Here is a 56,933-nt window from a genome sequence, read left to right as displayed (position 1 = left end):
GCCTCAGCGTTTTGCTCGACTGCGTGCACAGTTTTTCGAGCTGGGCGCGGTACAGAAAGAAGAACACGACGAAGAAGGTGTCAGCTTGCTGGCCGTTCGATTGCCGCGCTCGGAGCTCAATCGGCTGGTCAGCCGTGAAGGCGTTGTACCGACAGAGTTCATCGAACAACACACTTTGCAATAAAAGCCTCCGAAAGCGGTTGTGCCGCAGTAGCAGGCATTCTGTAGCATTGGTCGGCGCGCCGTGGGTGCGTCTTTGCTTTATCAGATGGAGAGCGCTATGGCTTGGAATGAGCCGGGTGGCAACTCGAATAATCAGGATCCTTGGGGTGGTAAACGCCGCAATAATGGCGACCGCAAGGGGCCACCAGATCTCGACGAGGCCTTCCGAAAGCTGCAGGAAAGCCTGAATGGGTTGTTCGGTGGTGGAAAAAAACGGGGTGGTGACGACGGCGGTCGCACAAGCAAGGGCGGTGGCTATGGCCTGCTGGGCCTGGGTCTTGTCGTACTGGCGGCCGTCTGGCTGTACAGCGCTGTCTACGTCGTGGACGAGCAGGAGCAGGCTGTGGTGCTGCGCTTCGGCAAGTACTACGAGACGGTCGGGCCAGGCCTGAACATCTACTTCCCGCCGATCGACAAGAAGTACATGGAGAACGTCACGCGTGAGCGTGCCTACACCAAGCAGGGCCAGATGCTGACTGAAGACGAAAACATCGTCGAAGTGCCGCTGACCGTGCAGTACAAGATCAGCAACCTGCAGGACTTCGTGCTGAACGTTGATCAGCCGGAAATCAGCCTGCAACACGCCACCGAAAGCGCCCTGCGCCATGTGGTGGGTTCCACCGCCATGGACCAGGTGCTGACCGAAGGTCGTGAATTGATGGCCAGCGAAATCAAGGAGCGCCTGCAACGGTTCCTCGACACCTACCGCACCGGTATCACTGTGACCCAGGTGAACGTACAGAGCGCAGCGGCACCGCGTGAAGTGCAGGAAGCCTTCGATGACGTGATCCGCGCGCGTGAAGACGAGCAGCGTTCGCGTAACCAGGCCGAAACCTACGCCAATGGCGTGGTGCCGGAGGCCCGTGGCCAGGCCCAGCGCATCATCGAAGATGCCAACGGTTACCGCGACGAAGTGGTCTCGCGCGCCAAGGGTGAGGCGGATCGCTTTACCAAGTTGGTCGTCGAGTACCGCAAGGCACCTGAAGTCACTCGCCAGCGTCTGTACCTGGACACCATGCAGGAAGTCTTCAGCAACACCAGCAAGGTTCTCGTGACCGGCAGCAAGGGTGGGCAGAACAACCTGCTGTACCTGCCGCTGGACAAGATGATCGAAGGTGGTCGTAGTGGCACCAGCGCGCCGTCCACCGGTTCGAATGCCGCTGCCAACGAAGCGAGCGCCCGTGCGGCCGCTGACTTGCTGCAACAGCAAACACGTACCAGGGAGAGTCGTTGATGAGCAATAAATCGCTGACCGCCCTGATTGTGGGCGTCGTCGTGGTCATCGCTGCCTGGAACTGCTTCTACATCGTGGCTCAGACCGAGCGTGCGGTGCTGCTGCAATTCGGTCGCGTGGTCCAGGCGGATGTCCAGCCGGGCCTGCATGTGAAAGTCCCCTACGTCAACCAGGTGCGCAAGTTCGACGCCCGCCTGATGACCCTGGATGCACCGACACAACGCTTCCTGACCCTGGAAAAGAAAGCCGTGATGGTTGACGCCTACGCCAAGTGGCGCGTCAAGGATGCCGAACGCTTCTACACCGCGACCTCCGGCCTCAAGCAGATCGCCGACGAGCGTTTGTCGCGCCGTCTGGAGTCGGGCCTGCGTGACCAGTTTGGTAAGCGCACCCTGCACGAGGTGGTATCCGGTGAGCGTGACGCGCTGATGGCTGACATCACGCGTTCGTTGAACACGATGGCGGAAAAAGAGCTGGGCATCGAAGTGGTCGATGTTCGGGTCAAGGCTATCGACCTGCCGAAGGAAGTGAACCGCAGTGTGTTCGAGCGCATGAGCACCGAGCGTGAGCGTGAAGCCCGTGAGCACCGCGCCAAGGGTAACGAACTGGCTGAAGGTATCCGTGCGGATGCCGACCGTCAGCGTCGTGTCCTTCTGGCAGAGGCCTATCGCGAGTCTGAAGAGGCCCGTGGTGATGGCGACGCTCAAGCCGCGGCAATCTATGCCAAGGCCTACGGTCAGGACCAGGAGTTCTACGCGTTCTACCGTAGCCTGCGTGCCTACCGTGAAAGCTTCGCGAACAAAACCGACGTCATGGTGCTGGACCCAAGTAGCGACTTCTTCCGCTACCTGGAAAAATCCAAGTAATCAGCTCGTCACTGTGTAGGACACACTCCGTCGGGCGGCTAAAACGCCTGGCGGGGTGATCCTTTCAGAAAACGGGTGTATGATGCGGCAGCCGGGAAATTCCCGGCTTTTTTGCGTCTGCATGTTTGATTCGGCAGGCGTGACAGGTTTTTCGAGGAAAGTGCCCGACGAGGCCGCTGGCAGGCCGTTCGTCACGTCGCTCTTGCGCGTGGTTTATGCGAGGGCCGGGTATTTTCTGCTTCACTCAAGGCTCGGCCGAGGGCTGGCCGCCCGGATCTAAGGGGAATGGCGTAATGGCAACGGTAGACCGCTGGCTGCTGCCAGATGGCATCGAAGAAGTACTGCCACCGGAGGCGGCGCGCATTGAAGTAGCGCGTCGCCAGGTGTTGGATCTGTTCCAGAGCTGGGGTTACGAGTTTGTCGTGACCCCGCATATCGAGTACCTGGAATCCCTGCTGACCGGCGCGGGCCAGGACCTGGATCTGCGCACCTTCAAGGTCATCGACCCGCAGTCGGGCCGGCAAATGGGTTTCCGTGCCGACATCACGCCGCAAGTGGCGCGTATCGATGCGCACACCCTGCGTCGTGAAGGCCCGAGCCGCCTGTGCTACGCCGGCAGCGTGCTGCATGCTCAGCCGCGTGCCTTGTCGTCGTCCCGTAGCCCGATCCAGTTGGGCGCCGAGTTGTACGGCGACGCCAGCCCGAGCAGCGATGTCGAAGTGATCAGCTTGATGCTGGCCATGCTGCAACTGGCTGAAGTACCGGATGTCCACATGGACCTGGGCCACGTCGGCATTTACCGTGGCCTGGCCCGTGCGGCCGGTTTGTCGGGTGAGGTTGAGCAACAGTTGTTCGATGCCCTGCAGCGCAAGGCTATCGATGAAGTCATCGCCCTGACCGAAGGCGTGCCGGCCGACCTGGCCGCTATGCTGCGGGCGCTGGTCAACCTGTGCGGCGGCCGCGAAGTGTTGGTGGCTGCACGCGAGCGCCTGGCGAATGCGCCGGCGCCGGTGCTGGCGGCACTCGACGACCTGCTGGCGATTGCCGAGCGGTTGTCGGCACGTTTCCCGCAGTTGCCGTTGTACTTTGATTTGGGCGAGCTGCGCGGTTACCACTACCACACGGGTGTGGTGTTCGCGGTGTTCGTTCCGGGTGTTGGCCAAGCCATTGCCCAAGGTGGTCGTTATGACGATATCGGCGCTGACTTCGGTCGCGCGCGTCCGGCCACTGGTTTCTCCACCGATTTGAAAACCCTGGTGACCCTGGGGCGTGCTGAGGTCGAGCTGCCGTCTGGTGGCATTTGGATGCCCGACAGTACGGACGCGGCACTCTGGCAGCAGGTCTGCCAGTTGCGCAGTGAGGGTCAGCGTGTTGTGCAGGCCTTGCCTGGGCAACCATTGGCCGCCGCCCGTGAAGCGGACTGCGACCGGCAATTGATTCTGCAGAACGGGCTTTGGCAAGTATCGCCACTGGCTTCTTGAGTTTTCCTGCCGGCCATCGCCGGCACCAAGTTTGCGCGAATGAGGACAAGTGTTATGGGTAAGAATGTCGTAGTCCTGGGCACCCAATGGGGTGATGAGGGCAAAGGCAAGATCGTTGATCTGCTGACCGAACATGCTGCCGCCGTAGTGCGCTACCAAGGTGGCCACAACGCTGGCCACACGCTGGTTATCGATGGCGAAAAAACCGTCTTGCACCTGATCCCTTCGGGTGTCCTGCGCGAAGGCGTGCAGTGCCTGATCGGCAACGGCGTGGTGGTTGCACCGGATGCCCTGCTGCGCGAGATCACCAAGCTGGAAGAGAAAGGCGTACCGGTGCGTGAGCGCCTGCGTATCAGCCCGTCCTGCCCGCTGATCCTGTCCTTCCACGTTGCGCTGGACCAGGCCCGTGAAAAGGCGCGTGGCGAGCTGAAGATCGGCACCACCGGTCGTGGCATCGGCCCAGCCTACGAAGACAAGGTTGCGCGTCGTGGCCTGCGTGTAGGCGACTTGCTCAACATGCCGCGCTTTGAAGACAAGCTGCGTGAACTGGTGGACTACCACAACTTCATGCTGGTCGGTTACTACAAAGAGCCGGCCATCGAGTTCGACAAGACCCTGGCCGAGTGCAAGGAATACGCCGAGCTGCTCAAGCCGCTGATGCTGGACGTGACCGCCGAGCTGCACGACCTGCGTCGCGCCGGCAAGGACATCATGTTCGAGGGCGCCCAAGGTTCGTTGCTGGACATCGACCACGGCACCTACCCGTACGTGACCAGCTCCAACACCACCGCTGGCGGCGTGGCCACCGGTTCGGGCGTTGGCCCGATGTTCCTGGACTACATCCTGGGCATCACCAAGGCTTACACCACTCGCGTAGGTTCGGGTCCGTTCCCGACTGAGCTGTTCGACGAAGTCGGTGCGCACCTGGCCAAGCAAGGTCACGAGTTCGGCGCTACGACCGGTCGTGCCCGTCGTTGCGGCTGGTTCGATGCGGTTATCCTGCGTCGCGCTATCGATGTAAACAGCATCTCGGGCATCTGCCTGACCAAGCTGGACGTACTTGACGGTCTCGAAACCATCAATATCTGCGTCGGCTACAAAGACGCGCAAGGCAACAGTGTTGCGCCGACCGACGCTGACAGCTACGTGGGCCTGCAGCCTGTGTACGAAGAAGTGCCGGGCTGGAGCGAGTCGACCGTGGGTGCCAAGACCCTGGAAGAGCTGCCGGCCAACGCTCGTGCCTACATCAAACGCGTTGAAGAGCTGATCGGCGCGCCGATTGACATTATTTCGACGGGCCCGGACCGCAACGAAACCATCGTTCTGCGTCATCCGTTCGCTTAATAAGCTGTTGATGTAAAAAGGAAAGGGCTCCCTCGGGAGCCCTTTTTCGTTTCTGTTCGCCAAGCGGCACGACCCTTGCTGTAATTCCTTCTTTCGCGGTGCTATCAAATTACTGGCACCCGTGGTGGAGGGATTACCGATGTCTGCCGTTCTCTCATTGTTACAAAGCCGTCTGTTGCGGCCGGTGTTCGTTACCCTAGGTATCGCCCTTTTGGTGCAGGTGCTGGTGGCGGTGGCGCTGACTCGGAGCACTGTCACTGCGCTGGAGGCCGATTTAGGCGCTCGGCTGGGTGTCGATAGTCAGAAGCTGTCTGGCGAGTTGGCGCAGGCCGGCAAAGAAGTTACATCCAGCCTGGACAGCCTGTCCGCCAGCACGCGCCAGCGTCTGACCGCCGGGCTTTCCTCGCGCCTGCAGGAGGAGCAGAAGCAACTGCGCGCGACCTTGGAAAAAGACCTGCGAGACTCTGCCAATGACATGGCGCAACTGCTGGCCTCGGTGGCGCCTCGCGCCATGTGGGACAGCGATGTGCCGACACTGTCTGAGTTTGCCCGGCGTGCCCAGCGCAATCCTAACGTGCTGTTTGTGGTCTACGACGATGCGGCGGGCGAGCATTTGACCCGCTACCTGAACCGCGAAAACCCGATCAACAAGGCGTTGCTGGAAAAAGGCCAGGGCGACCGCGCCTTGGACAAGGTGCTCAATGCCGCGAAAAATGACCCTTCGGTGTTCTACGTCGAGGCGTCCATCAGCCCCAACGGCGTTGAGATCGGTAAGGTGCTTATGGGCGTGTCGACCGCGTCGGTGGAGGCTGACCTGCAGGCGCTGGACAAGCGTTTTGCCGCCCTGATCGCCAGCGGCGATCAACTGGTCGGCGACAGCCTCAAGGGGGCTGCCGCAGACAGTGCCGCCGCCATGGGCGCCCGCCTGCAGTCGGCGCAAGCCACCGCCACCCAGATGACCGCCAACACCACCGGTGCCGTGCAGGAGGCCGCCGGTACTTTGCGCTGGCGCATCGGCATGGGGCTGGCGGTGGTCGGTTTCGGCGTGTTGCTGCTGATCGCCGTCGTACTCGGCCGTCGCGTAGTCAATCGCCTGAAGCTGCTGATTGCGGCCATGGACGACCTGGCGGCGGGCGAGGGCGACCTCACCAAGCGCGTGCAGATCAGCAGTAAGGATGAAATCGGCGATATGGCCTCGGCGGTCAATCGCTTTGTGGATAAGTTGCAGCCGATCGTGCGCGAGGCGGGCGATGTGGCCCAGCGTACCGGCGTGGAGATTGGCGCCATGACGCTGCGCAATGCGGGTGCCGATGCCGCGGCCGGCCTGCAGCGCGATGAAGTGGCCGAGAGCTTGCGTGCCCTTGAGCAGATGGCCGAGGAAGCCCAGGCCGAAAGCCATGCCATGCAGGCGGCCTTGCAGCAGGTCGTGGATATTCGCCAGGCCACGGATGAAAACTCACGCACCTCGGCCGAGGTCGGCAGTTTGATCGAAGCCTTGGCCGGGCAGGTCCAGGCCGGTTCTCAGGTGATCGAGCGTCTGGCCCAGCAAAGCGAACAGATCGAGGTGGTGCTGACGGTCATTCATGGCATTGCCGAGCAAACCAACTTGCTCGCGCTCAACGCAGCCATCGAGGCCGCGCGCGCCGGGGAAACCGGGCGCGGCTTTGCGGTGGTGGCGGACGAAGTGCGTGCGCTGGCGAGCAAGACCCAAAGCTCCACGGGCGATATCCAAGCGCATATCGTCGCGTTGCAACAGGGGGCGCGTGAAGCGGTGGAGACCATCGGCAAGGCCGGGCGCCAGGCCAGTGAAGGGTTATTGGTGCTGCGCGACAGCGTGCGGTTGCAGCAGACGGTGCAGGCCTCGGTGGAGCAGGTGCATGCGGCAATTGGTCTGGCGACGCGCGCGGCGGAGCATCAGGCTCAGGGCGCGCATGCGGTGCGTGGGCGGGTCGAGGTGATTCATGCCCAGGCTGAGCGCGCTGCCCAGGCGGTGGTGGAAACGACCGCCAGTGGCAAGGTGCTGGATGGCTTGGCGGCGCAGTTGAAGGCGAGTTTGGGGCAGTTCAGGGCTTAGCGGTGTCTGTGTCGGCCGCATCGGGAGCCAGTCGAATCGTCGCACCGCCCCTCCCACACCTGACCGGGTTTCATCTTTGGAATGAAGTCAAATGTGGGAGGGGGCTTGCTCCCGATAGCAATCTCAGCGGCTCAAATACATCCGCGTCGTGAGCAGGTAAACCGGCAACCCCGACACCAGAATCAACAACGCCGCATAAGGCGCCGCCGCCGCGAATTCTACATTCGAGGTATGCGCCCACACGGCCGTGGCCAAGGTGTTGAGCCCTGTCGGGCTGAGCAGCAAGGTTGCGGTCAGCTCCTTCATCGCATCCAGGAACACCAGCGCAAACGCCGCACCCAGCGCCGGGAAGATAATCGGCAAGGTCACGCGGCAAAACGCACTGAACGATGAGGCGCCGAGCGTGCGCGCCGCCTCTTCCAACTGCGGTGCCGCCTTGTTCAGCGCCGTGCGAATCGGCGCCTGGGCCAGCGGTAAAAACAACAGCGCGTAGGCGATCAGCAGGAGCGCCGACGTCTGGTACAGCGCGGGCACGTAATGCAGGGCGAAATACACCAGGGTCAGCGCAATAACCAGGCCGGGCAGGGCATGCAGCAGATACGGCAGGCGTTCGGCCCAGATCGCCAGTTGGCCCTTGTAGCGCACCACCAGCAACCCCACCGGCACCGCCAGCACCAGGCATAGCGCCGCGCCACCCAGCGATAGCGCCAGGGAGGACAGCAGTGCCTCGCTGATTTGCGCCACTGGAAACGCCGCCGACGACCCTACGGCCAACCAATAGCCGAGCATCCCCAGAGGAATGCCGCTGCCAATGATCGCCAGCGCGAGGCAATACGCCTGGCCCAACGGCGCCCACTTGCCCAGCTTGACCTGCCCGGCATGCCGTGCGGCACCCTGGCCGATGCGCACATGACGGCCTTTGCCCCGCACGCGCAGCTCCAGCCACAACAGGCTCAGGCACATCATCAGCAACACCGCCGAGAGCATCGCGGCGTTGGCATTGCTGAATTCCAGTTCGAATTGCTGATAGATCGCTGTGGTGAAGGTTTGCAGGCCAATAATCGACAAGGCGCCGAACTCGACCAGCATGTGCAGGGCAATCAGCAGCGCCCCGGCCACTAAGGACGGCCACAGCAACGGCAGCGTGATGCGCCGGAACACGCCCCAGCGATTCAGGCCCAGGGTGCGGGCGGATTCTTCCAGGGAGGGGTCAAGATTGCGCAGCGTCGCCGCTACCGGCAAAAACACCAACGGGTATTTGGACAGGCTCATCACCAGGATCGCCCCGCCCAGCCCTTCGAAGTTGGCGCTCAGCGACACCCAGGTAAAGCTGCTGATAAACGCCGGCACGGCAAACGGCAGGCATAGGATTACGCCCCAGATACGTCGCCCCGGCAGGTTGCTGCGCTCCAGCAACCAGGCCAGGGACAGCCCGATCACGCAGCAAGTCACCGTCACGCCGGCCATCAGCGCCAGGGTGTTGCGCAGCAGCCCGAATACATAAGGTCGCCACAACAAATGCACCGCCTCTGCCCAGCCTGCCTGCCAGGCTTTGAGCCCGACGTAGGCCAGCGGCAGCAGGCTCAAGCCAACCAGAAACAGCACGGGGAGCAGCAGCCAGATCGAGGGGCGTTTGCGTCGGGGGCTAAAACCCCCGCGCAGGGCGGGGGCGGGCAGCGATGGGTTCATCAGTTCAAGCCAACGTCACGTTCCAGCTCCAGCGCTTCTTCGGCGTTGCCCAGGTCTGCTGGCGTAACGTTGGGCGGTTGTAGTTCGCTGAACGGCTTGAGGCCACGGTTCGATTGCATGCCTTTGCGCAGCGGGTATTCCGCCGAGGTATTGGTAATCACGCGTTGGCCTTCTTCGCTGGCCATGAACGCCAGCAGTTGCTGGGCTTGCTGGGGGTGCTTGCTGGATTTCAGCGCGGCAGCGGACGACACGGTGATCAGGCCGCCGGCGTCGCCGTTGGTGAAGTAGTGCAGCTGCGAATCCAGATTGGTTTTTTCTTTCTTCAGGGCAAACCAGTAATAGTTGTTCACCAGGACGGTGGCCACTTCGCCATTCTCCACGGCTTTGAGAGCGACCATGTTGTTGCTGTACACCTTGCCGAAGGCGCGTAGACCGGTCAGCCATTCTTCAGCGGCTTCACGGCCGTGCAGCTTGATGATCGCCACGGCCTGTTCCTGGAACGCACCGCTGGTAGGCACGAAGCCAACTTTGCCTTGCCATTCGGGGCCGGCGAAATCCAGCACCGATTTGGGCAGGTCTTTCTCGGCAATCAATTTCGGGTTGAACGCCACCACGCGAGTGCGGGCGGTCACGCCCATCCAGTCGCCGTTGCGGCCGACGTAATCCTTGGACAGTACATCGAGGGTGCCGGCGTCGATCTTGGCAAGCAGGCCTTGTTCGCCGAGTTTGTTCAGGGGTGGCGATTCTTCGGTATAGATCACGTCGGCGGGAGAGCGCTCGCCTTCTTCAACAACCTGGCTGGCGAGCTGGTTGCTGCTGCCTTTGCGCACATTGACGTGGATGCCGGTCTTGGCCTCGAAGGCCTTGGCGAGTTCGTCGCCGACTTCTTTGTGCTGGCCGTTGTACAGGGTCAGGGACACCTTGTCGGCAGAATGGGCGGCGGGCGAGAGCAGGGTCAGGCCGAGTAGAGTGATGGTCAGGCCACGCAGAAGGGATGTCTTGAGACGGGTATCGCGGATCATCATCCGGGGTTTTCCTCACTTGAGATGCAACAAATCATTGCAAGGATAAACGATAAAGTTTCTCAAGTGCGGCATGACTGCCCATGCGGGTAAGTTTTTTAAACCCCGGAAACGAAAAAACCCGCTTTCGCGGGTTTGATCTGAATTTGGTGCCCAGGAGAAGACTCGAACTTCCACGACCTTGCGATCACCAGCACCTGAAGCTGGCGTGTCTACCAATTTCACCACCTGGGCATTATCAAGCAACGTTGCCGCTGTTGATGGGGCGAACTATACGGCGGGCTTTTTGATCTGTAAACCCCTGATTCAAAAAAATAAATCGAGATTCTCGTTAAAAATCAAAGGCTTTAAACGAAAAAACCCGCTTTCGCGGGTTTGATCTGAATGTGGTGCCCAGAAGAAGACTCGAACTTCCACGGCCTTGCGGCCACCAGCACCTGAAGCTGGCGTGTCTACCAATTTCACCATCTGGGCAGTATCTTCAACGTTGCCGTCGTCGATGGCGCGCACTATACGGAGTGGATTTTTGGCTGTAAACCCCTTGCATTAAAAAAGCCTGGAAAATTTCGCCAATGGTCGTGCAACGTGTGCGCCGAGGGCGATAAAGCGCTTTTAAACGCTTGTTGATACCTGAAATTTCCCGTTTCAATACGCGTATGCCAAACTAACCCGCATATAGACAAGGTGAAAACTCTCTAATGGCCGATTGGCAGTCCCTCGATCCCGAGGCCGCTCGTGAAGCGGAAAAATATGAAAACCCTATTCCTAGCCGCGAACTGATCCTGGCGCATCTCGCCGATCGGGGTTCGCCTGCTAGCCGTGAGCAGTTGGTTGAAGAATTCGGTCTGACCACCGAAGACCAACTCGAAGCCCTGCGCCGCCGTTTGCGTGCCATGGAGCGCGACGCTCAACTGATCTACACCCGTCGTGGCACCTATGCGCCGGTAGACAAGCTCGATCTGATCCTCGGCCGCATCGCCGGCCACCGTGACGGCTTTGGCTTCCTGATCCCGGACGACGGCAGCGACGACCTGTTCATGAGCCCGGCGCAAATGCGTCTGGTGTTCGATGGCGACCGTGCGTTGGCACGTGTTTCCGGCCTGGACCGTCGTGGTCGCCGTGAAGGCGTGATCGTCGAAGTGGTGTCCCGTGCCCACGAGTCTATTGTCGGCCGTTACTTCGAAGAAGGCGGTATCGGCTTTGTGGTGCCGGATAACCCGAAGGTGCAGCAGGAAGTGCTGATCACCCCGGGCCGCAATGGCGCCGCCAAGGTCGGCCAGTTCGTCGAGGTGAAAATCACCCACTGGCCAACCGCGCGCTTCCAGCCCCAGGGCGATATCGTTGAAGTGGTCGGCAACTACATGGCGCCGGGCATGGAAATCGACGTTGCCCTGCGCACCTACGATATTCCTCACGTCTGGCCTGAGGCCGTGCTCAAAGAAGCCGCCAAGCTCAAGCCTGAAGTCGAAGAGAAAGACAAAGAAAAACGCATCGACCTGCGCCATCTGCCGTTCGTCACCATCGACGGTGAAGATGCCCGCGACTTTGACGATGCGGTCTACTGCGAAGCCAGGCCCGGCAAGCTGCGCCTGTTCTCCGGCGGCTGGAAGCTATTCGTCGCGATTGCCGACGTGTCCAGCTACGTGAAGATCGGTTCGGCCCTGGATAACGAGGCCCAGGTGCGCGGCAACTCCGTGTACTTCCCTGAGCGCGTGATCCCGATGCTGCCTGAGCAGCTGTCCAACGGCCTGTGCTCGCTGAACCCGAAAGTCGACCGTTTGGCCATGGTGTGCGAGATGACCATCTCCAAAACCGGCGAAATGACCGACTACCAGTTCTACGAGGCGGTGATTCACTCCCAGGCGCGCCTGACCTACAACAAGGTCAGCACCATCCTGGAAACGCCGAAGACCAGCGAAGCCAAGGCCCTGCGTACCGAGTACGCCGGTGTCGTGCCGCACCTCAAGCAGCTTTATTCGCTGTACAAGGTGTTGCTGGGTGCCCGTCACGTGCGTGGCGCGATCGATTTTGAAACCCAGGAAACCCGGATTGTCTTCGGCTCCGAGCGCAAGATCGCCGCGATCACCCCGACCACCCGTAACGATGCGCACAAGCTGATCGAAGAGTGCATGCTGGCGGCCAACGTGGCCACTGCTGAATTCCTCAAGAAGCACGAGATTCCTGCGTTGTACCGCGTGCACGACGGCCCGCCGCCGGAGCGCCTGGAAAAACTGCGCGCCTTCCTCGGCGAGCTCGGCCTGTCCCTGCACAAAGGCAAGGAAGGCCCGACGCCGAAGGATTACCAGGCACTGCTGGCCAGCATCAAGGATCGTCCGGATTACCACGTGATCCAGACGGTGATGCTGCGCTCACTGAGCCAGGCGGTGTACAGCGCCGATAACCAAGGCCACTTCGGCCTGAATTACGAGGCGTACACCCACTTCACCTCGCCGATCCGTCGTTACCCGGACCTGCTCACGCACCGCGCGATCCGCAGCGTGATCCACTCCAAGCAGAACACCCCGCACGTCAAGCGCGCCGGTGCCATGACCATTCCGAAAGCGCGGATCTATCCGTACGACGAGGCGGCCCTGGAACAGTTGGGCGAGCAGTGCTCCATGAGCGAGCGCCGCGCCGACGAAGCCACCCGCGACGTGGTGAACTGGCTCAAGTGCGAGTTCATGAAAGACCGCGTGGGCGAATCGTTCCCTGGTGTGATCACCGCCGTGACCGGCTTTGGTTTGTTCGTCGAGCTGACCGATATCTACGTCGAGGGCCTGGTGCACGTCACCGCCTTGCCGGGTGATTACTACCACTTCGATCCCGTGCACCACCGCCTGGCGGGCGAGCGCACCGGTCGCAGCTTCCGCCTGGGCGACACGGTGGAAGTGCAGGTCATGCGCGTCGACCTCGACGAGCGCAAGATCGACTTCGGCATGCCTGACAAACCCGCCGAATCGCCGACGGGCCGTAAAAAGCGCGGCAGCGAAACCGCGGCGCCGGCGACCAAAGGTAAAGGTGCTCCTGCTAAAACCGCTGAGCCTGAACCGGCCAAGGCCGGTCGGCGTTCGTCGGCCAAGGACAAGGCCCCCGAAGCCTACCGCCCCAGCGACGCAGCGGCTAAAAATGCTGAATTGCGCAAAAGCCGCGAGTTGAAGCAGCAGTTGCTCAACGAAGCCAAAAGCGGTGGTAAAGCGGCGTCTGGGGGAAAGTCCCACGCGGCGGAAAAACCGTCGAGCAAACCCAGTAAGCATCGTAAAGGCCCGCCAAAAGCGGGTTCGGCCCCCGCGAAAAGCGGCGGGTCGCGCAAACCTAAGGCCAAGTCATGAGTCTGGAAAAAATCTACGGCGTGCATGCCGTAGAAGCACTGCTGCGTCACCACCCTAAACGCGTCAAGCAGGTGTGGTTGGCGGAAGGTCGCAGCGAGCCGCGCGTGCAAGCGCTGGTCGAACTGGCCAACCAGAACAAGGTTGCCATCGGCCAGGCCGAGCGCCGGGAAATGGACGTGTGGGTCGAAGGCGTTCACCAGGGCGTGGTCGCGGACGTCAGCCCGAGCCAGGTGTGGGGCGAAGCCATGCTCGACGAACTGCTCGACCGTACCGAAGGCGCGCCGCTGTTGTTGGTGCTGGACGGTGTGACCGACCCGCACAACCTCGGCGCCTGCCTGCGCTCGGCGGATGCGGCGGGTGCGCTGGCGGTGATCGTGCCTAAAGACAAGTCGGCAACCCTGACGCCGGTGGTGCGTAAAGTGGCCTGCGGTGCGGCGGAAGTGATTCCACTGGTCGCCGTGACCAACCTGGCGCGCACGTTGGAGAAACTCCAGCAGCGCGGCCTGTGGGTCGTGGGTACGGCGGGGGAGGCCGAGGTCAGCATTTATGACCAGGATCTCACCGGGCCGACCATCCTGATCATGGGCGCCGAAGGCAAAGGCATGCGTCGCCTGACGCGTGAGCATTGCGACTACTTGGTGCACCTGCCGATGGCCGGTAGCGTCAGCAGCCTGAACGTGTCGGTTGCGACCGGCGTGTGCTTGTTTGAAGCCCAGCGTCAGCGTGGCGCCAAGGCCAAGGCCAAGAAGTAATCAGGCTTGGCATGGATCCAACCTGTGGGAGGGGGCAAGCCCCTCCCACAGTTGTTTCTGGGGTGTCTGAGAGATTGTTCAAATAATCACCAATCACCTTGCGCCCTTTCTCCCCCTTCTCTACAATTGCGCCCCTTGCCCACTCGGCAGGCACGCATGTGCCTCCCTTGCGGCAAGATCCATAAGTGTCATTCACTCCTTGTCTGACCGTTTTTGAGCGGCAGGCTACAACCCGTAAGGAGCATTCATGCGTCATTACGAAATCATCTTTTTGGTCCACCCGGATCAAAGCGAGCAAGTCGGCGGCATGGTTGAGCGTTACACCAAGCTGATCGAAGAAGACGGCGGCAAAATCCACCGTCTGGAAGATTGGGGCCGTCGTCAACTGGCCTACGCAATCAACAATGTTCACAAGGCTCACTACGTGATGCTGAACGTTGAGTGCACCGGCAAGGCCCTGGCCGAGCTGGAAGACAACTTCCGCTACAACGATGCAGTGATCCGTAACCTGGTCATCCGTCGCGAAGAAGCCGTTACCGGCCAATCCGAGATGCTCAAGGCTGAAGAAAACCGCAGTGAGCGCCGTGAGCGTCGCGACCGTCCTGAGCACGAAGGCGCTGATAGCGCTGACAGTGATGACAGCGACAGCAGCGATAACGCTGACGAGTAATCCACGGACCTTATTAAGGAGCCTATCAAATGGCACGTTTCTTCCGTCGTCGTAAGTTTTGCCGCTTCACCGCTGAAGAAGTGAAGGAGATCGATTACAAAGATCTCAACACTCTGAAAGCCTACGTATCCGAGACCGGCAAAATTGTTCCAAGCCGTATCACCGGTACCAAAGCACGTTATCAGCGTCAGCTGGCCACCGCTATCAAGCGCGCCCGCTTCCTGGCCCTGCTGGCCTACACCGACAGCCACGGCCGCTGAGACCGGGCAGTCGACAAGTAGTAAGGGATTGAATGCATGCGCGCCTTAGCTGAGTTCATCATGCGCGGCCGTATGCAGGCCACTCTGGTAGTGGCTGGCTGTGCGGCATTGCCGTTGCTTTATTGGTTGGGTGCCGCCGCGGGTTGCCTTGTGCTGCTGCGGCGCGGTTTGAAGGACGCCCTTGGCGTTCTTGCCCTGGGTTTGTTGCCGGCCTTGATCTGGTGGCTGCAAATGGGTGATCCACGGGTACTTCTGGTACTGCTGGGGTCATCGAGCCTTGCGTTGGTTTTGCGCGCAAGTGAGTCCTGGGTCCGTACGCTGCTGGTCAGCGTGGCATTGGGGTTGGTGTACTCAGTGATGCTTGGCGCGGCTTTCCGCCCGCAAATCGAGGCGCTGGCGCAGGAGATCGTCAAGATCCTGCCGCTGGCCCTCGGGGATCTCTACCAGCAATTATCGGTAGATGAGCGAGCGCGGTTTGCGTCACTGATTGCCCCGGTCCTGACCGGCCTGATTGCGGCTTTGTTGCAGGTCGTCAGCGTGCTGAGCCTGATTCTTGGGCGTTATTGGCAGGCGTTGTTGTACAACCCGGGTGGTTTTGGTCGCGAGTTTCGCGGTATCAGAATCCCCGCGGGGCCGGCGATGTTGCTGCTGGCGTGCATGGTTGTCGGGCCGAACTTCGGCCCACAGATGGCCTTGCTGGCGCCGATTTGCAGCGTACCGCTGGTGTTTGCCGGGTTGGCCCTGATCCATGGGCTCGTTGCGCGCAAGCGCCTGGCCAGGTTCTGGCTGGTGGGGTTGTACGTCACGCTGTTGCTGTTCATGCAACTGATCTATCCGTTACTCGTGGTTCTGGCCATTGTCGACGGCCTGATTGATTTTCGCGGTCGTCTGGCGCCGAAAGACGCCGATAACGCGAACGGTGAAGGTTAAAAGTTAGAGGATTTTCACATGCAACTGATCCTTCTGGAAAAAGTCGCCAACCTGGGCAACCTGGGCGACAAAGTGAACGTTAAGGCCGGTTACGGTCGTAACTACCTGCTGCCATACGGCAAAGCCACCGCTGCAACCGCTGCCAACCTGGCTGCGTTTGAAGAGCGTCGTGCCGAGCTGGAAAAAGCAGCAGCAGACAAAAAAGCTTCGGCCGAAACTCGCGCTGCCCAACTGGCTGAGCTGGAAGTGACTATCACTGCCACCGCTGGTGACGAAGGCAAGCTGTTCGGTTCGATCGGCACCCACGACATCGCTGATGCACTGACCGCCTCCGGCGTTGAAGTGCAGAAGAGCGAAGTTCGTCTGCCGAACGGCACCATCCGCAACGTAGGCGAATTCGACGTAGCCGTGCACCTGCACGCCGAAGTTGAAGCCACCGTACGTGTTGTCGTGGTAGCAGCTTAAGCAGCACCTAACTGGCTGGCACCTCGCGTGTCAGCCGGTTAACATCGGGCACGATCCTGTTTACAGGTCGTGCCTTTTGTTTTTCTACAATCCCCAAATTCCAAGTGGCCATGAACGATATTTCAGCTCCTGAGCAATACGATCTGCAAACCGCTGCCCTGAAGGTGCCGCCGCATTCCATCGAGGCCGAACAGGCCGTGCTCGGTGGCTTGATGCTGGACAACAACGCCTGGGAACGCGTGTTGGATCAAGTCTCGGACGGTGACTTCTATCGCCATGACCACCGCCTGATTTTCCGTGCCATCGCCAAGCTGGCCGACCAGAACTCACCGATCGACGTGGTGACCCTGGCCGAGCAGTTGGACAAAGAAGGTCAGACCTCCCAGGTCGGCGGCCTCGGCTACCTCGGTGAGCTGGCAAAAAACACGCCGTCCGTCGCCAACATCAAGGCCTATGCCCAGATCGTGCGCGAGCGGGCCACTCTGCGCCAATTGATCGGCATCAGCACCGAAATCGCCGACAGTGCCTTCAACCCCGAGGGCCGCACCGCCGCCGAGATTCTCGACGAGGCCGAGCGCCAGATCTTCCAGATCGCCGAAGCACGCCCGAAAACCGGCGGCCCGGTCAGCGTCAACGACCTGTTGACCAAGGCCATCGACCGCATCGACACCCTGTTCAACACCGACAACGCGATCACCGGTATTTCCACCGGCTACACGGACCTCGATGAGAAGACCAGCGGCCTGCAGCCGTCCGACTTGATCATCGTCGCCGGCCGTCCATCCATGGGTAAGACCACCTTTGCGATGAACCTGGTGGAAAACGCGGTATTGCGCAGCGACAAGACAGTCCTGGTGTACTCCCTGGAGATGCCAGGTGAATCGCTGATCATGCGTATGCTTTCGTCCCTCGGCCGTATCGACCAGACCAAGGTGCGTGCCGGTCGCCTCGAAGACGATGACTGGCCACGCCTGACCTCGGCGGTCAACCTGCTCAATGACCGCAAGCTGTTTATCGATGATACGGCGGGCATCAGCCCCTCCGAGATGCGCGCGCGTACCCGTCGCCTGGTGCGTGAGCACGGCGACATCGCCCTGATCATGATCGACTACCTGCAATTGATGCAGATCCCAGGTTCCAGCGGTGACAACCGTACCAACGAAATTTCCGAGATCTCCCGGTCGCTGAAAGCCCTGGCCAAGGAGTTCAACTGCCCGGTGGTGGCGCTGTCCCAGCTCAACCGTTCCCTGGAGCAACGTCCCAACAAGCGTCCGGTGAACTCCGACTTGCGTGAATCCGGAGCCATCGAGCAGGACGCCGACGTGATCATGTTCGTGTACCGCGACGAGGTGTATCACCCCGAAACGGAACACAAAGGCATTGCCGAGATCATCATCGGCAAGCAGCGTAACGGCCCGATTGGCTTTATCCGCCTGGCATTCATCGGTAAGTACACGCGTTTCGAGAACCTGGCGCCGGGCAGTTACAACTTCGACGACGACGAATAATCCGTCTATTCAATTCCGACCATTACCGTCGGAATTGGTCAAAATTTGTGCTATATTCCGCGCCCGCGATTTTTCATCTCAACACCGGTCACCGTCATGCAAACAGCCAAGCCGTTATTTGACTATCCCAAGTACTGGGCCGAATGTTTCGGTCCTGCGCCATTCCTGCCCATGAGCAGGGAGGAGATGGATCAGCTTGGCTGGGATTCGTGCGACATCATCATCGTCACCGGTGATGCCTACGTTGACCACCCCTCGTTCGGCATGGCGATCATCGGCCGGCTGCTGGAGTCCCAGGGCTTTCGCGTCGGGATCATTGCCCAGCCGAACTGGCAGTCCAAAGACGATTTCATGAAGCTTGGCGAGCCCAACCTGTTCTTTGGCGTCGCGGCCGGCAACATGGACTCGATGATCAACCGCTACACCGCCGACAAGAAAATCCGTTCCGACGACGCCTACACCCCCGGCGGCATGGCCGGCAAGCGCCCGGACCGTGCGAGCCTGGTGTACAGCCAGCGCTGCAAGGAAGCCTACAAGAATGTGCCGATCGTACTCGGCGGCATCGAAGCGTCCCTGCGTCGCATTGCCCACTACGACTACTGGCAGGACCGCGTGCGCAACTCGATCCTGATCGACGCCACCGCCGATATCCTGCTGTACGGCAACGCCGAGCGGGCCATTGTCGAAGTTGCCCAGCGCCTGTCGTGGGGCCACAAGATCGAAGACATCACCGACGTGCGCGGTACCGCGTTCATTCGCCGGGACACGCCGGCGGGCTGGTATGAGGTGGACTCCACGCGTATCGACCGTCCGGGCAAGATCGACAAGATCATCAACCCGTACGTCAACACCCAGGACACCCAGGCTTGCGCTATCGAGCAAGAGAAGAGGCCTGTTGATGACCCGGAAGAAGCCAAGGTCGTACAGATCCTGGCCAGCCCGCGCATGACCCGTGACAAGACCGTGATCCGCCTGCCGTCGGTGGAAAAGGTCCGTGGCGACGCGGTGCTCTACGCCCACGCCAACCGCGTGCTGCACCTGGAAACCAACCCGGGCAACGCCCGTGCCCTGGTGCAAAAGCACGGTGAAGTGGATGTGTGGTTCAACCCGCCGCCCATCCCGATGACCACCGAAGAAATGGACTACGTGTTCGGCATGCCTTACGCACGTGTTCCGCACCCGGCGTACGGCAAGGAAAAGATCCCGGCCTACGACATGATCCGCTTCTCGGTGAACATCATGCGGGGCTGCTTCGGCGGCTGCACCTTCTGCTCGATCACCGAGCACGAAGGCCGCATTATCCAGAACCGTTCCGAAGAATCGATCATTCGCGAAATCGAAGAGATCCGCGACAAAGTACCCGGCTTCACCGGGGTGATCTCCGACCTCGGCGGCCCGACCGCGAACATGTACCGCATCGCCTGCAAGAGCCCGGAAATCGAATCCGCGTGCCGCAAGCCGTCCTGCGTGTTCCCCGGCATCTGCCCGAACCTGAACACCGACCATTCGTCGCTGATCCAGCTGTACCGCAGCGCCCGTGCGTTGCCGGGTGTGAAGAAGATCCTGATCGCTTCCGGCCTGCGCTACGACCTGGCCGTCGAGTCGCCGGAATACGTGAAAGAGCTGGTGACCCACCACGTCGGTGGTTACCTCAAGATCGCCCCGGAACACACCGAGGAAGGTCCGCTCAACCAGATGATGAAACCGGGCATCGGCAGCTATGACAAGTTCAAGCGCATGTTCGAGAAGTACACCAAGGAAGCGGGCAAAGAGCAGTACCTGATCCCCTACTTCATCGCCGCCCACCCTGGCACCACCGATGAAGACATGATGAACCTGGCCCTGTGGCTCAAGGGCAACGGTTTCCGTGCCGACCAGGTGCAGGCGTTCTACCCGTCGCCGATGGCCACCGCCACCGCGATGTATCACTCGGGCAAGAACCCGCTGCGCAAGGTCACCTACAAGAGTGACGCGGTCACCATCGTCAAGAGCGAGGAGCAGCGCCGCCTGCACAAGGCGTTCCTGCGTTACCACGACCCCAAAGGCTGGCCAATGCTGCGTGAAGCGCTGACCCGCATGGGCCGTGCCGACCTGATCGGCCCGGGCAAGGACCAGTTGATCCCGCTGCACCAGCCGAGCACCGACAGCTACCAGAGCGCCCGTCGCAAGAACTCGACGCCGGCCGGCAGCCACAAGGTCGCCAAGGAAACCACCACTAAAATCCTCACCCAGCACACCGGTTTGCCGCCTCGTGGCAGCGACGGCAGCAACCCGTGGGACAAGCGTGAACAAGCCAAGGCCGCCGCCCAGGCACGTAACAAACAGGCGGCCAAAGAGCGCAGCGATGCGGCCAAGGGTAAAGGCGGCAAGCCGGCGCGCAAGCCGGTTGTACCGCGTTGATCGCCGCTTGAATATGCAGAACGCCAGCCTTGAGCTGGCGTTTTGCTGTGTGGCGAGTGGGTAGCCTGTTTGCTAAGGTGGCGCCCATTAGATCGCCATCGGGAGCAAGCCCCTCCCACACGTGTTGCGTGAATACATTCAAAATGTGGGAGGGGGCTTGCCCCCGATAGCATCAGCCCAGTCACCACCCCCTTCAAGGAAGAGCACCCCAATGAGCAACCCCCTGCTCAACATCGGCATGGACTCCAACCGCTCCCAGTTCATGGCGCGCCAGCGCATCGAAAGCCAGATCAACCTGCCACGCCTGTTTGCGGCCATTGATGCTGACCCGGCCATCGTGGGGGCGGGCGTCGTGTATATCGACGCCGATTTCAACGTGGTCACCCTGCGTGAATTCCAGCCGATCTGCAGCATTGCCCCCAAGCGCATTATTTTGCGTGAAGCGCAGAAGTACATTGCCCCGGCGCAGTTTGCGCAACAGGTCCAGGACAACCCTCGCGAATCGCGCCTCGTGGGAGAGGCGATCAATACGTCTCTGTCCTGCGCAGGCGCGATCATCGGTTGGATCGTCGTGCTCAGCGGTACCGTCGCCGTGCCGTTCACGGCGGGCGCCAGCAGCGTGATCACGGCCATCGGCTATACCGCCGCCACGGCCAGCACGCTGCAGTGTTTTGCCAGTGGTTATCGCGTCAGCAATGAGATCAGTGACCCCTCCAAAAACGACAAGCTCGACAGCTCGGAGTGGTATCAGTACACGATGATCGCGCTGGATGCGGCGTCCTTGATCGGGGTCGGGGCATCGACGTTGACCACGATAAAGCTGGTGCGGCTGAACCAGGCCACCACCGGCAAAAGCGTGCGGGAGGTATTGCGAGGATTGAACCGGCAAGAGCGCGCCAAGCTCACCAAGGAACTGCTCAGCATCCAGGACCCGCGCATGACCGCCAAAATGCTCAAGTTGAAGCAACTGTCCGGCGAGGCGACCAAGCGTTTCACCCCCGCCCAGGTCAAGCATGCAACGGTGACCCAGATACAGGATGCCCTGGGCGCGGCCATCGGCTTCACCGGCAGTGCAATCTCGGGGAACGTACGCACCATTGCCGTGGGACTGTATGAGGAAATGAGCAATGAATGAGCTACCCGGTATTCGCAGTTTTCTGGCGCAGTACTTCCCGGTCTTCATGGGGGCGATTTTCGCGGCGGTGTTCAGCCTGGTATTCGCGGTGCCACTGATTTTCGACAGTTATTTCCCGCGCTTGCCGATGGACGACAACCTCAAGTATTCCTTCCTGGGTGGCCTCGCGCTGACGTGGGGCATCGTGCAGTGCAATTTCATGATCGCGCGCGGGCGGCCGCAATGGGTATGGCCGCTGGTGATGTTGCTTGCGCTCTGTGTTCTGGGGGTGCTGCCCACCATCGCGTTTGGTCCGCATCCGCTTTCCTATGGCTTGAGCCTGCTGTTCCCGCTGTTGGGGTTGCTGCTGCTCAACAGTAAGCGTCACCGCGAAATGCGCCAGAAACTGGTTGAAGTGAGGCGGCTGCGCCAAGCCATCATCGCCACACACAAAGCACGCTAGATGGGTAGATTCGCCACCCTGCGCCACAAATATGTGCAGCTCTTGCACCATGGCACGTACATTGGCGCCGTTTTGGTGCTGTACTGCAGCGGGTCTTACGATAACGCGCAATGATCGCCGCTCTGGCATAAGTCTTGCGCACGTTGTGTCCATGCCCTGGCTCGCAGGAGGCCGCCGTGTCGATTCATGTCGCGTTGCACCACGTTACGCATTACCGCTACGACCGCGCTGTTGAACTCGGCCCACAAATCGTGCGTTTACGCCCAGCGGCTCATAGCCGTACGCGGATTTTGTCCTACGCACTCAAAGTGCTGCCCGAGCAGCACTTCATCAACTGGCAGCAAGACCCCCAGGGCAATTACCTGGCGCGCCTGGTTTTTCCGGAAAAGACCGATCAACTGCGTATCGAAGTCGACCTGGTCGCCGAGATGGCGGTGTTCAACCCGTTCGACTTTTTCCTTGAGCCTTACGCCGAGAAAATCCCCTTCAGCTACGCCGCCGATGAGCAACGTGAGTTGGCGCCGTACCTGGAAACCCTGCCGCTGACCCCGAAATTCGCCGCCTACCTGGCCGGTATCGACCGTACGCCGTTGCCCGCCGTGGACTTTCTGGTGGGCCTCAACCAGCGCCTGGCCGCCGATATCGGTTACCTGATCCGCATGGAACCGGGCGTGCAAACCCCGGAATTCACCCTGGAAAACGCCTCCGGCTCGTGCCGCGACTCGGCGTGGTTGCTGGTGCAACTGCTGCGCAACCTGGGCTTGGCGGCGCGGTTTGTGTCGGGCTACCTGATTCAACTGACCGCCGACGTCAAAGCCCTTGATGGCCCGTCCGGCACCGAAGTGGACTTCACCGACCTGCATGCCTGGTGCGAAGTGTATTTGCCCGGTGCCGGCTGGATCGGCCTGGATGCCACGTCCGGTTTGTTCGCCGGTGAAGGGCATATCCCGTTGGCCTGCAGTCCCGACCCATCGTCCGCCGCGCCGATCAGCGGGTTGGTGGAGCCGTGCGAGTGTGAATTTACCCACGAAATGTCGGTAGAGCGGATCTGGGAAGCCCCACGGGTGACCAAGCCCTACACCGAAGAGCAATGGCTGGCGATCCAGGCCCTGGGCCGGCAAATCGACGGCGACCTGCTCAAGGACGATGTACGCCTGACCATGGGCGGCGAACCGACCTTCGTGTCCATCGACGATCCCGATGGCGCCGAGTGGAACACCGCGGCCCTCGGCCCGGACAAGCGTCGCCTGTCCGCCGAGCTGTTCCAGCGCATGCGCAAGCAATACGCGCCAGCGGGCCTGGTGCACTTCGGCCAGGGCAAGTGGTACCCCGGCGAGCAACTGCCGCGCTGGTCGCTCAACTGCTACTGGCGCCGCGACGGCGTGCCGATCTGGCACAACAGCGCGTTGATTGCCGATGAACAACAAGACTACGGCGCCGATGGGGTGATGGCCGGGCGCTTCCTGGCCAGCGTCGCCGAGCGCCTCAAACTGCCGGCGCGCTTTGTGTTCCCGGCTTTCGAAGACAATTTCTACTACCTGTGGCGTGAAGGCGCGCTGCCGCACAACGTCACCGCCCAAGACCCGCGCCTGAGCGATGACCTGGAGCGCGCGCGCCTGCGCAAAGTGTTCAGCCAGGGGCTGGATAAAGTCATCGGTCAAGTGTTGCCGTTGGCGCGCACGGCGGCCAATGACCGTTGGCAAAGCGGCCGCTGGTACCTGCGCGACAATCACTGCCGCCTGGTGCCGGGGGATTCGCCGCTGGGCTATCGCCTGCCGCTGGCGTCGCAGCCATGGGTGACGGCGGCGGAATATCCGTTTGTGCATCCCACTGACCCGAACCAGGAGCAGCCGCCGCTGCCCACCACCGCGCAACTGCAAAGCCACGGTGAGCCTGCGCCCAGTGAAGACCGCGTGCCAGAGGTGGACGAGTCCGCCGATTGGCTGACCCGCACCGCGCTGTGCGCTGAAGCACGGGAAGGGCGCCTGTACCTGTTTATGCCGCCCTTGGAGCGGGTCGAAGATTACCTGGAGCTGGTGGCTGCCATCGAGGCCACCGCTGAGGAGTTGCACTGCCCGGTGCTGCTGGAAGGCTATGAACCGCCGTTCGATATGCGCTTGAGCAACTTCCGGATCACGCCGGACCCCGGTGTGATCGAGGTCAACGTGCAGCCGTCCGCCACCTGGGACGAGTTGGTCGAGCGCACCGAGTTCCTCTATGAAGAGGCTCGGCAAACCCGCCTGACCACAGAGAAGTTCATGATCGACGGGCGCCACACCGGCACCGGTGGCGGTAACCACTTTGTACTCGGCGGCGCCACGCCCAAGGACTCGCCGTTCCTGCGTCGCCCCGACTTGCTGCGCAGTTTGATCAGCTACTGGCATAACCATCCGTCGCTGTCTTACCTGTTTTCCGGCTTGTTTATCGGCCCGACCTCCCAGGCGCCACGGGTGGATGAAGCGCGTAACGATGCGTTGTATGAGCTGGAAATCGCCTTTGCACAGATGCCCGCCCCCGGTGAAGACTGCCCCCCTTGGTTGGTGGACCGCCTGTTGCGCAACCTGCTCATCGACGTGACGGGCAACACCCACCGCGCCGAATTCTGCATCGACAAGCTCTACTCGCCCGACGGCGCCACAGGCCGCTTGGGCCTGCTGGAACTGCGTGCCTTTGAAATGCCGCCCCATGCGCGCATGAGCCTGACCCAGCAGCTGCTGCTGCGGGCGCTGGTCGCGCGCTTCTGGCGTGAACCCTATGCACCGCCGACATTGGCACGCTGGGGCACCGAGCTGCATGACCGTTTCCTGCTGCCGCACTTTATCGAGCAGGATTTCGCCGACGTCATTGTCGAACTCAACGCCGCCGGCTACCCGCTGCGCGCCGAGTGGTTTGCCGCGCACCTGGAATTCCGTTTTCCCAAGATCGGCGACTACGCCGTCAGCGGCATCGAACTGGAACTGCGCCAGGCCCTTGAACCTTGGCATGTCCTGGGCGAGGAGGGCGCAGTGGGCGGCACGGTGCGGTATGTGGACTCGTCGCTGGAGCGCCTGCAAGTCAAGCTCAGCGGCCTGGCGCCGCAACGTTATCTGCTGACCTGCAACGGCATCCCGGTGCCGCTGCAACCCACCGGCCGTGTAGGTGAGTTTGTCGCCGGTGTGCGCTATCGCGCCTGGCAACCGGCCAACTGCCTGCAACCGACCATCCCGGTGCACGCGCCGTTGGTGTTCGACCTGCTGGACACCTGGATGCAACGCTCGTTGGGCGGCTGCCAGTACCACGTCGCGCACCCGGGCGGGCGCAATTACGACAGCTTGCCGGTGAATGCCAACGGAGCCGAGAGCCGGCGGCAGGAGCGGTTCTTCCGGTTGGGGCATACGCCTGGAAAGCTGCCGGTGCCAAACCTGGAGATTAATGACGAGCTGCCGATGACTCTGGATCTACGACGTTTTCCCAATAAAAAAGACTGAATGCGACCACAGCGGATTTGCAGTGTTTGTTAGGTTAATCTGAGCCCCTTTGCCTCTGCCCGAGCGTTCCATGTCCGACTTGCTCGACCGTTACCCGCTCACCGCGGGCACTTATCATGAACTGCTGGATGACAGCGGTGAGGTGCGTGCCCATTGGCGGCGCCTGCTCGACCACCTGCAACGCAGCACCCCGGCGCAACTGGCCCAGCGCCAGGCGCTGCTGACGCGGCAGATCCAGGAAAACGGCGTGACCTACAACGTCTACGCCGACCCCAAGGGCGCCGACCGTCCGTGGGAGCTGGACTTGTTGCCCCACGTGCTGGCCGCCGATGAATGGCAGCAGTTGTCTGCCGGTATCGCCCAGCGTGCGCGCCTGCTCAATGCTGTGCTTGCCGATCTCTACGGCCCGCAGCGCCTGATCAAGGAAGGCTTGCTGCCGGCGGAGCTGGTGTTCGGGCATAACAATTTCCTGTGGCCGTGCCAGGGCATCCTGCCCCCCGACGGCACCTTTCTGCATCTGTACGCCGTGGACCTGGCGCGCACCCCGGATGGTCGTTGGTGGGTCACCGCCGACCGGACCCAGGCCCCGTCCGGCGCCGGTTATGCGCTGGAAAACCGCACCATCGTGTCCCGCGCCTTCCCGGACCTGTACCGTGATTTGCAGGTGCAACACCTCACCGGTTTCTTCCGTACGCTTCAGGAAACCCTGGCCCGCCAGGCCCCCGGCGACGACCAGCCGCCGCTGATCGTGCTGCTCACCCCTGGCCGCTTCAACGAAAGCTACTTCGAACACCTTTACCTCGCCCGCCAGCTCGGCTACCCCTTGGTGGAAGGCGGCGACCTGACCGTGCGCGACAGCACCGTGTACCTCAAGACCCTCAGCGGCCTGCGCCGGGTGCACGCGATCATGCGGCGCCTGGATGATGACTTCTGTGACCCGTTGGAGCTGCGCACCGACTCGGCCCTCGGCGTGCCCGGCCTGCTTGATGCGGTACGCCAGGGCAATGTGCTGGTGGCCAATGCGTTGGGCAGTGGCGTGCTGGAGTCGCCGGGGCTGCTGGGGTTTCTGCCGAAAATCAACGAATTCCTGTTCGGTGAAACGCTGATTCTGCCGTCCATCGCCACGTGGTGGTGCGGTGAGGCGCCGGTGCTCGCCGAAGCCTTGGCGAAGCTGCCGGAGTTGCTGATCAAACCGGCATTTCCATCGCAGAGTTTCACCCCGGTCTTTGGCCGCGATTTGAACGATGAGCAACGCCAGGCCCTGGCCCAGCGCATGCGTGCGCGGCCCTATGCCTATGTCGCCCAAGAGTTGGCGCAACTGTCCCAGGCGCCGGTATGGCACACCGTGGATGACCACCTGCAACACCGCGCCATCGGCATGCGTGTGTACGCCGTGGCCAGCGCCGATGGCTACCGCGTGCTGCCCGGTGGCCTGACCCGCGTGGCGGCCGAGGCCGATGCCGAAGTGGTGTCGATGCAGCGCGGTGGCGCCAGCAAAGACACCTGGGTGCTCGGCGAACGCGCGCCGGGCGGCGAGCAGTGGCGTGCGCAGCGCATGATTGGCGCGCATGACCTGGTGCGCCGCGATCCTTATCTGCCGTCCCGCGTGGTGGAGAACCTGTTCTGGTTCGGCCGCTATTGCGAGCGTTGCGATGACAGTGCGCGTTGGCTGCGTATCGTGCTGGCGCGCTACGTCGATGGTGACGATCCATTGGCGTTGCAGGCCGCCGTGGAGCTGGGTGAAAACCTGCGTCTGTTGCCGGAGGAAGACGCGCTGCCCGAACGCCTGATGGCCGCGTTACTCGGTGATGACTGGCCGCAAAGCCTGCGCGCCAACCTGCAGCGCTTGCAGTGGGCGGCGTCCCAGGTGCGCGGCAAGTTGTCCCGTGAGAACTGGCAGGCTCTGGTCGAGCTGCAACGCGAAGCCCTGGAACTGGAAAACGAAAGCCCGGACTTTGGCGAGTTGCTCGATTTTCTCAACCGCCTGGTCATGTCCCTCGCCGCGCTGTCCGGCTTTGCCCTGGACGACATGACGCGCGACGAAGGCTGGCGCTTCCTGATGATGGGCCGGCGTATCGAGCGCCTGCAATTTCTGAGCAGCAGCCTTGCGGCGTTTCTGCGCGGCGTGGCGGTATTCGATCAGGCGGGGCTGGAGTGGTTGCTGGAACTGGGCAATAGCAGCATCACCTATCGCTCGCGCTACCTGGCGGTGCCGCAGTTGATCCCGGTGCTCGACCTGTTGCTGCTTGACGAGCAGAACCCCCATGCGGTGCTGTTCCAGCTCAAGCTGGTGAGCCGCACCCTGCGTCGGCTCAACGACGATTTTGGCGTACCTCGCGAGACCGGCCTGGCCCCCTTGGTGGAGCGCCTGGCGCGTTTCGACCTGGGCTGCCTGGAGAACGGGCTGTTTGGCGAAACCAGCGTGCGTGCCGCGCTGGATGGCTTGGCCGACCTGCTGCAAGCGGTGGCCGATGAAAGCGGGCAAGTGTCGGACCGCCTGGCCTTGCGCCATTTTGCCCATGTGGATGATGTCAGCCAGCAAACGGTGTCGGTGTAATGAGCGCGCGCTACCAGATTTTCCACGATACCCATTACCACTACGACAGCCCGGTGTCCCTGGCCCAGCAACTGGCGCACCTGTGGCCACGGCCGTGTGCCTGGCAGCGCTGCACCGCGCAGCAACTGGAAATCAGCCCGCAGCCGTCGTCGCGGCGCGATGAGCTGGATGTGTTCGGCAACCCGATCACGCGCCTGGCCTTCGAGCGTCCCCACGATGAACTGTTGGTCAATGCCGGGCTGACCGTCGAAGTGCTGGCACGGCCGGTGCTGGATTTTCAGCAGTCGCCGCCCTGGGATCAGACGCGTGACAGCCTGACCTACAGCAGCCACACAATGACCCCTGAGCGGATCGAAGCGTGCCGCTATCGCTTCGAATCACCCTACGTGCACCTGAAAAAAACCTTCGTCGAGTTCTCCGAAAGCTGTTTCCCGCCCGGCGAGCCCTTGCTGCTCGGCGTGCAGGCGCTGATGGAAAAAATCTTCAGTGAATTCACCTTCGATGCCGAAGCCACCCAGGTCGCCACGCCCTTGGTGGAAGTGCTGGAACGCCGCCGCGGCGTATGCCAGGACTTCGCCCACCTGATGCTCGCCTGCCTGCGTTCGCGGGGCCTGGCGGCGCGTTATATCAGCGGCTACCTGCTCACCCAGCCACCGCCCGGCCAGCCACGGCTGATCGGCGCCGATGCCTCCCATGCGTGGGTCTCGGTGTTTTGCCCGGTGGCGGGTTGGGTGGATTTTGATCCGACGAATAACGTACAGCCGGCACTGGAGCACATCACCCTGGCCTGGGGCCGGGATTTTTCCGATGTGTCGCCGTTGCGGGGGGTGATTCTGGGGGGAGGGAGCCATGACCCGGAGGTACGGGTGACGGTGATGCCGCTGGAGTGACGGTGGATTGTGGTGAGCAGGGCGCGCCGGCTCACCACAAAGAAAATTATTCAGCCGGATCTTTTGGTGTTTCCGTCTCGTCGTTCGTTTCTTCAGCATCGACGTCCGGGTTCAGTGCGCCGGTTTCTTCATCGGCAGCGGCTTTCTTGCGTTGCAGTTTTTCCTCTTTCTTCTGTTCCTTGGCCAAGTCTCTCTGACGTTTGGCGAAGGAGTAATTAGGTTTGGCCATGGGCGATCCTCTTGGGTCGAAGGTGAGGGTGGCGGCGCGCAGCTGCCTTGGGTCGCTATGGTAGCAGCTTAGCGACGCGCTTGGCCTTCACTTACCGCAGGCATACGCGGCCAACAGGCCGTTGAAGAATTGATTGAAGTGCATGGCTCGGGCTCCAGTGAGTGTTGGGCCGATCATAGGCGGGTGCTGCGACTTAGGCTGGTAGATTGTGTTGATAAGTCTGATAGCCTAAAGTTGTATACAATTTGTTGATTCAGATCATAAGCATTCAAGCCCGTTTGAGGCACCCTTATCGCAATCCGCGTTGTTTAAACCCTGCCTTGGAGATTCACATGTTTGCCAAACTCGTTGCTGTTTCCCTGCTGACTCTGGCGAGCGGCCAGTTGCTTGCTGCAGAGTGCAAGGTCACCGTCGACTCCACTGACCAGATGTCCTTCAACACCAAAGCCATTGAAATCGACAAAAGCTGCAAGACGTTCACCGTTGAGCTGACTCACTCCGGCAGCTTGCCGAAAAATGTCATGGGGCATAACTGGGTACTGAGTTCTGCCGCCGATATGCCTGGTATCGCCAGCGACGGCATGGCCGCCGGTATCGACAAGAACTACCTGAAAGAAGGTGACGCCCGCATCATCGCCCACACCAAGATCATCGGTGCCGGCGAGAAAGATTCGGTGACGTTCGATGTGTCGAAACTGGCCGCCGGGACGGACTATGCGTTCTTCTGCTCGTTCCCAGGCCACATCTCGATGATGAAAGGCACTGTGGTCGTCAAATAAGGCCGCGTCATCGTTCGTCGGGAGCAAGCCCCCTCCCACATTCGACCGCATTCACATGCTGGAACTCGGTCAAGTGTGGGAGGGGGCTTGCCCCCGATAGCTATCTGACAGTCACTGCAAAGCTGTCTGACTCACCTCACGGCGCAAACGGCATCACCCGCTTGTGCTCGGTCTTGCGGTATGTCTCGCAGATGATCCGGAATGCCTCTTCCCGCACCGGCTCGCCGTGCAGGAACGCATCGATCTCGGCGTAGGTCACGCCATGTGACGCTTCGTCCGGCTTGCCCGGCGACAGGTCTTCGAGGTCGGCCGTCGGTACCTTCTCAACCAACGATTCCGGCGCACCGAAATGCCGCGCAATGGCACGCACCTGGTTCTTTACCAGCCCGCTCAGCGGCGCCAGATCACAGGCCCCATCACCGAACTTGGTGAAAAACCCCATCACCGCTTCCGCCGCATGGTCGGTCCCGATCACCAGGCCACCGGCCGCGCCGGCGATGGTGTATTGCGCCACCATGCGCATGCGCGCCTTGGTGTTGCCTAGCACGAAGTCGCGGGACACCGCGGCCTGGCCTTCAAACGCCGCCACCTCATTGGCCAGCGATTTCACCGCCGGGCCGATATTCACGGTGTGGCGCTCGTGGGGTTCGATAAAGTCCACCGAGGCCTGGGCGTCGATTTCGTCGAACTGGGTTTCGTAGGGCAGGCGCACGGCGATGAACGTATACGCCTCATCACCGGTGCTGGCGCGCAGTTCCTGCATGGCGCGCTGGGCCAGCAGGCCGGCGGTGAGGGAGTCGACACCGCCGCTGATGCCCAGCACCAGCGCCTTGAGGCCTGAATTGCGCAGGCAGTCCTGGATAAAGGTCACGCGGCGCGCCACCTCGGCCTCAAGGGCGGCCTGGTCTTTGAACGGCGCTTGCACGTTGAGCTGCTGCGCAATCTCACGCTGTACGGCTTGCATGATTCACTCCTTGCTGGATAGGGCAGGTACTTTGAAAACGTGACGCAAATAGGCGACAAAATTCGGGTCGGTGCAGTGGGTCTTGCCCGCTTCATCGGAGATCTTAGCGACGGGCTGGCCATTGCAGGCGGTCATCTTAAGCACGATGCTCATCGGTTCCACCCCTGGGATATCGCAGGTCAGGTTGGTGCCGATGCCGAAGCTCACATTAATGCGGCCCCGCAACGCGCGGAATATCTCCAGGGCCTTGGGCAGCGACAGGCTGTCGGAGAACACCAGGGTCTTGCTCATCGGCTCGATACCGAGCTTGTGGTAGTGGGCGATGGCTTTTTCTGCCCATTGCACCGGGTCGCCGGAGTCGTGGCGCAGGCCGTCGAACAGCTTGGCGAAGTACAAGTCGAAGTCGCCCAGGAAGGCGTCGGTGGTGATGCAATCAGTCAGGGCGATACCCAGCAGGCCACGGTATTCGCGGACCCAGCAGTCGAGGGCGGCGATCTGGCTGTCGATCAGGCGCGGGCCGAGTTGCTGGTGGGCCATGATCCATTCATGGGCCATGGTGCCCAGGGGTTTGATGTCCAGCTCGCGGGCCAGGTGTACGTTACTGGTGCCGACAAACCGTCCGGGGAAGTCGTGCTTGAGCACGTTGACCACTTCTTCCTGCACCCGGTACGAGAAGCGCCGGCGCGTGCCGAAGTCGGCCACTTGCAGCTCGGCCAGTTCATCGCTGCCGGCATTTGCGGTCAGCCAGTCGAACTTGCGGTACAGCTGCTCGCGAGCCTGTTCGAGGATCACGCTCTGGTAGCGGTAGCGGTTGCGCACTTCACTGACGATGGCCAGCATCGGCACCTCGAACAGAATCACATGCAGCCATGGCCCGCGCAGGCGGATAAACAGCTCACCGTTCTCGATGCCGGTTTGCACATAGCGCAGGTTGAAGCGGAACAGCCCCAGGAAGCGCAAAAAATCCGGCTTCATAAAGCTGATGCGCTCCAGGAACCCCAACTGGTCAGGGCTCAGACTCAGGTCCGCGAGGCGCTCGATCTGGTAGCGGATCTCGGCCAGGTAGGGGCGCAGGTCCTCACTGTTACGGCAACGAAACTCCCATTCAACTTCCACGTTGGGGTAGTTGTGCAGCACCGCCTGCATCATGGTCAGCTTGTAGAAGTCGGTGTCGAGCAGGTTCTGCACGATGCGATCGGCAAACACACTCTCGCTCATAACGGGAATCTCCAGACGGGTCGGCGCTGAGCGCCGGCCTTTACGCGCAATTAAGGAAGGGGGCTAGTGGCGCATAGACCTGTGGGGTTTTGCCAGTGATTTTTTTTGCCACGGCTACTGACGCTATCGGGAGCAGGCACTAAATAACCTGCTCCATCATCCACTTCACAAAATTGCGTACCTTGGGCACTTCCGCCGAATGCTCCGGATACGCCAGGTAATAAGCATCCCGGCTCGGCATCGCATGCGGCCAGGGAATCACCAGCTTGCCGTCGGCCAACTCCTCTTCCACCAGAAACCTGGGCAGCAGCGCGACCCCACAGCCCACCTGCGCGGCACGAATGCACATATAGAACGTATCGAAACGCGGCCCGTGGTAGCTGTGTTCGGTCTGGTAACCCTGGTCGGCAAACCAATCGTGCCAACCCTGCGGGCGCGAGGCGTTTTGCAGCAACACCAACTCGCTGAGCTGCGTAGGGTCGGTGAGCGGTTTGGCCGGCAGGCTTTCCGGTGCGCACACCGGCACCAGTTCCTCGCTGAACAACTTCAAACTCTCGGTGCCGGGACGTGAGCCCTGGCCGAAATAGAACGCCATGTCGGCCTTGCCCTGCAGCAAGTCATCCGGTTCCTGTTCGTTGCACAGGTCCAGGTGGATTTGCGGGTGACGCAGCCGCCAGCCCTTGAGGCGCGGCACCAACCAGCGGGCCCCGAAGGTGTAGGGCGTGGACACGCGCAACACTTCGGTTTCGCCGCCATAGGAGCGCAGGTAGTGGGTGGACATCTCCACCTGGGTGAGGATTTTGCGCACTTCCACCAGGTACAGGTCGCCCGCCGGGGTCATCTGCAAGCGTCGGCGCACGCGGCGAAACAGCAGGTGCTGCAGCAACTCTTCCAACTGCGCCACCTGTTTGCTCACCGCGCTTTGCGTGAGGTTCAGTTCCTCGGCGGCGCGGGTGAAGCTCAGGTGGCGGGTGGCGGCTTCGAAACACTGCAGGGCGGTGATCGAGGGCAAATGTCTTTTGTTCAGCACGGTGTGCCTCTTTTTATGCTTTGCATGAATAAACGGAATGATATCTCGCCTAATCGTCGTTTGTTGGCAAGTCTTGGGCCAGCTACAAATAAGCGCTGGATCGCCGTGCATGTCGCGGCGCGATTTTTTGTACGCAGATTTGAGGGAGTGACCATGGTTGCCGCATTGCTTGATCGTCTCGGGGTAAACCCGGCGCTGTACCAGGCGGGTAAACAGCCCGTGCATTCGCCGATTGATGGCAGCCTGATCGGCAGTGTCCAGTGGGAAGGTGCCGCCGAGGTGGAGCAACAGGTCAGTCGCGCCGAGCATGCATTCCAAGCCTGGCGCAACGTGCCGGCGCCCCGTCGTGGCGAGCTGGTGCGGCAGTTCGGCGACGTGCTGCGTGAATACAAGGCTGACCTGGGTGAGCTGGTGTCCTGGGAGGCCGGCAAGATCACTCAGGAAGGCCTGGGTGAAGTGCAGGAGATGATCGACATCTGCGATTTCGCCGTCGGCCTGTCGCGCCAGTTGTACGGCTTGACCATCGCCTCCGAGCGCCCAGGCCACCACATGCGTGAAACCTGGCACCCGCTGGGCGTGGTCGGTGTGATCAGCGCCTTCAACTTCCCGGTCGCGGTGTGGGCGTGGAACACCGCGCTGGCGCTGGTGTGCGGCAACGCGGTGATCTGGAAACCGTCGGAAAAAACCCCGCTCACCGCCCTGGCGTGCCAGACGCTGTTCGAGCGCGTGCTGAAAAACTTTAACGATGCCCCGCAGTACCTCAGTCAGGTGATCATTGGTGGTCGCGATGCCGGCGCTGCGCTGGTGGATGACCCACGCGTAGCGTTGATCAGCGCCACCGGCAGCACCCGCATGGGCCGTGAAGTGGCGCCGAAAGTTGCCGCGCGTTTCGCCCGCAGCATTCTGGAGCTGGGCGGCAACAACGCGATGATCCTCGGCCCAAGCGCCGACCTGGACATGGCCGTACGCGCCATTCTGTTCAGCGCCGTCGGCACCGCCGGCCAGCGTTGCACCACCCTGCGCCGCCTGATCGCCCATGAGTCGGTCAAGGCAGAAATCGTCACCCGCCTCAAGGCCGCCTATTCCAAAGTGCGCATCGGCCACCCGCTGGAAGGCAACCTGATCGGCCCGCTGATCGACAAGCACGGCTTCGACAACATGCAAGATGCCCTTGAGCAAGCCTTGAGCGAAGGCGGCAAGGTGTTCGGCGGCAAACGCCAGTTGCAAGACACCTTCCCCAACGCCTACTACGTATCGCCGGCGATTGTGGAAATGCCCGAGCAAAGCGATGTGGTGTGCACCGAAACCTTCGCGCCGATTCTGTACGTGGTCGGCTACACCGACTTCGCCGAAGCGCTGCGCCTGAACAACGCCGTGCCGCAAGGCTTGTCGTCGTGCATCTTCACCACCGATGTGCGCGAAGCCGAGCAGTTCATGTCGGCGGTGGGCAGTGACTGCGGCATCGCCAACGTCAATATCGGCCCGAGCGGCGCGGAGATTGGTGGCGCGTTTGGCGGTGAAAAAGAAACCGGCGGCGGGCGTGAGTCGGGTTCGGATGCGTGGCGCGGGTATATGCGTCGGCAAACCAATACCGTGAACTATTCGCTGGAGCTTCCGCTGGCTCAAGGCATCACGTTCGACTGATTTGCTTGGGTCGGAGTGAGGTCAAAATGTGGCCAAAATGTGGGAGGGAGCAAGTCGAATCGTCGCACCGCCCCTCCCACAGTTGGGCGCATTTGCAGTTCGGAATAGATGTTTGTTGGGTCTCATCGGAGTCTGGCAATGGCACTACGCGAAACATGTTTATGGGAACACCTCACCCCCAGCCGGCCGGACCGTGCCGCGCTTCGGGGCGAGGCCAAGGTGGACGTGTGCGTGATCGGCGCCGGCATCACCGGTTTATCGGCGGCCGTTCACTTGCTGGAACAGGGTAAAAGCGTCGCCGTGCTGGAGGCCCATCGCACCGGCCATGGCGGTTCGGGGCGCAACGTCGGGTTGGTAAACGCCGGCCTGTGGATCCCGCCGGACGACATCGAAGCCGGGTTCGGCGAAGCGGTGGGCAGCCAGCTCAACCGCATGTTGGGCGCGGCGCCGTCGCTGGTGTTCAGCCTGATCGACAAATACCACATCGATTGCCAATTGCGCCGTGAGGGCACGTTGCACATGGCGCACAACGCCCGTGGCGAGGCGGACCTGCGCAGTCGTGAAGAACAATGGAAGCGCCGTGGCGCGCCAGTGGAGTTGCTCACCGGCCAGGCCTGCGAGCAGGCCACCGGCACCCAAAAAATTGCCGCCGCCCTGTTGGACCGACGGGCGGGTACGTTGAACCCGATGGCCTATACCTCGGGGCTTGCAGAGGCGGCCGTGGGGCTTGGCGGGCAACTGTTCGACCATTCGCCGGTTACCCGGCTGGAACGCCAGGGGTCCCACTGGTCGGTGCAGACTGCCCAAGGGGCCGTGCAGGCGGCACAGGTGGTCATCGCCTCCAATGCCTACACCGAAGGCGAATGGACCGAGCTGCGGCGTAACTTTTTCCCCGGTTATTACTACCAGGTCGCGTCGGCCCCGCTCACCGACGACGCCGCCAAACAAATCCTTCCTGGTGGCCAGGGGTCGTGGGATACGCGCCAGGTCTTGAGCAGCATCCGCCGCGATGCCGAGGGTCGCCTGTTGCTCGGCAGCCTGGGTAACGGCAATCAGAAACCGGCCTGGTTCCTCAAAGCGTGGGCCGATCGGGTGCAGCAGCACTACTTCCCGTACCTCAAATCGGTGCAGTGGGAGTACACCTGGACTGGTTGCATTGCCTTCACGCCCGACCACTTGATGCGCCTGTTCGAACCGGCGCCGGGCCTTGTGGCCGTCACCGGCTATAACGGGCGGGGCGTGACCACCGGCAGCGTGGTCGGCAAGGCGTTTGCCGACTACCTGTGTCACCAGAATGCCCAGGCATTGCCGATTCCGTTCGCGCCGATGCAGCCGTTGGCCGGTGTGGGGTTGCGCAGTTGTCTGTATGAGGCGGGATTCTCGCTGTATCACGCCGGGCAATGCCTGCGGATCGTGATCTGAGCGGCGAACTGCCGCTCCATAGCCGGGTTTTATTAGGCGGCTACTCATCTGTATTGGTGCAAGTTGTAGCAATCACGCACTGTAAATGTGCAGTTCCGTTACGCACGTTGTAACAAGTGTAGGAAGAGTCGTTTATGCGTCCGGTTGCAGGTGCGACCCGTTAGGGTTGTACTTTTTATAGCGGTTGGTTGCACCTCTTTGGGCTAGAGGGTTGCACGTGCTGGCAAGCGGTGGCGAAACGCCTGTAATAACAATGACACCGTGTCTTTTTGAAGAATAAAAACGTAATGGCACGCTGCTTGCTCTGAGCTTTCAGTGAAAGGTTTGAACGCAAGTTGTCGTGCCAAAAATCAAAAATATCGGAGCACCACTCATGTCCCAGACGTTTTACAAGAAAGGTTTTCTGGCCCTCGCCGTTGCAGCGGCGCTGGGTGTTTCTACGTTTGTTCAAGCTGATGTGAAGATTGGCGTGGCGGGGCCCATGACGGGCGCCAACGCGTCGTTCGGTGAGCAGTACATGAAGGGTGCCCAGGCGGCGGCCGAAGTCATCAACAAGGCCGGCGGCATCAACGGTGAGAAAGTCGTGCTGGTGGCCGGCGACGACGCCTGCGAACCCAAGCAGGCCGTGGCCGTGGCCAACCGCCTGGCCGACCAGGACAAAGTGATCGGCGTGGTCGGGCACTTCTGCTCGTCCAACACCATCCCGGCCTCCGAGGTCTACGACGAGGCGGGCATCATCGCGATCACCCCCGGCTCCACCAACCCACAGGTGACCGAGCGTGGCCTGGGCGCCATGTTCCGCATGTGCGGGCGTGACGACCAGCAAGGCATCGTCGCCGGCGACTACATCGTCGACGTGCTCAAGGGTAAGAAAGTCGCGGTCATCAACGACAAGGACACCTACGGCAAAGGCCTGGCCGATGCCACCGCTGCGCAGTTGACCAAGCGCGGCGTCAAGCCGGTGCTCGAAGAAGGCCTGACCCGTGGCGAGAAAGACTTCAGCGCCCTGGTCACCAAGATCCGCTCCCTGGGCGCCGACGTGGTGTACTTCGGCGGGCTGCACCCGGAAGCCGGTCCACTGGTCCGCCAGATCCGTGAAGCCGGCCTCAAGGACGTCAAGTTCATGTCCGACGACGGTGTCGTGACGGACGAACTGGTGGCCACCGCCGGCGGCGCGCAGTACGTCGATGGCGTGTACATGACCTTCGGCGCTGACCCGCGCCTGCTGCCGGACAGCAAGGCCGTGGTCGAAGAGTTCCGCAAGGCCGGTTACGAGCCTGAAGGCTACACCCTGTACGCCTACGCCTCGCTGCAGGCCCTGGCCGCCGGTTTCAATGGCGCCAAGTCCAACAAGGGCGAAGACGCCGCCAAATGGCTCAAGGCTCACCCGGTCAAGACCGTGATGGGTGAGAAGACCTGGGACGCCAAAGGCGACCTGAAAGTGTCCGACTACGTGGTTTACCAGTGGGACAAGGACGGCAAATACCACCAGTTGGAAAAGCAGAAGTAAGCACAAACGCCACGGCCCCCCCTGTGGGAGGGGGCTTGCCCCCGATAGCGGTGCATCAGGTTCAAATCTATTGACTGGCATACCGCAATCGGGAGCAAGCCCCCTCCCACAAAAGGCCGTGTTGTTATCAAGATCTGTCTTTTCCTCCAGAAGCGCCGCACACCCACCGGTGTGCAGGTGCTCACCGCGTGAGATTGCGTTATGGATGGTATTTTCCTGCAGCAACTGGTCAACGGCCTGACCCTCGGGTCGGTCTATGGCCTGATCGCCATCGGCTACACAATGGTCTATGGCATCATTGGCATGATCAACTTCGCCCACGGCGAGGTTTATATGATTTCCGCTTACCTCGCGGCGATCAGTCTGGCACTGCTGGCTTACTTCGGCATCGAATCCTTCCCGCTGCTCATACTCGGCACCTTGATCTTCACCGTGGTCGTCACTGGCGTGTACGGTTGGGTCATTGAGCGTGTCGCCTACAAACCGCTGCGCAATTCCACCCGACTGGCACCGCTGATCAGCGCCATCGGGATCTCCCTGATCCTGCAGAACTACGCGCAGATCGCCCAGGGCGCCAAGCAACAAGGTATTCCTACCCTGCTGGCCGGGGCCTGGCGTGTCGATATCGGCAGTGGGTTCGTCCAGCTCACCTACACCAAAGTATTCATCCTGGTCGCCGCCTTCGCGGGCATGGCTTTGCTGACCTACATCATCAAGTACACCAAGCTCGGCCGCATGTGCCGCGCCACCCAGCAAGACCGCAAGATGGCCTCGATCCTGGGGATCAACACCGATCGCGTGATCTCCTATGTGTTCGTCATAGGGGCCGCCATGGCCGCGTTGGCCGGCGTGCTGATCACCCTCAACTACGGCACCTTCGACTTCTATGCCGGCTTCATCATCGGCATCAAGGCGTTTACCGCAGCGGTACTCGGCGGCATCGGCTCCCTGCCTGGGGCGATGTTGGGCGGGATCATCCTCGGTATCTCCGAGTCGTTGTTCTCGGGGTTGATCAACTCTGACTACAAAGACGTGTTCAGTTTCTCCCTGCTGGTGGTGATTCTGATTTTCCGTCCCCAGGGCCTGCTTGGTCGCCCACTCGTGGCGAAGGTGTAAACATGTCTGCTGCCAAACCTATCGATATCAAGAAAAGTGTCGTCGATACGATCCTCGCCGGTCTGATTTCGCTGATCGTGTTCGGCCCGATTGTCGGCGTGGTCCTCGACGGCTACAGCTTCAACCTGGAACCGGCTCGCGTGGGCCTGTTGGTCGCCATCGTGATGGCCGGCCGTTTTGCCATGAGCCTGTTCCTGCAAACCTCCAAGGGCGTGAAGATCCTGCAGGGCTTCGAGAGCAGTGGTTCGGGCGTGCATGTGCTGGCACCGGACTACAAATCGCGGCTGCGCTGGATTATCCCGGCATTGATCGTGATCGCCATCGTGTTCCCGATCTTCGCCAACAAGTACCTGCTCACCGTCGTCATCCTGGGCTTGATCTATGTACTGCTCGGCCTGGGCCTGAACATCGTGGTCGGCCTGGCCGGCCTGCTCGACCTGGGTTACGTGGCGTTCTACGCCATCGGCGCCTATGGCCTGGCGCTGGGTTACCAATACCTGGGCCTGGGCTTCTGGACGGTACTGCCACTGGCGGCCATCGCGGCGGCGCTGGCGGGGTGCATACTCGGGTTCCCGGTGTTGCGAATGCACGGTGACTACCTGGCCATCGTGACCCTGGGCTTCGGTGAAATCATCCGCCTGGTACTCAACAACTGGCTGTCGTTCACCGGCGGGCCGAATGGTATGCCGGTGCCTTCGCCGACCTTTCTGGGCCTGGAGTTCGGCAAGCGTGCCAAAGATGGCGGCATCCCGTTTCACGAGTTCTTCGGCATCGATTACAACCCCAACATCAAGTTCATGTTCATCTACATCGTGCTGTTCCTGGTGGTGCTGGCCGTGTTGTACATCAAGCACCGCCTGACCCGCATGCCGGTCGGCCGCGCCTGGGAAGCCCTGCGTGAAGATGAAATCGCCTGCCGCTCCATGGGCCTGAATCACGTACTGGTCAAGCTCTCTGCATTCACCATCGGCGCGTCCACCGCCGGTTTGGCCGGGGTGTTCTTTGCCAGCTACCAGGGCTTCGTCAACCCGTCGTCGTTCACCTTCTTCGAGTCGGCGCTGATCCTGGCCATCGTGGTGTTGGGCGGCATGGGCTCGACGGTCGGCGTGGTGATCGCGGCATTCGTGCTGACGGTAGCGCCGGAACTGCTGCGCAGCTTCTCCGAGTACCGCGTGCTGCTGTTTGGCGTGCTGATGGTGGTGATGATGATCTGGCGACCGCGCGGCCTGATCCGCATCAGCCGTACCGGTGTAACCCCACGTAAAGGAGTGGCGCCATGAACAAGGAAGTCGTCCTGTCCGTGGAACACCTGATGATGCACTTCGGTGGCATCAAGGCCCTGAGCGATGTGAGCCTCAAGGTCGAACGCAACTCGATCTTCGCTCTGATCGGCCCCAACGGCGCCGGCAAGACCACGGTATTCAACTGCCTCACCGGCTTCTACAAGGCCAGTGGCGGCAAGATCGAACTCAACGTGCGTGGCAAGCAGACCAACGTGATCCAACTGCTCGGCGAACGCTTCCAGGCCACGGACTTCGTCTCGCCGAAAAGCTTCCTCAGCCGCGTGTACTACAAGATGTTTGGCGGCACCCACTTGGTAAACCGCGCCGGCCTGGCGCGGACCTTCCAGAACATTCGCCTGTTCAAGGAAATGTCGGTGCTGGAAAACCTGCTGGTGGCCCAGCACATGTGGGTCAACCGCAACATGCTGGCCGGCATTCTCAACACCAAGGGCTATCGCAAGGCCGAAAGCGACGCGCTGGACTGCGCGTTCTACTGGCTCGAAGTGGTCGACCTGGTGGACTGCGCCAACCGCCTCGCCGGTGAGCTTTCCTACGGCCAGCAGCGCCGCCTGGAAATCGCCCGTGCCATGTGCACGCGGCCGCAAATCATCTGTCTGGACGAACCCGCAGCCGGCCTCAACCCCCAGGAAACCGAAGCCCTCAGCGCGATGATTCGCCTGCTGCGCGACGAACACGACCTTACGGTGGTGCTGATCGAACACGACATGGGCATGGTGATGAGTATTTCCGACCACATCGTGGTGCTGGACCACGGCAACGTGATCGCCGAAGGCGGGCCGGAAGCGATACGCAACGATCCGAAAGTGATTGCCGCCTACCTGGGCGCAGACGAAGAGGAAGTGGTATGAGCGCACCTATCCTCGAAATGAAGGACCTGGACGTGTTCTACGGACCGATCCAGGCCCTGAAAAAAGTTTCGCTGCACATCAACGAAGGTGAAACGGTCAGCCTGATCGGCTCCAACGGCGCGGGCAAATCCACGCTGCTGATGTCGATCTTCGGCCAGCCGCGGGCCGAGTCGGGGCAAATCCTCTACAACGGTGTCGACATTACCCACAAGTCATCCCACTACATCGCCTCCAATGGCATCGCGCAGTCGCCGGAAGGGCGGCGGGTGTTCCCCGACATGACCGTGGAGGAAAACCTGCTGATGGGCACCATCCCGATTGGCGACAAATACGCTCAGGAAGACATGCAGCGCATGTTCGAGCTGTTCCCGCGCCTCAAGGAACGGCGCAACCAGCGGGCCATGACCATGTCCGGTGGCGAGCAGCAGATGCTCGCCATCGCCCGCGCGCTGATGAGCCGGCCCAAGCTGTTGTTGCTGGACGAACCGAGCCTGGGGTTGGCGCCGATTGTGGTGAAGCAGATCTTCTCGACCCTGCGCGAGCTGGCGGCCACTGGGATGACCATCTTCCTGGTGGAACAAAACGCCAACCACGCGCTGCGTCTGTCGGACCGGGCGTATGTGATGGTCAACGGCGAGATCCGCCTGACGGGCACCGGTAAAGAATTGCTGGTGAACGAGGACGTGCGCAACGCCTACCTCGGCGGTCACTGATCTAAATAAAAACGCCGACCCCCTGTGGGAGGGGGCTTGCTCCCGATAGCGGTGTATCAGTCAGCACATCTGATACTGACCCACCGCTATCGGGAGCAAGTCGAATCGTCGCACCGCCCCTCCCACATTTGTTTTGCGGCGCTTAGGAAATTGTGGAAAACAAATCCGGCCACCTCCCAAAGCGCGACATATAGCCGCCGCAAATCCCTGTTTTGTCACCGTTTTGACTTGTCCCCATCCGCTGTGGAACCGGCTGTGGGTAACGTGGGAGTAGCTGGCTGAACGCCTTTAAAACCGTGGCTTACAGCGCGACGGTTGTTTTTTGATCAGTGACTTTTTCGCGACCGCCCAAGGGGTTTGTCAACCTGTTTAAAGACACAGGTATATGACCGGAATATGTCTCGTCAGCCTGTGGATAAGTCTGTGACTAAACTCTGGAAAGACGGCCGCAGAGGCCGGAATGTCTGGCCTGGAGCCATCGTTCGGATTTTTCCGCTTGCCGTGGCTCTACATACGCCTCGGCCGAGGTCAAGCAAAAAACTTTCTAAAATCGCCTGCAGGCCTTGTGGATAGAGGCTTGAGCTGTTTTGCACTTGCCCCCAAAGACTGTGGGCGCAGTTGTGGATAACCTGCGCGCATATGGCTGCAGGCCACGGTTTATAAGGCGTTGCTCTGAGTGGTTAAAAAACAACCTGCGGTGTGTGAAGGTAGGTGCATAGCGGTTGCCGCAACAGCGGGGTACGGGCATTCTGCTGGCTGATTTTTTCCCGATGCCCGCAAGGAGAACACCATGACCAACACGCTGTTTATCACTGGCGCCACCTCAGGTTTCGGCGAAGCCTGCGCCCGTCGGTTTGCCGAAGCCGGCTGGAAACTCGTGCTCACCGGCCGTCGCGCCGAGCGTTTGAATGCCCTGGTTGAAGAGCTTTCCAAGCAGACCGAAGTGCATGGCTTGGTCGTGGATGTGCGTGACCGCCAAGGCATGGAAGACGCCATCGCCAACCTGCCGCCGTCGTTCGCCACGTTGCGCGGCCTGATCAACAACGCCGGGTTGGCCGTGGGCACGGACCCGGCGCCCAAATGCAGCCTCGACGATTGGGAAACCATGGTCGACACCAACATCAAGGGCCTGCTGACCACCACCAGCCTGCTGCTGCCACGCTTGATCGCCCATGGCCGGGGCGCCGGGATCATCAACCTGGGCTCCATCGCCGGCAGCTACCCCTACCCGGGCAGCCACGTGTATGGCGGCTCCAAGGCGTTCGTTAAACAGTTCTCGCTGAACCTGCGTTGCGACCTGCAAGGCACCGGCGTGCGCGTGACCAACATCGAGCCCGGCCTGTGCGAGAGCGAGTTCTCCCTGGTGCGCTTCGGCGGTGATCAGGCGCGCTACGACGCCACCTACGCCGGCGCCGAGCCGATCCAGCCGCAAGACATTGCCGACACGATCTTCTGGGTCATGAACACGCCCGCGCACGTCAATATCAACCGTCTGGAACTGATGCCGGTGAGCCAGACCTGGGCTGGGTTTGCGATTGAGCGTGGCGCCAAGTAAGGCTTTGGATCGGGGCGTTGCCCCCGATGCGGCCCTAAAAATCAACAAAAATGCTGGATAAGCCCCTGATAGCACGTCGCCAGGTGATACGGCGTGGTCGACGGCATATCCCGTCGGCTCACGGCGCCGTTGGCATCCAGGCATTCGTGCCAGCCTTTGTCATGCAGGAAGTTGTGTTGCAGCGCCAGCAATTGGTGCTGTAACCGCGCTTCGCTGGCGGGGCGCAGGGTCAAGGCCCGCAGGTATTCGGCCTGGGCCCAGATGCGTTGGGTACCGTCGCGCACGCTGCCGTCGAGGGCGAGCATGCCGCTGACCGCACCGCTTAACGTATCCACACCTTTTTGCTCGGCGTAGGCAAATGCCCGCGTGAGCGAAGCATGCAGCGCAGTGCCGCGCAGCACATCCGACGACTCAAGCAAAAAGAACCATTCGAACTGGTGTCCCGGCTCGAACCAGTTATCCACCGCGCCCAGCGGTTTTTCCATCATCACGCCGTGCAGGCGGTCGATGAAGCGCTTTTGCAGGGCCGTGGCCAAGTCGAGCAACGCGTCCTGTGTGACGGCGTCTTCACGCACGCTCAGCGTGGCCAGGAAGCCTTCGGCAAGGTGCATCAGCGGGTTCTGCAAGGGCCCGGCGTTGAGGGAAGACCAGTTGCGTTCCAGCACCGCTTCGTACAGGCCGTCGCCGCTGGCGAAGCGTTCGGCGACCACGGCAAGCGCGGCATTGAGCACCGACTCCACCAACGGTTCACGCACCTTGGCCCAGTAGTGGGCACAGGCAAAGATGATGAAGGCGTGGGTATAGAGGTCTTTGCGTTTATCCAACGGCTGCCCGGCCGGGTCGATGCTGTAGAACCAGCCGCCGTGCTCCGCGTCGTGGAAGTGCCGTTGCAGCGAGCGGAACAACACTGCCGCGCGTGCTTCGGCGAAGGCCGCACCGGGTTCGCCAATCAGGCTGGCGAACAGGTACAACTGTCGGGCGCACGCCATGGCGCGATAGCGTTGGGGGGGCAAAGGCCGGTGATCGGCGTCCAGCGCCTCATAGGGCAACGCCAGCTCGGCGTTCCAGCCCGGGCCCTGCCAGAGGGGCACGATCAGGCTGTGGAAGTGCGTGAGCACGGTATTCAAGGCAGGCGGGGAAGCGATGGGCATTGGCTGGCGTCGTCACGGCAGGGGTGTTTGCCGCGCATGGTAGCAGGCTTGGGGTGGATGTTGGTTTTGAGACCGCTATCGGGAGCAAGCGCCCTCCCACATTCAGACGTGTGAACACAGTTCAAATGTGAGAGGGGGCTTGCCCCCGATGAGGCCCTCGACCGCGCCGCGAATCAGCCCGCCAGCAACCAAGCTCCCGTCACCGCCGAAGCCGCCCCAGCCACCCGCACCAGCGGCGCCGCAGCAGCCGGCAGCCAACGCACCAGCGCATAACCCGCCGCGTGCAATACCGCAGTCGCACCGACAAACCCTGCCGCATACGTCCAAGGGCTGGTCATGTCCGGCAACTCCAGGCCATGGGCCACACCGTGGAACAGCGCAAACAACGCCGTCGCGCCTACCGCCATGAACAACGGCGGGCGCACCGCCAGCGCCACGGCGAGGCCCAGCGCCAGGACCGACGCGGCAATCCCGCTTTCCAGTGCCGGCAACGCCAGACCCTCAAAGCCCAATACGCCGCCGATCAGCAGGGTGCCGACAAAGGTGCACGGTAGCGCCCAGCGGGCGGCGCCTTTTTGCTGCGCGGCCCACAGGCCGACCGCAACCATGGCCAGCAGATGGTCGATGCCGCCCAGGGGGTGGCTGATACCGGCGAGCAGCCCGTTGTCGCCGTGGCCCGGATGAGCGAAGGCCAGGGCCGGGGCGAGCAGCAAGGCGGCGGCTGCGAAGAGTTTTTTGAGGCTCATGAGCAGATTCCTTATGGGTTGATTTATGCGGCGGTCAGCAAGCCCTGGCGTTCGATAAAGGCGACGATGTCATCCAGGCCGACACCGGTTTTCTGATTGCTGAAGACAAAGGGTTTGCCGTTGCGCATGCGTTGGGTATCGCTGTTCATCAACTCCAGCGAGGCACCGACCAGCGGCGCGAGGTCGATCTTGTTGATCACCAGCAGGTCGGATTTGCAGATGCCCGGGCCGCCTTTGCGCGGCAGTTTGTCGCCGGCAGACACATCGATCACGTAGATGGTCAGGTCCGACAGCTCGGGGCTGAAGGTCGCCGACAAGTTATCCCCACCGGACTCCACCAGGATCAGGTCCAGGCCCGGAAAGCGGCGGTTGAGTTGGTCCACCGCTTCCAGATTGATCGAGGCGTCCTCACGAATCGCCGTGTGCGGGCAGCCGCCGGTTTCCACGCCGATGATGCGCTCGGGCGCCAGGGCCTCGTTGCGGACCAGGAAGTCGGCGTCTTCGCGGGTGTAGATATCGTTGGTCACCACCGCCAGGTTGTAGCGGTCGCGCAGCGCCAGGCACAGGGCCAGGGTCAGGGCGGTCTTGCCGGAGCCCACCGGGCCGCCGATGCCGACGCGCAGGGGTTGTGTGTTCATGTGCTTCTCCAAAATCAAGAACTCCTAGGAACGGAACAGGCGGCTGTACTGGCGCTCGTGGGCCATGCATGCCAATGACAGGCCGAAAGCGGCACTGCCGAACGAGTGGGGGGCGATGTGGCCGGCATCCTGCTGGGCTTGTTGCAGCAGCGGCAGCAGTTCGCTGGTCAGGCGCTGGGCGGCCTGCTGGCCCAGGGGCAGGGTTTTCATCAGCACGGCCAATTGGTTTTCCAGCCAGCTCCACAGCCAGGCCGCCAGGGCGTCGTCGGGGCTGATGCTCCAGGCGCGAGCCGCCAGGGCCCAGCCCAACGCCAGATGGGGCTCGCTGTGTTGCTCAAGCAAGGCGCGAGCGGCGCCGTCCAGCTCCGGCAAGCCATTGAGCAACTGTTGCAGCGAATAACCCATCTGCCGGCTCTCTTGGTACAGCTCGCGGGTTTCACGACTGGCTTGGTGTTCTTCGCACAATTGCGCCAGCCTCGGCCAATCCTGCTCGGCGGCGGCGCGGCAATGGGCGAGCAACAGCGGCGCTTCGAAGCGCGCCAGGTTGAGCAGCAATTGGTCGCTGATCCAGCGTCGGGCGCTGCTCGCATCCTTGACGCGGCCATTCTCCACGGCCATTTCCAGGCCCTGGGAATAGCTGTAGCCGCCAATCGGCAATTGCGGACTGGCCAGGCGCAGCAGCGCCCAGGCTGGGTTCATAAACGTACGCCGAACTGGTGCAGCTTGGGCGGGTAGTTGAAATCTTCATCGCCGTGGCGTGAATGATGATGGCCGCCGCCATACGCACCGTGTTCCGGCTGGAACGGCGCCTCAAGGGTTTCGGTATGGGCGCCCAATTGTTCAAGCATGGCCTTGAGCACGTAGTCATCGAGCAGGCGCAGCCAGCCATCCCCGACTTGCAACGCCACGTGGCGGTTGCCCAGGTGATAGGCAGCGCGGGTCAGTTCGAAGGCGCTGGCGCAGGTGACATGCAGCAGTTGTTCAGGCCGGGCGCACACGCGTACGACACGTCCGTCTTCGGCCTGTAGGAATTCGCCATCGTGAAGCGGCGGCTGGCCACGCTCCAGAAACAGGCCGACGTCTTCACCGTCGGCACTGAAACAGCGCAGGCGGCTTTTGCTGCGGGCTTCGAAATTCAGCAGCAGCTCAGCGGCCCAGAGGGCTTGGGGGGCGATTCGGCGGTGGATCACCAGCATCAGGAAGCTTCCAGCTATGAGCGATGAAACAGCTAGAGCAAGGGGCTTGCCAACCCCGGTCAAGAGTAGGAATTACCTGTAGGCGGGCAGGGCAATGCCACTAAACAGGGCGTTGAAAGAGTCGGCGCGTGCTCCAAAGTGGTGCGCGCTACCGCCATGCGCACTCGCTCTGAGCAATCTCGGATTTGTCCTACGGGATCTGGGGATTCTACGTTCATCACATTACCTGCGAAATCATTAGGCTTTGCGCCGTGTTTAATTCGCCGCGACGTTCATCATGTTCAAGCTATTACTTTTTGTGGTCATTCTCGGTCTGTCCGTGGGCATGTCCTCGGCTTCGGCCAATCTGCAGCCACGCCCCGCCTTTGCCGCGCCCGAGCAAGGCGCGGCGATCGACGATGTGATCGACCGCGCTCACCAGTTGGTGGGCACCCGCTACAAATTGGGAGGCACCTCGGTACAGCAGGGTTTCGATTGCAGCAGTTTTCTGGTCTACCTGTTCAAGACCCAAGCCAATATCCAATTACCCCGCACCACCACGGCGATGCACCGCTCAACGGCCACCACCATTCAGCGCAGTGCGCTCAAGCCCGGCGATGCGGTGTTCTTCAAGGGTAATGGGCGCGGTCCGGTCAGCCACGTGGGGCTTTATATAGGCGAGGGCAAGTTCATTCATTCGCCACGTACCGGCAAGACGGTGCGCATTGATTCGCTCAGCAACCGCTACTGGAACAAGTACTACACCAGCGCGAAGCGATTCCATCAGGCCGGCTGATCGGTTTACTCGGTGCTGCCCAGGCCTTGCCAGTGCTTGAGGCCGATAAAGATAAAACGCAGTTGTTGGGTGATTTTCGCCTGGGGCGTGAGGTGCGCGGGCAACGCCTGGGCCGGTGGGTCGATGATGTCGGGGAGGGTGGCGAACACGCTTTTGACGATCAGGTCCGCCATCACGTGCAGGCCATCGGCATCCAGGTGTTGCAACTTGGGCATCCGCGTCAAGTCGGCCGCCAGGTCGCGGGTGATGTCCTCGCGCAACGCACCGATGGCCTGGCGCACGGCCAGGCAGCCGCCGTATTGCTCGCGGGCCAGGAACAGGAATTGCGAACGGTTGGCCGAGACCACATCGAGAAAAATCCGCACGGAGGCATCGATAATGCCGCCCATCACGAATTCGTTGTGGCGCACCAGGCGGATGGTGGCGCGAAAGGTCTGGCCGACTTCACTGACCAACACAAGCCCAAGCTGGTCCATATCGGCAAAGTGGCGATAGAACCCGGTGGGCACGATGCCGGCCGTCTTGGCCACTTCGCGCAGGCTCAGGCTGCCGAACCCACGGCCACACTCCATGAGATGGCGGGCAGCGTCCATCAGGGCGAGGCGGGTCTGTTGCTTCTGTTCGGCGCGGGGCAGCATGGTGGGTGAGCTTTGTCGGTAAGTACAGCGACGCACTCTAGCAAAACAGCTTCGTTGGCGTCGAACTTGACGCAGGCAGGCGTGATGCAGGTTACAAAAAGTCAAAAGCCCGATCGACTGATCGGGCTTTTTTCTGGGCCACCACCGGGTTAGCTCTGTGCTTGATGCAGGTCTTGCAGGCGGTCGGCACCACCTTCGGCGATACCTTGGGTGTAGGCACGGTCGTTGGCTTGTTCAGCGCCGCCTTCGGCGACAGCGTTGCGTTCTTGCAGGCGATCAGCGCCACCTTCAACCAGACCTTTCTCTTCCAGGCGGTTGCGGCCGTTTTCGGTCAGGCCTTCGGTGTAAGCGCGTTTGTTGGCGTTGTCCGAACCGTTTTCAGCGACAGCGCCTTTAGCGTAGTCACGGTTCTCGTCTTCTTGGGAGCCGCTGCGAGCCAGGGTCTGGTTGAAGTGCGCGGCGTCGGCGTTGACTTGTGGAGTGACCTGTTCGGCGGCCGGCAGGGCAAAGGCACTGGAAGCCAGGATGGACAACAGGACGGTAGCGAGTACTTGGCGTTTCATGATGGGTTGCTCCTTGGGAGGGCGATAAAGTGGGTACGGGGCTAATGCTACTCTCGATAAGTCGATATAAAAGTTCATAAACACAATGGTAATAATCAACAGAATTGATTGTTCTCGGCGAGGGCTCTAGGACGCGGCTCTCAAGCACGCGGTTTTGCACCGGGGTGGGTATTTTCGACACAACGCTGGGTAACAATGGTGCGCCGTTGATGCGCGAATTTGTCCGGTTGATCAGAAAAATGCGTGTTTTCAGTTAAATTCGCCGCTGCGTTAAACCCCCTGGCGGTTTGCCAGTCGTAGCTTTATAAAGCTGTCCCAATGGCTGTGACCCAGCCAGTCGTATTCAGGAGTCCTGTGCAATGACGCGCACTCGTAAAATCGTCGCTTGGAGCTGCGCCAGCTTCGTTCTGTTAATCGCTGTGGTCGTGCTGGTTCTGATGTTCTTCGACTGGAACCGCATCAAACCGCCCCTCAATGCCAAAGTTTCCGAAGAGCTGCACCGCCCGTTCGCCATCAATGGCAACCTGGCCGTGGTGTGGCAGCGCGAGCCCGATGAAGGCGGCTGGCGTGCCTGGGTGCCGTGGCCCCACGTGATTGCCGAAGACCTGACCCTGGGCAACCCCGACTGGTCGAAAAAACCGCACATGGTCACGCTGAAAAAAGTCGAACTGCGCATCTCGCCCCTGGCCCTGCTGGTGCAGCGCGTGGTGATCCCGCGTATCGACCTCACCGAACCGAGTGCCGAACTGCAGCGCCTGGCCGATGGCCGCGCCAATTGGACCTTCACGTTCGACCCCAAGGACCCGAACGCCGAACCCTCCAACTGGGTGGTGGACATCGGCGCCATCGGTTTTGACAAGGGCCATGTGACCCTCGACGACCAAACCCTCAAGACCCAACTCGATGTGATCATCGACCCGCTGGGCAAACCCATCCCGTTCGGCGAAATCGTCGGCGATGCCGATGCCAAAAAAGCCCTGGAAAAAGGCGCCGCGCCCCAGGACTATGCCTTCGGCCTCAAGGTCAAAGGCCAATACCACGGCCAGAAACTCGATGGCGCCGGCAAGATCGGCGGCCTGCTGGCCCTGCAGGACGCGACCAAGCCGTTCCCCCTGCAAGCCCAAGTGAAGATCGCCGACACCAGCATCGCCCTGGCCGGCACGCTGACCGATCCGCTCAACCTCGGCGCCCTCGACCTGCGCCTGAAACTGGCGGGCGCCAGCCTGGGCAACCTGTACCCACTCACTGGCGTGACCCTGCCGGATTCCCCGGCGTATTCCACCGACGGCCACCTGATCGCCAAGCTGCACGAGGCCGGTGGCGCGTCATTTCGCTATGAAAACTTCAACGGCAAAATCGGCAACAGCGACATTCACGGCAACCTCGCCTACCTGGCCAGCCAGCCGCGGCCCAAGCTCAGCGGCGCCTTGGTGTCCAACCAACTGCTGATGACCGACCTTGCGCCTTTGATCGGCGCCGATTCCAACGCCAAGCAAAAAGCCCGTGGCGGTGAAAGCAAACAGCCCGCGACCAAAGTGCTGCCGGTAGAAGCGTTCCGCACCGAGCGCTGGCGCGACATGGATGCCGATGTGGAGTTCACCGGTAAACGCATCGTGCACAGCGCCGACTTGCCCTTCACGGACCTCTACACGCACCTGGTGCTCAACGATGGCGAACTGAGCCTGGAACCGCTGCGCTTCGGCGTGGCCGGCGGCAAGCTCGATGCGCAGATCCGCCTGAATGGCCGCCTCACGCCGATGGAGGGCCGCGCCAGGCTCACCGCGCGCAACTTCAAGCTCAAACAACTGTTCCCGACGTTCGAACCGATGAAGACCAGCTTCGGTGAACTCAACGGCGACGCTGATATAACCGGGCGCGGTAACTCGGTGGCGGCGCTGCTGGGCAGCGCCAACGGTGACCTGAAGATGCTGATCAACGATGGCGCCATCAGCCGTGGCCTGATGGAAATCGCCGGGCTCAACGTGGGTAACTACGTGGTTGGCCGCCTGTTCGGCGACAAGGAAGTGAAGATCAACTGCGCGGCGGCGGACTTCGGCATCAAGACCGGCCTGGCAACCACACGGCTGTTTGTGTTCGATACCGAGAACGCCATCATCTACATCGACGGCACCGCGAACATGGCCAGCGAGCAACTGGACCTGACCATCACCCCCGAATCCAAGGGCTTTCGCCTGTTTTCGCTACGCTCGCCGCTGTACGTGAACGGGCCGTTCATCAAGCCCAATGCCGGGGTCAAAGCCGTACCGTTGATGCTGCGTGGCGCCGGCATGGTAGCGCTGGGAGTGATCGCGGGGCCGGCGGCGGGGTTGCTGGCGCTGGTAGCACCGAGTGGGGATGTGCCGAACCAATGCGCGCCGTTGCTGCAACAGATGAAGGAAGGCAAGGCGCCGAAAACCGTGAAGGGCTGACTGACCAAACGCAGCTTTAAATGTGGAAGGGGGCTTGCTCCCGATAGCGGTGGGTCAGTGCCGGGTGTACTGACTGACCCACCGCTATCGGATGCAAGCCTCCTCCCGTACGGGTTTACAGGTCCTGCAGGATGTCCGCCATGTCATCGGCGTGCTCTTCTTCCTGGGCCAGGATGTCTTCGAAGATCCGGCGCGTGGTCGGGTCTTTATCACCGATGTACTGGATGATTTCGCGATAGCTGTCCACCGCGATGCGCTCGGCCACCAGGTCTTCGAAGACCATTTCCTTCAAGGTATTGCCCGCAACGTATTGAGCATGGGAGTTCTGGGACAGCAGGTCGGGGTTGAACTCCGGTTCGCCGCCCAACTGCACGATGCGCTCGGCCAGTTTGTCGGCGTGTTCGGCTTCCTGAGTCGCGTGTTCGAGGAATTCATTGGCGGCAACGCTGGCTTTCAGGCCGTTGGCCATGAAGTAGTGACGCTTGTAGCGCAACACGCACACCAGCTCGGTGGCCAGCGACTCGTTGAGCAGGCGGATGATTTCCTGGCGGTCGGCGTCGTAGCCTTCGGTCACGGCGCCGTTTTCGACGTTCTGGCGGGCGCGGCTGCGCAGGGTGGCAACGTCGGTCAAATGTGCTTCAGTCATCTCGATCTCCTGGGGCTAATCCGGTTGGGTGCCACGCTCTGGCGGCGTGATCACTGCAAGTTGTGAGTCCCAGGCAACGCAAAAAGTTTTATCGGATTTGTCTACAGGTGTCATGAGTACGTAGCCGCAGACGGCTACGCTGCACTGACTCCTCCTTGATCAGGGACGTTCGCTTCATGTCGCAGTCGTTAGCCACGCGTTATCCGCTGGTGCTGGTGCCCGGCATGCTCGGGTTTGTGCGCCTGGGGTTCTTCCCCTATTGGTATGGCATCGTCCCGGCACTGCGCGCCGGTGGAGCCCAGGTATTCCCGGTGCAGGTGGCGCCGCTGGACTCCAACGAAGTGCGTGGCGAGCAGTTGCTGGTGCACATCGCGCAGATCCGCCGCGACACCGGCTTGGATAAGGTCAACCTCATCGGCCATAGCCAAGGCTCACTGACCGCGCGTTATGCCGCAGCCAAGCGGCCGGAGTGGGTGGCGTCGGTGACGTCGGTGGCCGGCCCCAACCACGGTTCAGAGTTGGCCGACCATATCCATGCCCACTACCCCGTCGAGGGCGCCAAAGGCCGCCTCATGAGTGCGCTGTTTCATCTGGTTGCCTGGCTGATGGGCGTGCTGGAAACCGGCTATCGCGGGCCGCGCTTCAAGGCAGACTTGCACGCATCGCACCTGTCGCTGACCAGCGCGGGCGTAGCGCTGTTCAATCGCCAGTACCCCCAGGGGCTGCCCGACACGTGGGGCGGGCAGGGCGCGGAGCTGGTCAATGGCGTGCGCTATTACTCGTGGTCGGGCACGTTGCAGCCAGGCACCACTGACCGTGGCCGCAACCTGTTCGACGGTACTAACCGCAGCTGCCGCTTGTTTGCCCGCAGTTTTGTGCGCGAAAAAGGCCAGTGCGACGGCATGGTCGGGCGCTACAGCTCGCACTTGGGGCGGGTGATCGGTGACGACTATGCGCTGGACCATTTCGATATCGTCAACCAGTCCTTGGGGCTGGTGGGCAAGGGCGCCGAGCCGATCCGCCTGTTTGTGGAGCATGCGCAGCGGCTCAAGGCCGCCGGGGTGTAGCGAGTCGAACCGGAGTTGTCCAACGCTCCGACAAAATCACCCCGCCCAGCGTGAGCAAGCCACCTATCAAGTGGTACAGCGCCAATTGCTCCTTCAGCACCACGGCCGCGATCAACGCCGTAATCAACGGCAGCAAGTTGAAAAATAACGTGGTGCGGCTGGGGCCCAGGGTCTTGACCGAGTGCATCCAGGCCAGTGGCGCGAGCATCGATGCCAGCATGCAGGCGTACAGCACCAGCGGAACATTCGCCCAACCCAGGCCTGCCTTGGGCGAGAACACAAACAACGGCAACAGTACCGCCACCGCGACGAGTATCTGCAAGTACAGCAACACCAACGGCGGCAGACGCAGTTGCCATTTTTTCAGCAGGGTGCTGTAGACCGCATACGCCAGGGTCGCAACCAGCATCATGCCGTCGCCCAGGTTGACCCCATGTTGCAGCAGCGTCCCCAGGCTGCCGGCCGAGACCACCACGGCCACGCCGGCAAACGACAGCACGGCACCGGTGAGCGCGCCGAAGGTCAGGCGCTGGCCGAGGCTGATGATGGCCGCCGTCAGGGCCATCAACGGCATCAGCGACAGGATGATGCCCATGTTGGTGGCGCTGGTCAGCGCTGCGGCGTAATAGGCCAGGCTTTGGTACACGGCCATGCCCAGCACGCCGAGGATCACGATCTTGCCCAGGTTCGGGCGAATGCGGGCCCAGTGGGCGACTACCGGTTTGAGCATGAACGGTGTGAACAGCAGCGCCGCGAACAGCCAGCGGTAAAAACCGATCTCCGAGGGGAAGATCGAGCCGACGGCCAGTTTGTTGACCACGGTATTGCCGGCCCAGATGAAGATGGCCAGCAAGGGATACGCGTATTGCATGACATCGCCGTACAGAGGAATGAACGGGGATTATCCTCTCTTCGTGGGAATGTGTAACAGGATTTGGCTACACTCTGCGAAGGCTGCGCCCCTCGGCGCGGTAACCGGGAGAAAACTCCATGAAGATGTTGCGTGTTCCGTTGATGATGATAGGCCTGCTGCTCTGTTCCCAAGGCTTTGCCGCCACCGCGCAGCAAAACAAAATGACCACCTGCAATGCCGAAGCCACCACCAAGACGCTCAAAGGCGACGAGCGCAAGGCCTTCATGAAAACCTGCCTGTCGGCCCCGGCGGCCAATGACGCCAAGACCCTGACCCCGCAGCAGCAGAAAATGAAGGATTGCAATGCCTCGGCGAAAACCAAGGCGCTGACCGGCGATGCGCGCAAGACGTTCATGAGCACCTGCCTCAAAGGCTGACCCCCTATTTCGCCAACGCTGGAAAACAACTGTGGAAGGGGGCTTGCTCCCTCCCACACTTGATCGGCATTCGCGCCTTCAGCTCTCGCTTGATTTCTTGAACGCTGGCAGACTGCCCATCCTTTAACGCCGTTCGTTTTGAGGCTGTATGCCAACGTTTTCTCAGCGTCCTATGTTGTTGCTGGCCAGCTACATCATCATTTTTGGCGGGTTGCTGCTGGTCCTGCCGCTCAAACTACTGCCTAGCCTGCTGGCCGGCCTGTTGGTCTATGAACTGGTCAACATGCTCACCCCCCAACTGCAACGGCTGATCGAAGGCCGCCGCGCGCGCTGGCTGGCGGTGGCCTTGCTCGGCACCCTGATCGTCAGCGTACTGACGTTGATCTTTGCCGGCGCCATCAGCTTCCTGCTCCACGAAGCCGAAAACCCTGGGGCTTCCCTCGACAAATTCATGGGTGTGGTCGACCGCGCGCGCGGCCAATTGCCGCCGTTCCTCGATGCCTACCTGCCCGCCAGCGCCGCCGAATTCCGCGTGGCCATCGGCGAATGGCTGAGCAAGCACCTGAGTGAACTGCAACTGGTTGGTAAAGACGCGGCGCACATGTTCGTCACCCTGCTGATCGGCATGGTGCTCGGCGCGATCATCGCCTTGCAACGCATCCCCGACCTGACCAAACGCAAGCCCCTGGCCGCCGCGCTGTTCGACCGCCTGCACCTGCTGGTCCAGGCGTTTCGCAACATTGTGTTCGCGCAAATCAAGATCGCCGCGCTCAACACCGCGTTCACGGCGGTGTTCCTCGCCGTGGTACTGCCGCTGTGCGGCATCCACCTGCCGCTGACCAAAACCCTGATCGTGCTGACCTTCCTGCTCGGCCTGCTGCCGGTGATCGGCAACCTGATGTCCAACACCCTCATCACCATCGTCGCGCTGTCGCTGTCGATCTGGGTGGCGGTGGCGGCGTTGGGGTATCTGATCGTGATCCACAAGGTCGAGTACTTCCTCAACGCGCGCATTGTCGGCGGGCAGATCAGTGCCAAGTCGTGGGAATTGTTGTTGGCGATGCTGGTGTTTGAAGCGGCATTCGGCCTGCCGGGGGTGGTGGCGGGGCCGATTTATTACGCGTATCTGAAGAGTGAGCTGAAGCTCGGCGGTATGGTTTAAGCCTTGTGCTGCCTGGGCGCGCCTCATCGGGGGCAAGCCCCCTCCCACCTTTGAATGTGTTCACAAATCAAAATGTGGGAGGGTGCTTGCCCCCGATGGCGTCACACAGGTGAAACTCAGTTCCCGTAGCGCTTGCTCGCCTCAATCGCCAGGCCGCTGCCAATACTGCCAAAAATATTGCCTTCCACATGCCGCGCATTCGGCAGCATCGCCGCGATGCTGTGACGCAGCGCCGGGATGCCGCTGGAGCCGCCGGTAAAGAACACCGTGTCCACCTGCGCCACGCTCACCGAAGCATCGTTGAGCAATTGCGTCACGCTGGCGCGCACGCGTTCGAGCAAGGCGTCGATGGACGATTCGAACAGCGCCCGGCTCAGGTCGACGCTCAGGCCCGCTTCGATACGGTCCAGCGGCACGTGGCGGCGTTCTTCGTGGGTCAACTGGATCTTGGTTTCTTCAACCTCCATCGCCAACCAGTGCCCGGCGCGCTGTTCGATCAGCTTGAACAGGCGGTCGATGCCGCCGGTGTCTTCGATGTCGTAGCGCATGCTGCCCAGGGCCAACTGGGACTTTTGCGAGTACACCGAGTTGATCGTGTGCCACGTGGCCAGGTTCATGTGGTGGCTGGTGGGCATGTAGGCACCGCTTTTCATGCGGCTGCCGTAACCGAACAGCGGCATCATGCCGGCCAGCGAGAGCTGTTTGTCGAAGTCGGTACCGCCGATGTGTACGCCGCCGGTGGCGAGGATGTCGCTCTGGCGGTTGTCGTTGTGACGACGCTCCGGCGACAGGCGCACCAGCGAGAAGTCGGAGGTACCGCCGCCGATATCGACGATCAGCACCAGCTCTTCTTTTTCGATGGTGGACTCGTAGTCGAACGCCGCTGCGATCGGCTCGTACTGGAACGAGATGTCCTTGAAGCCGATCTTGCGCGCCACGTCGACCAGGGTGTTTTCCGCTTCCTGGTCGGCCATCGGGTCGTCATCGACGAAAAATACCGGGCGGCCCAGTACCACTTCTTCGAACTCTCGGCCGGCGTTGGCTTCGGCGCGGCTCTTGAGTTGGCCGATAAACAGCGCCAGCAGGTCGGTGAACGGCATCGCCGTGCCCAATAGGCTGGTGTCGTGTTTGATCAGCTTGGAGCCCAACAGGCTCTTGAGCGAGCGCATCAAGCGGCCTTCGTAGTTTTCCAGGTACTCGTGCAGTGCCAGGCGACCGTACACCGGGCGACGCTCCTCGAAGTTGAAGAACACCACCGACGGCAAGGTGATCTTGTCGTCCTCCAGCGCGATAAGCGTCTCCTGGCCGGGGCGGATCCAGCCGACGGTGGAGTTGGACGTGCCAAAGTCGATGCCGCAGGCACGGGCTGGGGATGGGTTTTTCATGTCTATCGGGTTCCGGTCGAAAAACGGCCGCGCAGTGTATGCCAGTCGAAGGCGGATGCGTAGGCCGACCATCCGTTAAATCGTGCTTGAAAGTGCGCGATTCGCCCCCACATGTGGTGCATACGGCACGTGCCGATTAACACTGCGACGCACCCCCAGGCCACATCACTCAACAGGT

48 protein-coding genes, 2 tRNA genes and 2 pseudogenes (1 of these 52 cut by a window edge) are annotated in these 56,933 nt (G+C 61.4%); 34 read left to right on the top strand and 18 right to left on the bottom strand.

From position 1 onward, the window contains the following. The 7 genes and pseudogenes from hflX to AB4N98_RS09785 form a co-directional block, all read left to right on the top strand. On the top strand, positions 1 to 184 hold the 3' portion of the coding sequence (hflX, locus tag AB4N98_RS09815; protein ID WP_017526419.1) for a ribosome rescue GTPase HflX. It extends 1,118 nt beyond the left edge of the window; the window shows 184 of its 1,302 coding nt (coding positions 1,119-1,302); its start codon lies beyond the left edge, outside the window; it ends in the stop codon at positions 182 to 184. Between the two features lie 96 nt (positions 185 to 280). Then, positions 281 to 1,456: an FtsH protease activity modulator HflK gene (gene hflK, locus AB4N98_RS09810; RefSeq protein WP_017526418.1), complete on the top strand. Its 1,176-nt coding sequence runs from the start codon at positions 281 to 283 to the stop codon at positions 1,454 to 1,456. Continuing rightward, positions 1,456 to 2,322 (top strand): protease modulator HflC, encoded by an 867-nt coding sequence (hflC, locus tag AB4N98_RS09805; RefSeq protein ID WP_010213607.1) that lies wholly within the window; start codon positions 1,456 to 1,458, stop codon positions 2,320 to 2,322. Before hflK ends, hflC begins: the two co-directional genes overlap by 1 nt. Before the next feature lie 293 nt (positions 2,323 to 2,615). Beyond that, positions 2,616 to 3,803 (top strand): ATP phosphoribosyltransferase regulatory subunit, encoded by a 1,188-nt coding sequence (locus tag AB4N98_RS09800; RefSeq protein WP_460149401.1) that lies wholly within the window; start codon positions 2,616 to 2,618, stop codon positions 3,801 to 3,803. Positions 3,804 to 3,857: 54 nt separating this feature from the next. After that, the gene (locus tag AB4N98_RS09795; protein WP_065879441.1) at positions 3,858 to 5,147 is read left to right on the top strand and encodes an adenylosuccinate synthase; all 1,290 of its coding nucleotides are present in this window, start codon (positions 3,858 to 3,860) and stop codon (positions 5,145 to 5,147) included. Between the two features lie 139 nt (positions 5,148 to 5,286). Continuing rightward, a pseudogene (locus AB4N98_RS09790) lies at positions 5,287 to 6,315 on the top strand (methyl-accepting chemotaxis protein); the annotation flags it as partial. Positions 6,316 to 6,705: 390 nt separating this feature from the next. After that, positions 6,706 to 7,221, top strand: a pseudogene (locus AB4N98_RS09785) (methyl-accepting chemotaxis protein); the annotation flags it as partial. 123 nt (positions 7,222 to 7,344) lie between these two features. Here the strand turns inward: AB4N98_RS09785 and AB4N98_RS09780 are convergent. The 4 genes from AB4N98_RS09780 to AB4N98_RS09765 form a co-directional block, all read right to left on the bottom strand. Next, positions 7,345 to 8,910: an ABC transporter permease gene (locus AB4N98_RS09780; protein ID WP_065879440.1), complete on the bottom strand. Its 1,566-nt coding sequence runs from the start codon at positions 8,908 to 8,910 to the stop codon at positions 7,345 to 7,347. Next, the gene (locus tag AB4N98_RS09775) at positions 8,910 to 9,935 is read right to left on the bottom strand and encodes an extracellular solute-binding protein (protein ID WP_460149400.1); all 1,026 of its coding nucleotides are present in this window, start codon (positions 9,933 to 9,935) and stop codon (positions 8,910 to 8,912) included. The genes AB4N98_RS09780 and AB4N98_RS09775 overlap by 1 nt, the downstream gene beginning before the upstream one ends. A gap of 144 nt (positions 9,936 to 10,079) precedes the next feature. Further along, positions 10,080 to 10,166: transfer RNA gene (locus tag AB4N98_RS09770), tRNA-Leu, on the bottom strand. A 153-nt stretch (positions 10,167 to 10,319) separates the two neighbouring features. Beyond that, positions 10,320 to 10,406, bottom strand: a tRNA-Leu gene (locus tag AB4N98_RS09765). Between the two features lie 224 nt (positions 10,407 to 10,630). Between AB4N98_RS09765 and rnr the strand changes: the two genes are divergently transcribed. From rnr to AB4N98_RS09700, 13 genes are all read left to right on the top strand, one after another. Beyond that, the gene (rnr, locus tag AB4N98_RS09760) at positions 10,631 to 13,261 is read left to right on the top strand and encodes a ribonuclease R (protein ID WP_068937862.1); all 2,631 of its coding nucleotides are present in this window, start codon (positions 10,631 to 10,633) and stop codon (positions 13,259 to 13,261) included. After that, on the top strand, positions 13,258 to 14,013 hold the full coding sequence (gene rlmB / locus AB4N98_RS09755) for a 23S rRNA (guanosine(2251)-2'-O)-methyltransferase RlmB (RefSeq protein ID WP_003217493.1): 756 nt from the start codon (positions 13,258 to 13,260) through the stop codon (positions 14,011 to 14,013). Before rnr ends, rlmB begins: the two co-directional genes overlap by 4 nt. A 247-nt stretch (positions 14,014 to 14,260) precedes the next feature. Beyond that, positions 14,261 to 14,683 carry a 30S ribosomal protein S6 gene (rpsF, locus tag AB4N98_RS09750; protein WP_003171371.1) on the top strand — a complete coding sequence of 141 codons (423 nt, stop codon included), beginning with the start codon at positions 14,261 to 14,263 and terminating at the stop codon, positions 14,681 to 14,683. A gap of 29 nt (positions 14,684 to 14,712) precedes the next feature. Beyond that, complete coding sequence (gene rpsR / locus AB4N98_RS09745; RefSeq protein ID WP_003171373.1) at positions 14,713 to 14,943, top strand: 30S ribosomal protein S18; 231 nt, start codon at positions 14,713 to 14,715, stop codon at positions 14,941 to 14,943. Positions 14,944 to 14,979: 36 nt separating this feature from the next. Next, on the top strand, positions 14,980 to 15,873 hold the full coding sequence (locus AB4N98_RS09740) for a YybS family protein (RefSeq protein ID WP_017526411.1): 894 nt from the start codon (positions 14,980 to 14,982) through the stop codon (positions 15,871 to 15,873). An 18-nt stretch (positions 15,874 to 15,891) separates the two neighbouring features. Then, positions 15,892 to 16,338, top strand: a complete 447-nt coding sequence (gene rplI / locus AB4N98_RS09735; protein WP_003171376.1) for a 50S ribosomal protein L9 — start codon at positions 15,892 to 15,894, stop codon at positions 16,336 to 16,338. A gap of 110 nt (positions 16,339 to 16,448) precedes the next feature. Continuing rightward, on the top strand, positions 16,449 to 17,846 hold the full coding sequence (gene dnaB / locus AB4N98_RS09730) for a replicative DNA helicase (protein WP_017526410.1): 1,398 nt from the start codon (positions 16,449 to 16,451) through the stop codon (positions 17,844 to 17,846). Between the two features lie 96 nt (positions 17,847 to 17,942). Further along, a complete protein-coding gene (locus AB4N98_RS09725; RefSeq protein ID WP_460149399.1) occupies positions 17,943 to 20,246 on the top strand; it encodes a YgiQ family radical SAM protein in 2,304 nt (767 codons plus the stop codon). 211 nt (positions 20,247 to 20,457) lie between these two features. Then, complete coding sequence (locus tag AB4N98_RS09720) at positions 20,458 to 21,381, top strand: hypothetical protein (RefSeq protein ID WP_017526408.1); 924 nt, start codon at positions 20,458 to 20,460, stop codon at positions 21,379 to 21,381. Continuing rightward, positions 21,374 to 21,823: a hypothetical protein gene (locus AB4N98_RS09715; RefSeq protein WP_017526407.1), complete on the top strand. Its 450-nt coding sequence runs from the start codon at positions 21,374 to 21,376 to the stop codon at positions 21,821 to 21,823. The genes AB4N98_RS09720 and AB4N98_RS09715 overlap by 8 nt, the downstream gene beginning before the upstream one ends. A 176-nt stretch (positions 21,824 to 21,999) precedes the next feature. Then, positions 22,000 to 25,290, top strand: coding sequence for a transglutaminase family protein (locus AB4N98_RS09710; protein WP_068935769.1), 3,291 nt, complete (start codon positions 22,000 to 22,002; stop codon positions 25,288 to 25,290). A 70-nt stretch (positions 25,291 to 25,360) separates the two neighbouring features. Next, positions 25,361 to 27,847 (top strand): circularly permuted type 2 ATP-grasp protein, encoded by a 2,487-nt coding sequence (locus AB4N98_RS09705; RefSeq protein ID WP_460149398.1) that lies wholly within the window; start codon positions 25,361 to 25,363, stop codon positions 27,845 to 27,847. After that, positions 27,847 to 28,737 carry a transglutaminase family protein gene (locus AB4N98_RS09700; RefSeq protein ID WP_017526403.1) on the top strand — a complete coding sequence of 297 codons (891 nt, stop codon included), beginning with the start codon at positions 27,847 to 27,849 and terminating at the stop codon, positions 28,735 to 28,737. Before AB4N98_RS09705 ends, AB4N98_RS09700 begins: the two co-directional genes overlap by 1 nt. A gap of 46 nt (positions 28,738 to 28,783) precedes the next feature. On the opposite strand, the gene AB4N98_RS09695 is transcribed toward AB4N98_RS09700, so the two are convergent. Then, a complete protein-coding gene (locus tag AB4N98_RS09695; protein ID WP_017526402.1) occupies positions 28,784 to 28,966 on the bottom strand; it encodes a hypothetical protein in 183 nt (60 codons plus the stop codon). A gap of 332 nt (positions 28,967 to 29,298) precedes the next feature. Here AB4N98_RS09695 and azu point away from each other — a divergent pair, with 332 nt between their 5' ends. Further along, positions 29,299 to 29,745, top strand: coding sequence for an azurin (gene azu, locus AB4N98_RS09690; protein ID WP_017526401.1), 447 nt, complete (start codon positions 29,299 to 29,301; stop codon positions 29,743 to 29,745). A gap of 136 nt (positions 29,746 to 29,881) precedes the next feature. Here azu and nadE read toward each other — a convergent pair whose 3' ends face one another. The 3 genes from nadE to AB4N98_RS09675 form a co-directional block, all read right to left on the bottom strand. Continuing rightward, positions 29,882 to 30,709, bottom strand: a complete 828-nt coding sequence (gene nadE, locus AB4N98_RS09685) for an ammonia-dependent NAD(+) synthetase (protein WP_017526400.1) — start codon at positions 30,707 to 30,709, stop codon at positions 29,882 to 29,884. Positions 30,710 to 30,712: 3 nt separating this feature from the next. Further along, positions 30,713 to 31,927, bottom strand: a complete 1,215-nt coding sequence (gene pncB, locus AB4N98_RS09680) for a nicotinate phosphoribosyltransferase (protein ID WP_017526399.1) — start codon at positions 31,925 to 31,927, stop codon at positions 30,713 to 30,715. A gap of 139 nt (positions 31,928 to 32,066) precedes the next feature. Beyond that, a complete protein-coding gene (locus AB4N98_RS09675; RefSeq protein ID WP_017526398.1) occupies positions 32,067 to 32,957 on the bottom strand; it encodes a LysR family transcriptional regulator in 891 nt (296 codons plus the stop codon). A gap of 153 nt (positions 32,958 to 33,110) precedes the next feature. On the opposite strand from AB4N98_RS09675, the gene amaB reads away from it, so the two are divergent. The 8 genes from amaB (at position 33,111) to AB4N98_RS09635 (ending at position 43,069) form a co-directional block, all read left to right on the top strand. Then, on the top strand, positions 33,111 to 34,601 hold the full coding sequence (gene amaB / locus AB4N98_RS09670) for an L-piperidine-6-carboxylate dehydrogenase (RefSeq protein ID WP_460149396.1): 1,491 nt from the start codon (positions 33,111 to 33,113) through the stop codon (positions 34,599 to 34,601). Positions 34,602 to 34,739: 138 nt separating this feature from the next. Then, positions 34,740 to 36,023 carry an L-pipecolate oxidase gene (gene amaA, locus AB4N98_RS09665; RefSeq protein ID WP_065879435.1) on the top strand — a complete coding sequence of 428 codons (1,284 nt, stop codon included), beginning with the start codon at positions 34,740 to 34,742 and terminating at the stop codon, positions 36,021 to 36,023. Between the two features lie 373 nt (positions 36,024 to 36,396). Continuing rightward, the gene (locus AB4N98_RS09660) at positions 36,397 to 37,533 is read left to right on the top strand and encodes a branched-chain amino acid ABC transporter substrate-binding protein (protein WP_027607701.1); all 1,137 of its coding nucleotides are present in this window, start codon (positions 36,397 to 36,399) and stop codon (positions 37,531 to 37,533) included. 201 nt (positions 37,534 to 37,734) lie between these two features. Then, entirely contained in the window at positions 37,735 to 38,649 is a 915-nt protein-coding gene (locus AB4N98_RS09655) for an ABC transporter permease subunit (protein WP_003236186.1), read from the top strand. Positions 38,650 to 38,651: 2 nt separating this feature from the next. Then, complete coding sequence (livM, locus tag AB4N98_RS09650; protein ID WP_017526393.1) at positions 38,652 to 39,929, top strand: high-affinity branched-chain amino acid ABC transporter permease LivM; 1,278 nt, start codon at positions 38,652 to 38,654, stop codon at positions 39,927 to 39,929. After that, entirely contained in the window at positions 39,926 to 40,801 is an 876-nt protein-coding gene (locus tag AB4N98_RS09645) for an ABC transporter ATP-binding protein (RefSeq protein ID WP_116079030.1), read from the top strand. The genes livM and AB4N98_RS09645 overlap by 4 nt, the downstream gene beginning before the upstream one ends. Continuing rightward, positions 40,798 to 41,514, top strand: a complete 717-nt coding sequence (locus AB4N98_RS09640) for an ABC transporter ATP-binding protein (protein ID WP_017526391.1) — start codon at positions 40,798 to 40,800, stop codon at positions 41,512 to 41,514. Before AB4N98_RS09645 ends, AB4N98_RS09640 begins: the two co-directional genes overlap by 4 nt. Positions 41,515 to 42,304: 790 nt before the next feature. After that, positions 42,305 to 43,069, top strand: coding sequence for an SDR family oxidoreductase (locus AB4N98_RS09635; RefSeq protein WP_017526390.1), 765 nt, complete (start codon positions 42,305 to 42,307; stop codon positions 43,067 to 43,069). Between the two features lie 41 nt (positions 43,070 to 43,110). Here AB4N98_RS09635 and AB4N98_RS09630 read toward each other — a convergent pair whose 3' ends face one another. The 5 genes from AB4N98_RS09630 to ureE form a co-directional block, all read right to left on the bottom strand. Next, the gene (locus tag AB4N98_RS09630; RefSeq protein WP_017526389.1) at positions 43,111 to 44,220 is read right to left on the bottom strand and encodes an AGE family epimerase/isomerase; all 1,110 of its coding nucleotides are present in this window, start codon (positions 44,218 to 44,220) and stop codon (positions 43,111 to 43,113) included. Positions 44,221 to 44,393: 173 nt separating this feature from the next. Next, positions 44,394 to 44,966: a HupE/UreJ family protein gene (locus tag AB4N98_RS09625; RefSeq protein WP_068936072.1), complete on the bottom strand. Its 573-nt coding sequence runs from the start codon at positions 44,964 to 44,966 to the stop codon at positions 44,394 to 44,396. A gap of 23 nt (positions 44,967 to 44,989) precedes the next feature. After that, positions 44,990 to 45,604, bottom strand: coding sequence for an urease accessory protein UreG (gene ureG / locus AB4N98_RS09620; RefSeq protein ID WP_017526387.1), 615 nt, complete (start codon positions 45,602 to 45,604; stop codon positions 44,990 to 44,992). 24 nt (positions 45,605 to 45,628) lie between these two features. After that, positions 45,629 to 46,303 carry an urease accessory protein UreF gene (locus AB4N98_RS09615; protein ID WP_017526386.1) on the bottom strand — a complete coding sequence of 225 codons (675 nt, stop codon included), beginning with the start codon at positions 46,301 to 46,303 and terminating at the stop codon, positions 45,629 to 45,631. Continuing rightward, on the bottom strand, positions 46,300 to 46,800 hold the full coding sequence (gene ureE, locus AB4N98_RS09610; RefSeq protein WP_017526385.1) for an urease accessory protein UreE: 501 nt from the start codon (positions 46,798 to 46,800) through the stop codon (positions 46,300 to 46,302). Before ureE ends, AB4N98_RS09615 begins: the two co-directional genes overlap by 4 nt. Before the next feature lie 277 nt (positions 46,801 to 47,077). Between ureE and AB4N98_RS09605 the strand changes: the two genes are divergently transcribed. Next, positions 47,078 to 47,575 (top strand): C40 family peptidase, encoded by a 498-nt coding sequence (locus tag AB4N98_RS09605; RefSeq protein WP_017526384.1) that lies wholly within the window; start codon positions 47,078 to 47,080, stop codon positions 47,573 to 47,575. Between the two features lie 5 nt (positions 47,576 to 47,580). Here the strand turns inward: AB4N98_RS09605 and AB4N98_RS09600 are convergent, their stop codons facing one another. Together AB4N98_RS09600 and AB4N98_RS09595 are read right to left on the bottom strand one after the other, a co-directional pair. Continuing rightward, on the bottom strand, positions 47,581 to 48,213 hold the full coding sequence (locus tag AB4N98_RS09600; protein WP_068936070.1) for a TetR family transcriptional regulator: 633 nt from the start codon (positions 48,211 to 48,213) through the stop codon (positions 47,581 to 47,583). A 149-nt stretch (positions 48,214 to 48,362) separates the two neighbouring features. Next, entirely contained in the window at positions 48,363 to 48,776 is a 414-nt protein-coding gene (locus AB4N98_RS09595) for a hypothetical protein (RefSeq protein ID WP_460149391.1), read from the bottom strand. A gap of 359 nt (positions 48,777 to 49,135) precedes the next feature. Between AB4N98_RS09595 and AB4N98_RS09590 the strand changes: the two genes are divergently transcribed. Continuing rightward, positions 49,136 to 51,205: an AsmA family protein gene (locus AB4N98_RS09590; protein WP_017526381.1), complete on the top strand. Its 2,070-nt coding sequence runs from the start codon at positions 49,136 to 49,138 to the stop codon at positions 51,203 to 51,205. Positions 51,206 to 51,320: 115 nt separating this feature from the next. Here AB4N98_RS09590 and AB4N98_RS09585 read toward each other — a convergent pair whose 3' ends face one another. Further along, the gene (locus tag AB4N98_RS09585) at positions 51,321 to 51,851 is read right to left on the bottom strand and encodes a ferritin-like domain-containing protein (RefSeq protein WP_017526380.1); all 531 of its coding nucleotides are present in this window, start codon (positions 51,849 to 51,851) and stop codon (positions 51,321 to 51,323) included. Between the two features lie 176 nt (positions 51,852 to 52,027). On the opposite strand from AB4N98_RS09585, the gene AB4N98_RS09580 reads away from it, so the two are divergent. Further along, complete coding sequence (locus AB4N98_RS09580; protein ID WP_017526379.1) at positions 52,028 to 52,918, top strand: esterase/lipase family protein; 891 nt, start codon at positions 52,028 to 52,030, stop codon at positions 52,916 to 52,918. On the opposite strand, the gene AB4N98_RS09575 is transcribed toward AB4N98_RS09580, so the two are convergent. Beyond that, positions 52,899 to 53,789, bottom strand: coding sequence for a DMT family transporter (locus AB4N98_RS09575; RefSeq protein ID WP_065879431.1), 891 nt, complete (start codon positions 53,787 to 53,789; stop codon positions 52,899 to 52,901). The genes AB4N98_RS09580 and AB4N98_RS09575 overlap by 20 nt on opposite strands. A 119-nt stretch (positions 53,790 to 53,908) precedes the next feature. Here AB4N98_RS09575 and AB4N98_RS09570 point away from each other — a divergent pair, with 119 nt between their 5' ends. Further along, the gene (locus AB4N98_RS09570) at positions 53,909 to 54,208 is read left to right on the top strand and encodes a PsiF family protein (protein ID WP_017526377.1); all 300 of its coding nucleotides are present in this window, start codon (positions 53,909 to 53,911) and stop codon (positions 54,206 to 54,208) included. A gap of 148 nt (positions 54,209 to 54,356) precedes the next feature. Continuing rightward, positions 54,357 to 55,370 carry an AI-2E family transporter gene (locus AB4N98_RS09565; protein ID WP_017526376.1) on the top strand — a complete coding sequence of 338 codons (1,014 nt, stop codon included), beginning with the start codon at positions 54,357 to 54,359 and terminating at the stop codon, positions 55,368 to 55,370. 116 nt (positions 55,371 to 55,486) lie between these two features. Here AB4N98_RS09565 and AB4N98_RS09560 read toward each other — a convergent pair whose 3' ends face one another. After that, positions 55,487 to 56,755, bottom strand: a complete 1,269-nt coding sequence (locus tag AB4N98_RS09560) for an Hsp70 family protein (RefSeq protein WP_017526375.1) — start codon at positions 56,753 to 56,755, stop codon at positions 55,487 to 55,489. Positions 56,756 to 56,933 lie beyond the last annotated feature (178 nt).

It is taken from the genome of Pseudomonas sp. S3_E10 (genome assembly GCF_054667615.1).
The sequence above is the reverse complement of the archived record's forward strand: the minus strand, read 5'-3'. Positions and strand labels throughout refer to the sequence as shown.

Excerpts from the sequence above, each read along its gene's own strand:
- hflK (WP_017526418.1), top strand. The coding sequence starts at position 281 with ATGGCTTGGAATGAGCCGGGTGGCAACTCGAATAATCAGGATCCTTGG.
- AB4N98_RS09575 (WP_065879431.1), bottom strand. The coding sequence starts at position 53,789 with ATGCAATACGCGTATCCCTTGCTGGCCATCTTCATCTGGGCCGGCAAT.
- dnaB (WP_017526410.1), top strand. The coding sequence starts at position 16,449 with ATGAACGATATTTCAGCTCCTGAGCAATACGATCTGCAAACCGCTGCC.
- rpsR (WP_003171373.1), top strand. The coding sequence starts at position 14,713 with ATGGCACGTTTCTTCCGTCGTCGTAAGTTTTGCCGCTTCACCGCTGAA.
- AB4N98_RS09565 (WP_017526376.1), top strand. The coding sequence starts at position 54,357 with ATGCCAACGTTTTCTCAGCGTCCTATGTTGTTGCTGGCCAGCTACATC.
- AB4N98_RS09800 (WP_460149401.1), top strand. The coding sequence starts at position 2,616 with ATGGCAACGGTAGACCGCTGGCTGCTGCCAGATGGCATCGAAGAAGTA.
- AB4N98_RS09605 (WP_017526384.1), top strand. The coding sequence starts at position 47,078 with ATGTTCAAGCTATTACTTTTTGTGGTCATTCTCGGTCTGTCCGTGGGC.
- AB4N98_RS09640 (WP_017526391.1), top strand. The coding sequence starts at position 40,798 with ATGAGCGCACCTATCCTCGAAATGAAGGACCTGGACGTGTTCTACGGA.
- AB4N98_RS09700 (WP_017526403.1), top strand. The coding sequence starts at position 27,847 with ATGAGCGCGCGCTACCAGATTTTCCACGATACCCATTACCACTACGAC.
- AB4N98_RS09625 (WP_068936072.1), bottom strand. The coding sequence starts at position 44,966 with ATGAGCCTCAAAAAACTCTTCGCAGCCGCCGCCTTGCTGCTCGCCCCG.
- AB4N98_RS09645 (WP_116079030.1), top strand. The coding sequence starts at position 39,926 with ATGAACAAGGAAGTCGTCCTGTCCGTGGAACACCTGATGATGCACTTC.
- AB4N98_RS09585 (WP_017526380.1), bottom strand. The coding sequence starts at position 51,851 with ATGACTGAAGCACATTTGACCGACGTTGCCACCCTGCGCAGCCGCGCC.
- livM (WP_017526393.1), top strand. The coding sequence starts at position 38,652 with ATGTCTGCTGCCAAACCTATCGATATCAAGAAAAGTGTCGTCGATACG.
- rlmB (WP_003217493.1), top strand. The coding sequence starts at position 13,258 with ATGAGTCTGGAAAAAATCTACGGCGTGCATGCCGTAGAAGCACTGCTG.
- AB4N98_RS09715 (WP_017526407.1), top strand. The coding sequence starts at position 21,374 with ATGAATGAGCTACCCGGTATTCGCAGTTTTCTGGCGCAGTACTTCCCG.
- ureG (WP_017526387.1), bottom strand. The coding sequence starts at position 45,604 with ATGAACACACAACCCCTGCGCGTCGGCATCGGCGGCCCGGTGGGCTCC.
- azu (WP_017526401.1), top strand. The coding sequence starts at position 29,299 with ATGTTTGCCAAACTCGTTGCTGTTTCCCTGCTGACTCTGGCGAGCGGC.
- AB4N98_RS09600 (WP_068936070.1), bottom strand. The coding sequence starts at position 48,213 with ATGCTGCCCCGCGCCGAACAGAAGCAACAGACCCGCCTCGCCCTGATG.
- AB4N98_RS09590 (WP_017526381.1), top strand. The coding sequence starts at position 49,136 with ATGACGCGCACTCGTAAAATCGTCGCTTGGAGCTGCGCCAGCTTCGTT.
- AB4N98_RS09570 (WP_017526377.1), top strand. The coding sequence starts at position 53,909 with ATGAAGATGTTGCGTGTTCCGTTGATGATGATAGGCCTGCTGCTCTGT.
- rpsF (WP_003171371.1), top strand. The coding sequence starts at position 14,261 with ATGCGTCATTACGAAATCATCTTTTTGGTCCACCCGGATCAAAGCGAG.
- AB4N98_RS09655 (WP_003236186.1), top strand. The coding sequence starts at position 37,735 with ATGGATGGTATTTTCCTGCAGCAACTGGTCAACGGCCTGACCCTCGGG.
- AB4N98_RS09635 (WP_017526390.1), top strand. The coding sequence starts at position 42,305 with ATGACCAACACGCTGTTTATCACTGGCGCCACCTCAGGTTTCGGCGAA.
- nadE (WP_017526400.1), bottom strand. The coding sequence starts at position 30,709 with ATGCAAGCCGTACAGCGTGAGATTGCGCAGCAGCTCAACGTGCAAGCG.
- AB4N98_RS09560 (WP_017526375.1), bottom strand. The coding sequence starts at position 56,755 with ATGAAAAACCCATCCCCAGCCCGTGCCTGCGGCATCGACTTTGGCACG.
- AB4N98_RS09740 (WP_017526411.1), top strand. The coding sequence starts at position 14,980 with ATGCGCGCCTTAGCTGAGTTCATCATGCGCGGCCGTATGCAGGCCACT.
- AB4N98_RS09795 (WP_065879441.1), top strand. The coding sequence starts at position 3,858 with ATGGGTAAGAATGTCGTAGTCCTGGGCACCCAATGGGGTGATGAGGGC.
- ureE (WP_017526385.1), bottom strand. The coding sequence starts at position 46,800 with ATGCTGGTGATCCACCGCCGAATCGCCCCCCAAGCCCTCTGGGCCGCT.
- AB4N98_RS09630 (WP_017526389.1), bottom strand. The coding sequence starts at position 44,220 with ATGCCCATCGCTTCCCCGCCTGCCTTGAATACCGTGCTCACGCACTTC.
- amaA (WP_065879435.1), top strand. The coding sequence starts at position 34,740 with ATGGCACTACGCGAAACATGTTTATGGGAACACCTCACCCCCAGCCGG.
- AB4N98_RS09780 (WP_065879440.1), bottom strand. The coding sequence starts at position 8,910 with ATGAACCCATCGCTGCCCGCCCCCGCCCTGCGCGGGGGTTTTAGCCCC.
- rplI (WP_003171376.1), top strand. The coding sequence starts at position 15,892 with ATGCAACTGATCCTTCTGGAAAAAGTCGCCAACCTGGGCAACCTGGGC.
- AB4N98_RS09595 (WP_460149391.1), bottom strand. The coding sequence starts at position 48,776 with ATGAAACGCCAAGTACTCGCTACCGTCCTGTTGTCCATCCTGGCTTCC.
- AB4N98_RS09580 (WP_017526379.1), top strand. The coding sequence starts at position 52,028 with ATGTCGCAGTCGTTAGCCACGCGTTATCCGCTGGTGCTGGTGCCCGGC.
- AB4N98_RS09660 (WP_027607701.1), top strand. The coding sequence starts at position 36,397 with ATGTCCCAGACGTTTTACAAGAAAGGTTTTCTGGCCCTCGCCGTTGCA.
- AB4N98_RS09725 (WP_460149399.1), top strand. The coding sequence starts at position 17,943 with ATGCAAACAGCCAAGCCGTTATTTGACTATCCCAAGTACTGGGCCGAA.
- AB4N98_RS09705 (WP_460149398.1), top strand. The coding sequence starts at position 25,361 with ATGTCCGACTTGCTCGACCGTTACCCGCTCACCGCGGGCACTTATCAT.
- amaB (WP_460149396.1), top strand. The coding sequence starts at position 33,111 with ATGGTTGCCGCATTGCTTGATCGTCTCGGGGTAAACCCGGCGCTGTAC.
- pncB (WP_017526399.1), bottom strand. The coding sequence starts at position 31,927 with ATGAGCGAGAGTGTGTTTGCCGATCGCATCGTGCAGAACCTGCTCGAC.
- AB4N98_RS09615 (WP_017526386.1), bottom strand. The coding sequence starts at position 46,303 with ATGAACCCAGCCTGGGCGCTGCTGCGCCTGGCCAGTCCGCAATTGCCG.
- AB4N98_RS09775 (WP_460149400.1), bottom strand. The coding sequence starts at position 9,935 with ATGATGATCCGCGATACCCGTCTCAAGACATCCCTTCTGCGTGGCCTG.
- AB4N98_RS09695 (WP_017526402.1), bottom strand. The coding sequence starts at position 28,966 with ATGGCCAAACCTAATTACTCCTTCGCCAAACGTCAGAGAGACTTGGCC.
- AB4N98_RS09720 (WP_017526408.1), top strand. The coding sequence starts at position 20,458 with ATGAGCAACCCCCTGCTCAACATCGGCATGGACTCCAACCGCTCCCAG.
- hflC (WP_010213607.1), top strand. The coding sequence starts at position 1,456 with ATGAGCAATAAATCGCTGACCGCCCTGATTGTGGGCGTCGTCGTGGTC.
- rnr (WP_068937862.1), top strand. The coding sequence starts at position 10,631 with ATGGCCGATTGGCAGTCCCTCGATCCCGAGGCCGCTCGTGAAGCGGAA.